Genomic DNA, 57,671 nt, shown 5'->3' with positions numbered 1-57,671 from the left:
GCGAGGGGTTCGGCCACGGGCAGTCGGCGTCGCCCCAGTACTTGTCATAGGCGCTTTCGCCGCGGCCGAAGTCGGGGTCCTCGCCCGTGACCGCGAATTCGTTGAAGCGGGCCACGGTGGCTTCCAGGTTCTCTGCAGGAACGTTGATCTTCGCGGCGAGTTCAGCCAGTGTGGGCGCCTCGATCAGGTAGTCCGGCGTCGGCTGGCCTGCGCGGTGGGCCAGGATGCCGTAGCGCTGCAGGTAGCCGCGGTCCACGATCACGTGCGCCGGGGTGTTCAGCGTGCGGTTGGCGGCGGAGTCCCAGGACTGCAGGCTGCGGGCGAGGTCGTTGTAGTTCTGGGACTCGTTGGCGAAGCGGCGGCCGTGGCGGTTCACCATAATGGATCCCGGGCCCTGCCGTTCGAACCGGAGCAGGGTACCCACCGGCTGGCCGTCGCGGGTGTCGCCGGTGACGGACATCGGCGCCCACCAGGCCTCGCGCGTGCCGCGGGTCTGGCCGCCGATGCGCTGTGACATCCGCAGCCCGTCGCCGGTGTTCGAGGGCGGCGAACACATCGTGTACAGCCGGGAAGCGAGCATCGAGTCGGCCAGTGCCTTGTCCCATTCGAAGCCGCCGGTCGCCAGCACCACGCCGTCGCGGGCATGGAATGTCTCGCCGGTTTCGAGTTCGACGCCGGTCACCCGGCCGGCGTCGGTGAGCAGGCGGTGCCCGCGTGCTCCGGTGACGAGCGCCGCCCCGTCGCGGACCACGCTGGCGAGCAGCATGGAGACGAGGGCCTGGCCCTTGGCCACCAGGCCTGCGTCCTGGCGGCGGGCAAGGTCCTCCCAGGGGAACTTGGTGAAGGCACCCCACTCCTCGTATTCCTGCATGGTGAAGGGCGCGCGGCCGTCGCTGCGCACGTGCTCCCGGAGGCCGCCCAGGGCCTCGACGCTGTTGAACAGCTCTGGCTCCACCGTGCGGCCGCCTGTCACGGCGCCGGGCAGGTCCTGCCGGTAGTCGGGGAAGTTGTCCAGGAAGATGAAGCGCACGCCGCACTCCGCCTCGACGAAGCGGAGCATCTGGTCGCCGTAGTTCAGGGCAGCATCCAGCAGTTCCTCCCGGCCCCTGCCGCGGGCGACGGCCCGGACATACTCCGCGGCCGCTGCCTTGGAATCGGTGATCCCGGCCTTCCGTGCGTGGTGGTTGTCCGCCACCCACAGCATGCCACCGGACACGGCCGACGTGCCGCCCAGGAGGTCACTCTTTTCGAGGACGACGACGGACTTGCCGGCGCGGGCGGCGGTGGCCGCCGCGGTGAGCGCTCCCGCACCGGAGCCGACGACGACGACGTCGTAGCTGTCCGCGAAGGTGCCGTTGACAAATTTCATGTGGTGTTGCCTTTCAAAAGGAAGATGATGGGTGCTGCTGCTGTTGGCGGCTGCGTCAGGGGGGCGCGGCGTCAGACAGCCGTGTAGCCGCCGTCGATGACCAGCTCGGAACCCGTGGTGAAGCGCGACTCGTCCGAGGCCAGGTAGAGCACGCCGTAGGCGATCTCGTCCGGTTCGCCCTGGCGCGGCAGCGGGTTGGAGCCCACGAGCTGCTTGTAGTAGGCCTCGGGGCCGATGTCCGACTGCTCGGCTGAGCGGCGGCTCATCCTGGTGTTCATCGATCCGGGGTGGATGGAGTTGACGCGGATGCCGTAGCCGCCGTACGCCGCGGCGTCCGACTTGCTCAGGAGCCGCACGGCGCCCTTGGTTGCGTGGTAGAGCGGAACGTTCCGGCCGCCGGTGAGGCCGTGGATGGAGGAAAAGTTGACGATGCTGCCGGTGCCCTTCTCGATCATGCCGGGGACCACGTGCTTGGTCATCAGCCATACGCCCTTGACGTTGACGTTGAAGATCGTGTCGAAGTCGGCAGTCGAGGCGGTATGGGACGCTCCTGCCGGGCCGATGATGCCGGCGGCGTTGACGAGAATATCGGGCGTGCCCAGTTCGTCGCGGACCCGGCGGATGGCGTCGGCGACGCTGGCCTCACTGGTGACGTCGACGTCGTACTCATTGATGTTTTGGTGGGCGGTGGCGGCGGGGATGCCGGCGACGTCCAGGCTGGCGACCTTTGCGCCGTGTGCGGCAAGGAGGGCGGCGGTGGCGCTGCCCAGGTCTCCGCGGCCTCCGGTGACAATGGCGGTCTTTCCGGCCACTCGTTTCTGGATGGGATTCATGTGGTGCTCCTCGTGATCCTGCAGCCTCGTCGCTGCTTCCCAGTCAGCGTTGCAGGGGACCTGCGAGCGGAACCACACGATTACCGATGAACGGCAAAAGCTGCTTTCAGTGGCTTTGGTCAGTGACTCTGGCGAAGAGTGCCCTTCAGCTCGCCCCGCCAGCCCAGGGCGCGGGAGATCCCGCGCGCCGCGGCCATCAGGACCGGCACCCGGGCAGGTGCGTTCTCCTCGTTGCGCGGCACCACCACGCTGAGCGCGGCCCGGACGGTGTTGTCGGCGCCGAACACCGGCACGGCGATGCCGCTGGACTCCGGCACGATCACCCCGGGCATGGCAGCGAAGCCGCGCTGCCGGATCTCGGCCAGGTGGCGCCGGAGCGCAGCCGGCTCGGTCAGCGTGGTCTCGGTGAACTTCGTGAGCGGCCGCGCCAGGAAAGCGTCCTGGTACGCGGCGGGGGAGTGTGCCAGCAACACCAGGCCCGAGGACGTGGCATGGACCGGCAGCCTGCCGGCGATCTTGGTGATGTCCACGATGGTCCTGTCCGAGCCGAGCCGCTCGATGTACAGGACCTCGTCCGAATCGAGGATGCCCAGCGTGGTGGAGTGCTGCACCACCGCCTGGACGTCCTCCATGAACGGCAGGGCCGCTTCCCGCAGGCCCAGCATCTTGGAGCCGCGGGAAGCCAGTTCCCACAGGCGCGTGCCGATATGGATGTCCCCGCCGGGCTCGCGTTCCAGCAGCCGTTCGAGCAGCAGGTCGTTGACCAGCCGGTACGTGGTGGTCACCGGCAGGCCGGTGCGCCGCCCCAGCTCGGCGACGCTCATGGCGGCGTGCCGGTCATCGAAGGCGCTGACGATCCTCACGAAACGGCCGATGATCGACTCGCCGGATGCGGAGTTGGCCACTGTTCCTCCTGTCGATTCCCGCTCAATGGTAATCCTCCTCCCGCCCGGCCGTGCTCCCGGCTCTACTGGGGGTTTGTCAGTCAACGCCCCCCGCCGCAACGTCAGTGGCAGGCGGGCAGAACGGAGCAGGAACCATGACAGAAACCGCTAAGACGGCGGTCTGTGACGTCCTCGTCATCGGATCGGGCGTGGCCGGGATGGCCTCAGCATTGAAGGCCGCTGCGCAGGGATTGAGCGTGATCGTGGCGGAAAAGGAACAGTACTTCGGTGGAACCACGGCTATTTCCGCGGGCTGGGCCTGGGTCCCCGGCAACAAGCACGGCGTGGCACAGGGCGACACCCGCGAGGACGCCGAGACCTACCTGAAGAACCTGGCCCCTGAAACGTTCAACGAGGCAGGAGTCAGGCACTTCCTGGACACTGTGCCCGAGGCCATCTCCTTCTTCGAAAACGAAACGGACGTGAAGTTCACCTACCCGGAGAAGGCCCCGGACTACCAGATGGACCTGCCCGGGGCGAGGCTGTCCGGGCGGGCGATCCTGCCGCGGGACGTGGACGCACGCGTGCTCGGCGACAAGCGGCTCCTGATGCAGCCGTACATGAGCTCCTACACAGTCTTCGGCTACATGCCGCAGGTGGGGCCGGACATCAACGAGTTCTTCCACGTGAACCAGTCGGTCAGGTCCTTCGTCTATGTCGCGAAGAAACTGCTGCGCACGTGGACCGATGCCGCCCGCTACAAACGTCCGGTCCTGCGCTCCAACGGCAACGCCCTGATGACCCGCATGGTCAAGAGTGCCGACGGCCTGGGTGTCCGGCTGTGGAAGTCCTCACCGGCGCTGGCCCTCACCAGGGACGACGACGGTACCGTCACCGGTGCGGTCATCGGCGGAGAGCACGCGGTGACCGTCACGGCGCGAGCCGGTGTCATCCTCGCCGCCGGCGGATTCTCCGGCAACAAAGAACTGCGGCAGCAATACTTCCCGCACGACGCCGACGGAGACGACCACTTCACGCCCACCGTGGGCCACGGGGGAGACGGCGCAACGCTGGCCATGGGCGCCGGCGGATACATCGACGATTCCGTGTTCAGCGTCGGCTCCTGGGCTCCGGTGACGGTGTTCAGGTACCTCAACGGCGAACAGCGGCTGTTTCCGCACCTGCGGGCGATCGGCCTGCCCGGGCTGATCGCTATCGACCGCCACGGAAACCGCTTCGGCAACGAGGCCCTGAGCTACCACGACTTCGGCGGCGCCATGATCGAGCACAACAAGGACGAGGGCAGGACCTTCGGCTACGTAATCGGTGACGCCAAGACGATGCACAAATACGGCATCGGCTACGCCAAGCCCTGGCCGATGCCCCGCGGGTACTTTTACCGGACCGGGTATCTGGTCAGAGGGAACACCCTTGCTGAGCTGGCCGGGAAGCTCGGCGTCGATGCAGCGGGCCTGGAAGCCACCGTCGCCGAATTCAACCCGGCTGCCGAGCGCGGCGAGGACCCGGCGTTCGGCCGCGGCTCAACCCTCTACAACAACTTCCGCGGCGACATGGACCACAAGCCGAACCCCAACCTCGCGCCGGTGGGCAAGGGCCCCTACTACGCGGCGAAGATCCAGATGGGCGACCTGGGCACCTTCGCCGGCGTCAGGGTCAACGAACACTCCGAGGTGGTCACGGCGCAGGGCTCGGCGGTCCCCGGGCTGCTTGCCGTTGGCGCCGCGGCCGTGAGCGTGTTCGGCGGCGGCTACCCGGGCTACGGGTCCCACATCGGGCCCGCTTTGGTGTTCGGCTACCGGGCCGGACGGGACATCGCGAGGCTCGCCGCGGAGCGGAACGCGGCGCGGATCGGGACACAGACCGCGGCGCGCCCGGCCAGCGCAGCGGCCCGCTAGGCGCCGGGCCGGAGACCGCCGTGGCCAACTCTTCCTCAGGGGAATCCGTCATCAGCCGCGTGGTGCGGCTCATGAGTGCCTTCGACCGGAACCTGCCGGCCATGACTCTCTCCGGCCTTGCCCGCCGCGCCGGCCTCCCGCTGACCACGGCACACCGGCTCGTCGATGACCTGGTCCTCCACGGCCTGATTGAGCGGCTGCCGGACGGGAACCTGTGCTCCGGGATGCGGATGTGGGAACTCGCTGCCCGGGGTTCGCGTGCCCTGAACCTTCGCGAGCTGGCGCTGCCGTTCATGGAGGACGTCCAGGCTGCCGTCCACCAGCACACCACCCTGGCCGTGCTGGACCACGGGACCGTGCTGTACGTGGAACGGCTCTCGTCGCCGCATTCCAGCCTGGACGCGGCCCACATTGCCCAGCGGATGCCGATCCACGCGGCGTCGTCCGGCCTGGTGCTGCTGGCCTTCTCCCCGCCGGCGCTCCAGGCCGGGGTACTCTCGAAGCCGTTAGCGCCCGTGACCTCCGAGACCATCACCGACCCTGCCCTCATCCGGAGGCACCTGGCGGATATCAGGCAGCGCGGCCACGTGGCTCTGCCCGGCATTGGTGTCACGGAATGGACGGGCATCGCCGTGCCCGTCTTCGGGCCGGGCAACACGGTCGCTGCGGCGCTCAACGCCATCGTGCCGCGGCAGGACGCGGCGGTTCCGGTGATCGTCCCCGCCCTGCTGACCGCTGCGCACGGGATCTCCCGCGCGCTGAAATCCGCCGCTCCAGAAGACGCGGCAGACTTTCGCAACCGATGAACGGAAGACCCGTGGGGGCGGGTGCGGCGGATCCCGCACTGTGGAGTGAGAGGCGGATCACATCGGAATGCGCCGAAGCCAACCCGAAAGAAGGACGATGATGTCTTGCCCACTGACAGAAACTCTTCCCCCGTATTCGCACGAACTTGACTGGCCCACGGGCATGGCGCCCTTCAAGGTGGTCGACGACGGGACCCAGGGTGATCCCTACCGCCACTACCAGTGGATGCGGGAAAACGCTCCGGTGCTCCGTGCCCATTCACCCGTGTCCGATGTCTGGTTCATCTCCCGGTACGACGACGTCCGCCGGGCCATGCGGGCACCGAAAGTCTTCTCCTCGCAGGTTGTGGACCCGGTCCCGCTGACGTTCCTGACGCTGTTCGACGCCCCCAACCACACAAGGCTCCGCCAAGTGGTGGCGCAGGCCTTCACCCCCAAGGCCATCGCGCGCTTTGAGGACCGGGTGCGGGAGAACGCGGAAAAGTACCTGGCGCCCATGCTCGCCGCTGGCGGCGGGGACGCCGTGGATGACTACGCCATCCCGCTGAGCATGTCCACCATCAGCGCCCTGCTGGACGTTCCTGCCGAGGACTTCGAGAAGATGAAGTTTTGGTCCGATGAGACCTTCAGCTACTTCGGCCGGCTGGCCCGCAACGCCCAGGGCACGGGCACCGACGAGCAGAGCACCTTCGAGTTCTTCGCCTACCTCAAAGCCACCATGGAGCGCCTGTACCGCGAGGAGAGCGACTCCGTTGGGGGGCACATCGCCCGGATGTGGAAGGCAGGCCAGCTCAGCGAGAAGGAAGCCAAGGAGCTCTGCGCTTTCGTCTTCGTCGCCGGCCATGACACCACCACCATCCTGCTGGCCAACGCGTTCCGGGTCTTCAGCGAGCAGCCGGAGCTGCTGGAGAGGATCCGCCGGAACCCGGACGACGCGAACCTCTTCGTCGAGGAACTGGCCCGCTACCGCGGCACCGTCCAGCGGGCCAGTCGGATCACCACGGCGGAGGTGGAGGTTGCCGGCGTGACGATTCCTGCCGGCGCCATTGTCCGACTGCTCCCCGCCGCAGCGAACCGGGACAGCAGCAAGTACCCCGACGGCGAGCGCTTCGACATCGACCGCAACACCGACGGCCACCTGGGCTTCGGGCACGGGGTCCACAGCTGCCTCGGTGCGCCCCTTGCGAGGCTAGAGGTCCTGGTGACAGTGAGGCTCCTCGCGGAAAAGCTGGGGTCGCTCACGCTGGATCCGGCCAAACCCATCGAGTACGTGCGCGGCAACAACCTGACCAACTCGGGCCCGGAGCGCCTCCACGTGAGGCTGGAGCAGGCCGATGCATAACGATGAATGGAGCACCGAGACCACAGACCCGGTGGTCATCGTCGGCTCGGGTCACTCCGGCGTCGCTGTCGCCGCCGGGCTCCGTACCCGCGGCTGGGAAGGCGGCATTCTGCTCATCGAGGGGGAGAGCGGACTGCCCTACGAACGGCCGCCGCTTTCCAAGGAACTCCTGAAGGACGGCGCCCCCAACGAGTCATCCGTGCTCCGCAAGGACAAGTTCTATGCGGACAAGGGCATCGTCAGGCTCGCCGGCGTCTCTGCGGAGTCCATCGACAGGGGCGCCCGGACAGTGCTGCTTTCCGACGGGACGCGGCAGGCCTACCACCGGCTTGTCATCGCCACGGGTTCACGGGCGCGGCCCCTCACGGTGCCGGGTGCCGGTCTTCCCGGCGTCAGATCCCTGCGGACCCGGGATGACGCGCTCGAACTCAAGCGGCTGCTGGTCCCGGGAGCCCGGGTGGCCATCATCGGCGCCGGATACATCGGACTGGAAGTGGCCGCAGCCGCGGCCGCGACGGGCTGTGAGGTGACAGTGCTCGAATTCCAGGACCGCGTGATGAGCCGGGTAACCTCAGCCCACGTATCGCACCACTTCGAACAGCTCCACGGGCGGCACGGGGTCCGGTTCGTCTTCGGCGCCGCGGTCACGTCGATCGACGGCGGACAACGGGCCGAACGCGTGACCGTCGCCGACGGCACCGTCTTTCCTGCCGACGTCGTCCTCGCCGGCATCGGCGTCCTGCCCAACCAGGAGCTGGCTGCGGACGCCGGCCTCGACTGCCGGGACGGCATCCTCGTGGACGGCGACGGCCGGACCTCCGATCCTGCGATCTACGCCAGCGGCGACGTCACACGGTTCACCAGTCCCATCGACGGCGCCAGCCAGCGGCTCGAGTGCATCCAGAACGCACTGGCACAGGCAGACCGGGTGGCGGCGCACGTCACCGGCCAGGCGGCCGCTGAACCGGAAATTCCCTGGTTCTGGACCGTCCAGCACGGTGTCAGGCTGCAGACCGCAGGCGTCCGTCATCCCGCGGATCAGGTGATCGTCCGCGGCGAACCCTCCATCGGAAAATTCTCGGTGGTCTACCTCCGCGACGGCCGGCTGGCCGCCGTCGACACCATCGCCAACCTGGCCGATTTCCGCACGGCCAAACGGCTGATCGCCGAAGGGGCCCGGATCGACCCGCGACTGGCCGCTGACTCCGACATCCCTCTCGCCGAAGCCGTTTCCGGCACCCCCAAGCACTCCGACGCTGACCTCGCAGCAGCCCGATCCTAAGGAACCTGACATGACCAACACCAGCATGACCAGCAACACACTGACCGTCGTCGACCGCGAAGGCGCCACCCATGACCTTGAATGGGAGCCGGACCAGAGCATGATGGAGGCCCTGCGGGACAACGACCTGCCCGTGCTGGCATCGTGCGGCGGCACCGCCTCCTGTGCCACCTGCCATGTGTTCCTGGCGCAGGAGGTCTTCGACACCCTGGCGGAACGCAGCGAGGACGAACTCGAGCTGCTCGCGGAGGCCGAGGGCTACCGGGAATGCGGCTCGCGGCTCTCCTGCCAGGTGGGATTCAGCCGGGACCTCAACGGGGTCACGGTGACGCTGGCACCCGAGGAGTAGGCCGCGCCGCTCCGTTTCGACGGTTCCGTGCCCACTCGACGTTCCGCAACGTCTTGTGGGCAGGGAACCATCGAATCGGCGGCCGGCAGCTGCACTAAGTGGGCGGGTCCGTCACCGTCACCCGTACCGCGCAGGCGTCCGCCGCGGCCTTCTTCAGGACAGCCGCCCGCGGATCGGGAACATCGAGGTAGGCCAGGCGCGGCAGCCCTGCCCAGGGCTTCAGGGCGGGCAGTGCCAGGACTTCGTCGGCCAGGGCGCGGTCGCCGCCCGGGAGGATGTACTCGAAGGCCTGGCCGGCAAACACGAGCCGCGCCTGCTCCGCCACCGCCTCCACCATCGCGTCTGCCTGGTTGGCGCGGCGGCGGGCGAACCGCTGCTGCGACTGGCCGCCGGCGGCGGTGCGGGACTGCACGTATTTGGAACCCGTCTTGGCGGCGAGGACGATCCCCTCGCTAACGACGGCCACACCGTATCCTCCTCGGCGGATCAGGAGCAGGCCCACCCTGCGCGGCTGGGACGCCAGCGAAGCCAGCCGTTCCACGAGGCCGCCTCCCCGCCCGGGCCGGCCGTCGTCGGGCCACGGCGCCACCAGCAGGGCGGTGGCGCCGTCCGCGGCGGCCAGCCGCACGCCGTCGTCGTGATCCTCGTATTCAAGGTCACCGTGGCCGGCAGCGAACCGTTCAGCCCAGCCGGCCAGCCGCTGGCCGGGAACGAACGCCGTCCTGGTGGACGCCGCACGTCCCTGCGTCGGACCGCTGCCTGGCATTGCGTCCTTCCCTGCTTTCGTGGCCGGATTTTTCGTCTTGAATCTAGAAGTAGCCTATCTATGTGGATGATCTCTTTGGTTCGGCGGCACAGGACAGCGACGACGGGAACGACGGCGACGCCTCTGATTCCGGGCAGTCGCGGTCAGCGCAGGCCCGTTCTACGCAGCCGCGCAGCCCGCTGGCCGTCCGGATGCGTCCCCGCACGCTGGACGAGGTGGTGGGGCAGCAGCACCTGCTGGGCCAGGGATCCCCGCTGCGGCAGCTGGCGGCAGGTGCCGACGCCGCCGGTCCGGCCGGCCCCAGCTCACTGATCCTCTGGGGGCCGCCGGGCACCGGGAAAACCACCCTGGCCCACGTCATCGCACGCGGGCCGGGGCGCAAGTTCGTGGAGCTCTCCGCCATCACCTCCGGGGTCAAGGACGTCCGCCGCGTCATGGACGACGCCCTGACCGCGCGTGACCTGTACAAGACCACCACCGTCCTCTTCCTCGACGAGATCCACCGCTTCAACAAGGCACAGCAGGACGCCCTGCTGCCCGGCGTCGAAAAGGGCTGGGTGGTTCTGGTGGCGGCAACCACGGAAAATCCGTCGTTTTCGGTGGTCTCGCCGCTGCTGTCCCGCTCCCTGCTCCTGACGCTCAAGCCGCTCACCGACGCGGACGTCGAGGGCCTGCTGGTGCGGGCCGTCAAGGATCCCCGCGGGCTCAACGGCAACGTCCGGCTCAGCGACGAGGCCCTGGAACACCTCGTGCGGCTGTCCGGCGGCGACGCCCGCCGTGCGCTGACGGCGCTGGAAGCCGCCGCCGGCGTCGCGTTCGGTGACGCGGACGACGTCGAAAGTTCCGGTGCGCCGCAGGGTGACACTGAGGCGGAGGGTGACACTGACGCGGAGGGTGACACTGACGCGGACGGCACAGTTGATAAGGGCGCAGGCCAGACCGTCACCACTGACCCGGTCACCGTAGGGCTGCGGCACACCGAGCGTGCCCTGGACGCCGCAGCCGTCCGCTACGACCGCGCCGGCGACCAGCACTACGACGTGGCCAGCGCGTTCATCAAGTCCATCCGGGGGTCCGACGTGGACGCGGCACTGCACTACCTCGCACGGATGCTGGAGGCGGGGGAGGACCCGCGCTTCGTGGCCCGGCGCATCGTGATTTCGGCCGCGGAGGACGTGGGCATGGCGGATCCGACGGCGCTGCAGACCGCGGTGGCCGCGGCGCAGGCCGTGCAGCTCATCGGAATGCCGGAGGGCCGCATCGTGCTCGCCGAAGCCGTGGTCCACCTGGCCACGGCGCCCAAGTCGAATGCGGCGTACATGGGCATCAACAAGGCCGTCGCGGATGTGCGGGCGGGGCTGGGCAACGGGATCCCCGCGCACCTGCGCGACTCGCACTATCCCGGGTCCAAGCAGCTGGGCCACGGAGTGGGCTACAAGTACGCCCACGATGCCCCGCACTCGGTGGCCGCCCAGCAGTATCCGCCGGACGACCTCGTGGGCCGTGACTACTACGAGCCCACCGCCAACGGCGCGGAGCGGGACATTGCCGTCCGGCTCGAACGGCTGCGGAAGATCGTCCGGGGGAAGTGACCGCCGTGGTAGGATGGATGTTTGTCTGGCAAGGCACGGACGCACAATCCACCGAATTCTAGTTCGACGGAGCTGTGCCCTGTGCCCAGTAGCAAAAGGCAGCGGTTGGCCGATGCTCTCCATGATGGAGGCCAGTAACACTGACACGCCGCAGATATTGGAAGGACACAAGTGGCTAACAACACTCGTGCTCGCCGTCAGGCCCGCCTCTCGCGGTCCCTCGGCATCGCTCTGACTCCCAAGGCCGCCAAGTACATGGAGCGCCGCCCGTACGGCCCCGGTGAGCATGGCCGCGCCCGCAAGAAGCAGGACTCCGACTACGCCGTACGTCTGCGCGAAAAGCAGCGTCTGCGCGCCCAGTACGGCATCCGCGAAGCCCAGATGACCCGTGCCTTCGAAGAAGCACGCCGCACCAAGGGCCTGACCGGTGAAAACCTCATCGAACTGCTCGAAATGCGCCTCGACGCCCTCGTGCTGCGTGCCGGCTTCGCCCGCACCATCGCACAGGCCCGCCAGCTGGTTGTGCACCGCCACATCCTGGTTGACGGCATCCGCGTTGACCGCCCGTCCTTCCGCGTCGGCGAGGGCCAGCTGGTCCACGTTCACAGCCGCAGCGAAACCATGCCTCCGTTCCAGGTTGCAGCAGCCGGCGCGCACCGCGACGTCCTGCCCCAGGTTCCGGCCTACCTGGACGTCAAGCTGGACGCCCTGCAGGCCCGCCTGGTTCGCCGCCCGAAGCGCTCCGAGGTCCCCGTGACCTGCGAAGAGCAGCTCGTCGTCGAATTCTACGCACGCTAAATTCCGGCAGCGTATCCAAAGAAGCCCGTGGCAAGCGCCGCGGGCTTCTTTGTATGTAAGGTACTGAGCTTTAGGTAAGGTACTGGGCTTTGTATGTAAGGTACTGGGGGGACATTTGCGGCTGCAGCACGTCGGCCGCCGCACGCCCGGTACAGTTCCACGGAGTTTCAAGGAGATGAACGTCTATGTCTGGTGGCGATATTGCCGGCCTGATCGCGGCCGGGGTATTTGCGCTCCTGGTCCTGTTGCTGGCTGTGCCCATTCTCAAGCTGGGGCGGGTGTTCGACGAAGTGCGGACATCCATCCGCTCCATCAGTGACGGCGCCACCCCGCTCATGGACGAGGTCACCGCAACGGTCTCCACCACCAACCAGCAGCTCAAGAAAGTGGACGGCATCGCCTCCAACGTTTCGGATGCCTCGGCCAACATCTCGGCGCTGTCCTCCCTCGTGGCCGCCACTGTAGGTTCGCCCCTGATTAAGGTGGCCGCGTTCAGCTACGGCGTCCGTTCCGCGTTCGCCACCCGCAAGAAGCCCGCCACCGGCCGCCGCAGCCGCTAAGCCCACCCGGAGAACTGATATGAAACGACTTGTCTGGATGGGAATCGGCGTGGCCATTGGGGTCATCGCCTTCCGCAAGGTCACCGAGGCGCGGTCAGCGCTGGGACCCGAAGGCCTGAACCGGGCCGTGGGCCGGCTCGCCGACGGCGTGTACGACTTCGCCGACGCCGTCCGCGCCGGCATGCGTGAACGGGAAACGGACCTGCGCAGCGCGCTGGGTGTCGAATCCCAGGACGTCGTCCGCCGCTAAACGCGCGAGAATTAAAACCTGCAGTGCCCACAAACGCCGGGACTGCCTCTGAATCAAACCGTCACGCGCCAGCATGCGTGAACCAAGAAGGGTAAGTAATCAGCTCATGAAGTCGCAGGAGATCACAAAGCGCTGGGTGGATTTTTTCGTCAGCAAAGGCCACACGGCGGTTCCCTCCGCATCGCTGGTCTCAAGCGACCCCTCCCTGCTGTTCACGGTTGCCGGCATGGTTCCGTTCATCCCGTACCTGACCGCGCGCGAGGAACCGCCCTACACCCGGGCCACCAGCGTCCAGAAGTGCATCCGCACCGGTGATATCGAGGAAGTGGGCAAGACCGCCCGGCACGGCACCTTCTTCCAGATGTGCGGCAACTTCTCCTTCGGGGACTACTTCAAGGAAGACGCCATCAAGTTCGCGTGGGAGCTGCTCACCACGGGCGTTGACGACGGCGGGTACGGACTTCCGCCGGAGCTGCTGTGGGTGACGGTCTACGAAGAGGACGACGAAGCCGAGGAACTCTGGCTCAAGAACACCGGAGTGCCCGCTGAACGCATCCAGCGCATGGGCAAGTCGGACAACTACTGGTCCACCGGCCAGCCCGGCCCGGCCGGCCCCTGCTCGGAGATCTACTACGACCGCGGCCCCGCCTATGGCGCCGAGGGCGGGCCCATCGCCGACGAGAACCGCTACGTGGAGATCTGGAACCTCGTGTTCATGCAGTACCAGATCGACAACGTCCGCTCGAAGGTCGAGTTCGACATTATGGGCGAACTGCCCAAGAAGAACATCGACACCGGCCTGGGCATGGAACGCCTTGCCATGATCCTGCAGGGTGTCGAGAACATGTACGAGACCGACCAGGTCCGCCCTGTGATCGACATGGCGTCCAAGCTGTCCGGCAAGGAATACACCTCCGCCGAGACCGAGGACGATCCGCACCACACCGATGACGTCCGCATGCGCGTGGTCGGTGACCACATCCGCTCGGCCCTGATGCTCATCGCCGACGGCGTCACGCCCTCCAACGAAGGCCGCGGCTACGTGCTGCGCCGCCTCATCCGCCGTGCAGTCCGCTCCATGCGCCTGCTCGGCGTGGAACAGGCCTGCCTGCCGGACCTGCTGCCCGCCTCGCGCGACGCCATGAAGGGCGTGTACCCCATCGTGGACACGGACTTCGACCGCATCAGCCGGATCGCCTACGCCGAAGAAAAGGCGTTCCTGCGCACCATCGCCTCCGGCACGGCCCGCCTCGAGGACGCCGTCAACGAATCCAAGGCCGCCGGCCGTCCCCTCTCGGGCGCCGACGCGTTCACCCTGCACGACACCTACGGCTTCCCGATCGACCTGACGCTCGAAATGGCCGAGGAAGCCGGGCTGAAGGTGGACGAGCCCGAGTTCCGCAAGCTCATGCTCGAACAGCGGCAGCGCGCCCAGGCGGACGCCAAGGGCAAGAAGGGCGGGCACGCCGACCTCTCCGCCTTCCAGGAACTGCTGGCAGAAGGCGAAACCATCTTCACCGGCTACACCGACCTCGAGGGCGAGTCCCGTGTCCGCGGCATCCTCAGCGGCGGCAGCAAGGTGTCCCAGGCAGCCACCGGCGACGAGATCGAACTGGTCCTCTCCGAGACCCCGTTCTACGCCGAGGCCGGCGGCCAGGCAGCCGACACCGGCCTGATCACCGGCGACGGCTTCGTCGTCGAGGTCCTGGACGTCCAGCGTCCGATCAAGGGCTTGAGCGTGCACAAGGCCATCGTCCGCGAAGGCGAGATCGCTTCCGACGCGCTGGTCCGCGCTGCGGTGGACCGCGAACGGCGCCACGCTGCCGAGCAGGCGCACACCGGAACGCACATCGTGCACGCCGCGCTGCACCAGATCCTCGGCCCGCAGGCCACCCAGCGCGGTTCGTTCAACAAGGCCGGCTACCTGCGCTTCGACTTCGCCTGGGGTGAAGGACTGAGCGCCGCCACGAAGTCCGAGATCGAGGAAGTCTCCAACCTCGCCATCCGGAACAACTTCCACGTGGACACCAAGGTCATGGGCCTCGCCGAGGCCAAGGCCCTCGGCGCCATGGCGCTGTTCGGCGAAAACTACGGCAGCGAAGTCCGGGTTGTGGAGATCGACGGCGCGTGGTCCCGCGAGCTGTGCGGCGGCACTCACGTGTCCAACACCTCCCTCATTGGCAGCCTGTCCCTGCTCGGCGAGCAGTCCGTCGGGTCGGGAAACCGCCGCGTCGAGGCGTTCGTCGGCATGGATGCCTTCCGGCACCTGGCCGCCGAACGGGCCCTGGTGACCGAACTCACCGAAATGCTCAAGGTGCCTTCGGGGCAGCTGGCTGACCGCATCTCCGCGACCCTCACCAAGCTGAAGGCCACCGAAAAGGAACTCGACCGGCTCCGCAAGGAACAGCTCGCCGCTGCCGCCGCCCAGCTCGCCGGAACCGCCGTGGACGCCGCCGGCGTCCGGGTCATCGCGCACGACGCCGGCCAGGTCAGCGGCGCCGACGACATCCGCGGTCTCGCCCTGGACCTCCGCAACCGGCTGGGATCCGAAGCCTCCACGGTTGCCGTGGCCGGCGTCAGCAATGACCGCCCGGTCATCCTGGTGGCCACCAACGAAGCCGCCCGTGAAGCCGGCGTGAAGGCCGGTGCCCTGGTCCGGCTCGCCGCCGGAATCCTCGGCGGCGGCGGTGGCGGCAAGGATGACGTGGCCCAGGGCGGCGGGACCGACGCCGCCAAGGTCGGCGCCGCGCTGACCGCCGTCGTCGATGCTGTCACCAGGCGCTAACCAGCCGTGACTTCTTCCGCTGAGCCGCACATCCACCCCCGGGGCATCAAACTGGGGGTGGACGTGGGGACTGTCCGCGTCGGCGTCGCCATTTGTGACCGGGACGAGATCCTCGCCACACCGCTGAAGACGCTGGACCGTAATGCCAAGAAGAATTCGGACGTCAGGGTCATTGCCGCCCTGGCGGCAGACCGGGGGGCCGTGCAGATTTTCGTGGGCCTGCCACGGACCATGAAGGGCGAGGAACACGCCTCAGCCCGCATGGCCACAGAGTACGCCCAGCTGCTCGCTGACGAACTGGACCGCACAGGTTCGGACGTCCCGGTGCACCTCGTTGACGAACGGCTCAGCACCGTCACGGCCCACCGCAACCTTCACGAAGCTGGCATGAGCAGCAAAAATCACCGTAAAGTGGTGGATCAGGTTGCGGCTGCAGGAATATTGCAGCACGCCATCGATATGCAAAAAGCCAGGGGAACGGATGTGGGGAGCCGTGTGCGCGCGCTTCCCCGTACGGGGCTGCCCGGACACGCCACCGCAGATACTGCTGAACGGCCTGACCCGGAAAAGGAAACACGATCTTCAGAGGATGGACAGCTACAGTGAGCCCGGTCAACAGTGACGACTCCTCCGGCGACGCCTTCGCGGACGCCGGACGGCCCCTGACACGCAAGGAGATCCGCGCCCGCGAGAAGGCCATCACCGCCGAGTCCGGCGATGCCGTGCCCGAGCAGGCCTACGAGTCCGGTGAGGAGATGCACGCTGGCGTCGGCGCCGCACAGCGGACCGGGTCATCGGCTGCGGCTTCCGGTCCTGACAGCCCCCGGACGGCGGCAACAGCCACACCTCCGGCCGACGTTCCGGCGGCCCAGCCGCTTCCGGCCGACGAGGTTCCCGACGCTCCGCCGGTTCCGCCAACCATCCACGACCCCGCCGAACACGCCGACGCAGCGGTGAACGAGCACGCTGTGCACGGAGACCCTGTGCATGGGGACCCTGCAGATATGGATACGGCGCCCGAGGTTCACGGCGCCCAGCCAGAGGACGCGCCGCACTTTGCGGAATTTGCGAACGGCCACCCGGAGGACATCCATCACGACGATGTCCACCCGGACATCCACCAGGATGGCCACCACTATGACGTGCACCATGGCGCAGTAAGTCACGAGACCTACGAGGACCATGAGCACTACGAGCAGCAGGCCGTGGGGCACCAGCTCCTGGCCGGCGCCGAAACGGCAGCCACGGTGGCACGGCCCTCCAAGAAGGTCCGGCGCCGGCGCCGCCTCGTGGCGCTCCTGCTGACCCTTGCGCTCTTCGTCACCGCAACCGTCGTCGGCGCCCAGTTCCTGAAGCCGCTGCTGGGGAACGACAAGCCGGCCGACTATCCCGGCCCCGGTACCGGCCAGGTCAAGGTATCGGTTGTTCCGGGTGAAGGTCCGGTGTCCGTCGCGGCCAAGCTCGAGGACGCGAAGGTCGTGGCCAACTCCGAAACCTTCATGGCAGCCCTGACCGCGTCCGGCGGCACCCTCAACCCGGGGGAGTACGAGTTCAAGCAGGAAATGAAGAACTCCGACGCCGTCTCCGTGCTCCTCAACGAGGGCCAGGCGAAGGTCATGTACTTCGCCCTCAGCGCGGGCCTGCGGATCGATGAATCGCTGCAGGCGATCTCGGAGGGCTCCGGGCTGTCGCTGGCCCAGCTGAAGGCACTCAGTGATTCGCCCCAGCAGTTCGGGCTTACGTCCAAGGCGAAGAACCTGGAAGGGTTCCTGTCCCCGGGTGAGTACCGCTTCCCGCTGGGATCCACCGCCAAGGAGATCCTCACCAAACTGGTCAAAGCCACCCAGGACGAACTGAAGGCACAGGGCGTCACGGATGCCGCCAAGCAGTACGACGTCGTGACCGTCGCCAGCATCGTGCAGGCAGAGGGCGGCCAGGCCGAGTACAAGGACGTGGCAGGCGCCATCTACAACCGCCTGAAACCCACCAACACGGAGACCAACGGCCTGATCCAGTCCGACGCCACCGTCACCTACGGCCTGGGCAAGAAGACCTTCCACATCGACGAGGCCGAAAAGGCCGACAAGTCCAACCCGTACAACACCTATGCCATCCAGGGGCTGCCCGCCGGGCCCATCGGTTCGCCCGGCAAGACCGCCATCGATGCCGCGGCGAAGCCCAACAAGAACGACTACCTGTACTGGGTGACCATCAACCTCGACACCAAGGAGACGAAGTTCTCCAAGACGCTGGCCGAGCACAACGGCTACGTCGAGCAGTACAACGCCTGGTGTGAGGCCAACCCGGGCCGTTGCGTATGAGCCTGCGGGCGGCCGTCCTGGGGCACCCCATCGGCCATTCGAAGTCACCGGCGCTGCACCTTGCCGCTTATGCGCGGCTCGGAGCGGACATTGGCTACACCGCCATCGACGTGACCGAGGAGTCACTTCCGGCGTTCATGGACTCGGTCCGTGCCGAGCCCGGCTGGCGGGGACTGTCCGTCACCATGCCGCTGAAGAAGGCCATGGTCAGCGAGGTGGACGAGGTCCGTGGCGTGGCCCGGGTCCTGGGCGTCATCAACACCGTGGTGTTCGAAGGCGCAGGGGAAGCCGCCCGGCGCGTCGGCTACAACACCGACGTTGCGGGGATCGTTAACGCCCTCCGCAACGCCGGCGCGGCCGACGGCTCCTCGGGCGTCATTCTCGGCGGCGGCGGAACCGCCGCCGCGGCAGTGGCAGCCCTGCAGGAGCTTGGTGCGATGTCCGTGGACCTGTACGTCCGGAACACTGCCCGGGCTGAAGAAGCCAGGGCCGCAGCCGGCGGACTCGGCATGGACATCACCGTCAATTCCCTCGATGGTGCGGTCGAAGCGATGGCCGGTGCCGGCGTCGTAATCTCCACACTGCCGCCCCGGGCGGCCGACGGAATGGCCGCAGAGCTGGCGGCCCTGGGACGGCGCACTGACGGCGTCCTGCTGGACGTTGCCTACGACCCCTGGCCCAGCAAAATCGCCGCCGCCTGGCACGCCGGCGGCGGAACAGTGGTCCCCGGCCTTGAAATGCTGCTCTACCAGGCGGTGGAGCAGGTCCGCCATTTCACCGGCCTGGCAGAGGCCGCAAGTGCCGAAGTCATAGATGTGATGTGCGACGCAGTCGGGGCACCCCGGCGGGTGTCCTGACCGCCAGACATGGCAGGATGGTTTTTATGTTGCGTTGGTTGACCGCCGGTGAATCCCATGGCCCGGCACTGGTCGGAATTATTGAAGGCGTCCCCGCAGGTGTTGAACTCACCAGCGGGCAGATCGCCGATGCCCTTGCCCGCCGCCGGCTCGGCTACGGCCGCGGGGCACGGATGAAGTTTGAGCAGGACGTCGTCACGATCCTCGGCGGTGTCCGCCACGGCATCACCCAGGGCGGGCCCGTCGCCATCCAGGTGGGCAACACCGAATGGCCCAAGTGGGAACAGATCATGTCGGCCGATCCGGTGGCCCCCGAGGAACTCGAAGGTCAGGCCCGCAACGCCCCGCTGACCCGGCCGCGCCCCGGACACGCCGACTTCACCGGCATGCAGAAGTACGGCTTCGACGAGGCCCGTCCCGTGCTGGAACGCGCCAGCGCCCGCGAAACCGCCACGCGTGTTGCCATGGGCACCGTTGCCGCCCAGTTCCTGAAGCACCTGGGGATTGAGCTGGTCAGCCACACCGTGTCCATCGCCAGCGTGACCGTTCCCGAGGGCCGTCCGCTGCCGCTGCCGGACAACGTGATCGCGCTCGACGCCGACCCGCTGCGCTGCTTCGACCGCGAAACGTCCGACGCCATGGTTGCCGAGGTGGACGCCGCCCACAAGGAAGGCGAAACCCTCGGCGGCGTGGTGGAGGTGCTCGCCTACGGCCTGCCCCCGGGACTCGGCAGCTACGTCCACTGGGACCGCCGCCTGGACTCCCGCCTGGCCGCCGCCCTCATGGGCATCCAGGCCATCAAGGGCGTTGAGGTGGGCGACGGTTTCCTCACCGCCGCACGCCGCGGGTCAGCCGCCCACGACGAGATCGTCAAGGACGCTGACGGCAGGATCATCCGCACCAGCAACCGCGCCGGCGGCATCGAAGGCGGCATGAGCATCGGCGACGTCCTGCGTGTCCGGGCCGCCATGAAGCCCATCGCCACCGTGCCGCGCGCCCTGAAGACCATCGACATCAGCACCGGTGAAGCGGCCAAGGCCCACCACCAGCGCTCGGACGTCTGTGCGGTGCCGGCTGCCGGCGTGGTGGCCGAGGCCATGGTTGCGCTGGTCCTGGCCGAGGCCGTGACCGAAAAGTTCGGCGGCGACTCCGTGGCCGAGACTGCCCGCAACATCAAGGGCTACCTCGAGAGCATTCCGGCGTCGCTGGATACGATCGGACTCTAGTGCCCCGGAGCAATACACCCTGCGCCGCAGGGGACCGGCCCATTGTGCTCATTGGGCCCATGGCGGTCGGCAAGTCGGCGATCGGGCAGCAGCTTGCGCAACAGCTGGACGCCCCGTTCGTGGACACCGACGCGGTCATCGTGGAGGGCCACGGGTCCATTGCGGATATCTTCGCCGGCCGCGGTGAGCGTGCTTTCCGGGAGATCGAAGCCAGGACAGTTGCGCGCATCATCGAGGCCGCGGCCGGCACCGCCACCGTCGTTTCCCTGGGCGGCGGCTCGGTCCTGGACTCCGGCACGCAGCAGCTGCTCGAGCGGTGCACGGTGGTCTACCTGGAGTGCGACGCCGATACCGTCGCCGCCCGGATTGCCAAGAACTCCGGCCGGCCGCTGCTGGCCGGGGACGGCATCCGGCGCTGGGAGGCGCTGTTTGCCACCCGTAAGCCGGTCTATGAACGCCTCGCGGACATCGTGCTGGATGTCCGGCAGGGAACCGTGCCGCAGCTGGGCCTGAAGCTGGAGGCGGCACTGTGCGATTTCGCCGCCGGCGGGCCGCACGAAACCAATACCCGCGAGATCAACAAAACCGCGACGACGGCAGCCAACGGAAGTGCTGCCGCGAAACAGGAAGTTGAAAAGTGAGCGAATCAACCGTCATCAAGGTCACCGGCCAGTCGGCCGGGGACAACTACGACGTCGTAGTTGGCCGCGGCCTGCTCGGCACCCTGCCGGGACTGCTGGGGGAGCGCGTCCGCCGCGTCCTCGTCATCCATCCACGGGCCCTCCGGCTCACCGGCGACACCGTCCGGGATGAACTGGCCGCCGCCGGTTTCACCGCCGTCACCGCGGAAATCCCCGACGCCGAGGAAGGCAAGCACATCCAGGTTGCCGCGTTCTGCTGGCAGGTCCTGGGTCAGAACGATTTCACCCGCTCCGATGCCGTGGTGTCCGTCGGCGGTGGCGCTGTCACCGACCTCGCGGGCTTCGTGGCCGCCACCTGGCTGCGCGGCGTCAAGGTCATCCACATGCCCACCAGCCTCCTCGGCATGGTGGACGCCGCCGTGGGCGGAAAGACCGGGATCAACACGGCCGAGGGCAAGAACCTGGTTGGTTCCTTCCACCCGCCCGCGGCCGTCCTCACGGACCTGGACACGCTGAAGACCCTGCCCCGGAACGAGATCATCTCCGGCATGGCCGAGGTCATCAAGTGCGGCTTCATCGCCGATCCCGCCATCCTGGACCTCGTGGAGAAGGATCCGGACGCCGTCACGGATCCGGGCTCCGACGTGCTGCGCGAGCTGATCGAGCGCGCCATCGCCGTCAAGGCCCGCGTCGTTTCGGAGGACCTCAAGGAATCCGGACTCCGGGAAATCCTGAACTACGGCCACACCCTGGGTCATGCCATCGAACTCGTGGAACGCTACTCCTGGCGGCACGGCGCTGCCGTCTCGGTGGGCATGATGTTCGCGGCCGAACTGGCCCGCAGCGTGGGCCGGCTCAGCGACGCCGACGCCGACCGGCACCGCAGCATCCTCGAATCCCTCGGGCTGCCCGTGACCTACCGGCGCGACCGCTGGCAGGGCCTCCTGGACGGCATGCGCCGCGACAAGAAGTCCCGCGGCGACCTGCTCCGCTTCGTGGTCCTCGACGGAATCGCCAAGCCGGGGATCCTGGACGTGCCCGATACCTCCCTGCTCTTCGCCGCCTACCAGGAGATTGCTTCCTGATGCGCGACGACCAGAGCGGAACGACCGAATGGCCCGACGGCGGATTCCCGGGGATCCGGGTCAACCCGGAATCGCTGCTTCCTGAAATCACCAGCGAAGAGACGTGCGCCGCCGCGCTCCAGGCATCCACCGATCCCGCCGAGCGGGTCCTCGTGCTGCTCGTCGAGGGACGCGCCGCCGACGCGGCCGAACTGCTGGCAGAGGCCCGGTACAAGGACCCCGAATCGTTCCGGCTGCGCGCCTACGAAGCGGATGTCCTGCGCGTCTCCCACCGCTACGACCGTGCCGTCGAGCTCTTCCGGCAGCTCCTCACCGAAGCGCACGGCACGGCAAATGAGGCCCTCGCCCACCAGTACCTTGGCCGGGCGTACTTTGCGGCGGGCAACGTCGGCGCCGCAGTGGAATCCTTCACCCGGGCGCTGGATCTCCGGGTGGCGCAGTCCGCCGACGCCGCGCTCATCTACTCCTCAACGGTCGCGCTGCAGCGGGCGAGAAACGTCTTCGAACTGGCCTCCTGACCGGTTTTCCGACCGCTTCTGGCCGGCCTTCATACCGCGCCGCCAGGGGGCCCGAAAAGTGTGGCCGCCTTTTCCGCTAGAATAGTTTCTGGATTTTTGATAAACACACGCTGGCGCGCCGTTCGGCAGCCCGCTTGGCATAACAGCTGGCAGCAAGAACCAGTCAGACACAACCAGAGGAAACCAGTGGCAACCACAAACGACATCAAGAACGGGACCGTCCTGAAGCTCGAGGGCCAGCTCTGGAACGTCATCGAGTTCCAGCACGTCAAGCCGGGCAAGGGCGGCGCTTTCGTGCGCACCAAGATGCGCAACGTCATGTCCGGCAAGGTAGTGGACAAGACCTTCAACGCCGGCCTCAAGATCGAGACCGCCACCGTGGACCGCCGCGACTACCAGTACCTGTACCAGGACGGCGCCGACTTCGTCTTCATGGACACCTCGGACTTCGACCAGATCACCGTCTCTGGCGCCACTGTGGGCGATGCCACCAATTTCATGCTGGAAAACCAGATGGTCAACATCGCCATCCACGAGGGCAACCCGCTGTACATCGAGCTGCCGCCGAGCGTTGTCCTCGAAATCACCTACACCGAACCGGGCCTGCAGGGCGACCGCTCGTCCGCCGGCACCAAGCCCGCCACCCTCGAAACCGGCTACGAGATCCAGGTGCCCCTGTTCGTCGAGAACAACACCAAGGTCAAGGTCGACACCCGCGACGGCAGCTACCTGGGCCGGGTCAACGACTAGTGAGCGCCCGCGGTAAAGCCCGCAACAGGGCTCTTGAAGTCCTCTTCGAAGCCGAGCAGCGCTCGGTCTCGGCCTTCGACGTGCTGCGTGCGCGCCGCGAGAGGACCGACCAGATCGTCAATCCGTACACCCTCGAGATCGTCGAAGGCGTGGTGTCGATGCAGGCCACTATCGACGAGTTCCTGGAAACCTACTCGCAGGGCTGGACCCTGGAGCGCATGCCGTCCGTTGACCGCATCATCCTGCGGATCGGCACCTGGGAACTGCTGTACAACGACGACGTTCCCGACGGTGTAGCCGTCAGCGAGGCCGTGGCATTGGCCAAGACGCTCTCCACCGACGAGTCGCCGTCGTTCATCAACGGCCTCCTGGGGCGCCTTCAGCAACTGAAGCCGTCCCTGCTCGCCTGAGCTGGGTCATCCCAAGCACAACAAAGCCCCTGCCGGTTCAAACCCGGCAGGGGCTTTGTGTTTGCTGCCTCACTGCTGAACGGCGGCCCGCAGCGCTGTCAGGTGGCGCAGCTGCTGCACCTCGTCCTGCTGGTGCAACGGCACATCCCTACCACTGAGGATCCGCTGCCGTGTGAAGGCCAGCCGCGTCGCCGCCTTGACGAATTGCTTCATCTCCTCGCCCCTGTTGTAGGACCCTGCCCACCGCACAGCCTGCCGGCGGCCTCCGGGACTCGAAAGCAGATCCACCTCGGCTGGAGCGAACCACCCCGCAGCGGCGTACTCCTGGAGCCGCTGCCGGGTGAGGCGCGTTTCCGCGACCCGCAGCATCACGATGCATGCCACGGCGAGCAGGAAGATCGGGATCTGCACGAGGACGTACTGGGCCAGGAAGTCCTGGCCCATGCTGTTCCATCTGTTGTGCAGGATCATGGCCGGAACCAGGCCCACGACGAAGGCAAGAACCGAGATGCCTGAGTGCCAGCGCCGCGCTGCCAGGCCCATGACCAGGCCGGTGGTCCCGGTGAAAATGGCATGCGCGAACGGCGACATCACCCCTCGCAGGAAGAAGATCTCGACAAGGTCGCTGCCGGGTGTGCCGGACTCGGCGATCGCCCGGCCGAAGTACAGGATGTTCTCCGTGAACGCGAAGCCGCCGGCAATGGTGAAGGCAAACACCACGCCGTCGACGGGGCCGTCAAAGTTGCGGCGGGCGAACAGGAGGAGCAACAGCAGGCCCAGGGACTTCGCGAACTCCTCCACCACCGGCGCCTGCACGGTGGTCATGAAGTCGCGGAAAGACGCCTCATCGGTGGCCGGGGCGGCGAGGGCGAAGACCGGCTGGATGAGCAGCGTCACGGCGATGGACACGGCCGCGCCCCAGGTGAAGGCAAACAGCAGCAGGCGTTTGGGCTCGGGTTCCCACCGGTCAATGACGGCGACGGCGAACAGCACCGCCGCCAGCGGGATCAGGGACGCAACAAAACCGATGACAAAGCCGGTGACGCCGGTGCTGGCCAGGAGGAAGGGCACCACAAGGAACAGGCTGACAAAGGCGAGTATCCCGCCGCCCACAACCAGTCCCAGGGTCCCGGCCCCCGGACGGGCGGCCACAGTGGACGCGGCCTCCGGGATCACCTGGTCCACGGCGCCGCCGCCGTGCCCGGGCGCCGGCCGGTAGTTCTGCGGCTGGACGTGCCCCATCCAGCTGGGATTCGCGGGCTGTCCGTGGGACTCAGGCCCGGGGAAGTGCCGCTGCTGCGGGTTCATCGACATAGACACGAGCCTATGTGCCCGGCGGTGGGCATCAAAGCACAAAGCACAGCGGTTGGCGGGAAACCCCGGCCCCGCACGGTGTGACGGACGACGCCCTCTGCCGGGGCGGCGGCCGGACGCCCGTGTGGTAATTTTGGAAGGCAAATGTTCCTTTTTTAATTCCGTCCCGTGAGGCGGGGAAAGGGGAGACGAGCGATGACTTCTGTCACGCAGGCACCGGTTCCGGCCAGGGTTGTACTCAACCAGGCGGACATTGACCGTGCCCTCACTCGTATCGCCCATGAAATCCTCGAGGCCAACAAGGGCTCCCAGGATCTGGTGCTGCTCGGCATTCCCCGCCGCGGCTACCCGCTGGCGGTCCGGCTCGCCCAGAAAATCGCCGCCGCCGATCCCGCCGTGGACGCCGCCGCGATCGTTGGCCAGTTGGACGTCACCATGTTCCGGGACGATCTTTCCCACCAGCCCACCCGGCCGCCGCACCGCACCCAGCTGCCGCTGACGGGCATCGACAACAAGGTCGTCGTGCTGATCGACGACGTCCTGTACTCCGGCCGGACCATCCGCGCCGCCCTGGACGCGCTCGTGGACCTCGGCCGGCCGCGCATCGTGCGCCTGGCTGTCCTGATTGACCGGGGCCATCGCGAACTTCCCATCCGCGCCGACCACGTGGGCAAGAACCTGCCCACGTCCTCCGCCGAAAAGGTCCGGGTCCGGCTCGAGGAGACCGACGCCGTCGACGGCCGGGCAGTCAACGAAGTGGTTATCGAGGGCGGCGCATGAAGCACCTGCTCTCTACCGAAGACCTCAGCCTGGCCAACGCCGTCCGCATCCTCGACACCGCCGAAGAGATGTCGACCGTGGGGGAGCGCGAGGTCAAGAAGCTTCCCGCCCTCCGCGGACGGACCGTGGTGAACCTCTTCTTCGAGGATTCCACCAGGACCCGCATTTCCTTCGAGGCCGCAGCCAAGCGGCTCTCCGCGGACGTCATCAACTTCGCCGCCAAGGGATCGTCGGTTTCCAAGGGCGAGTCACTTAAGGACACCGCCCAGACGCTGTCCGCCATGGGTGCTGACGCCGTCGTAATCCGCCACTGGGCCTCCGGTGCACCGCACCGTCTGGCGGCTACCGACTGGATTGACGCGGCAGTCATCAACGCCGGTGACGGCACCCACGAACACCCCACCCAGGCACTGCTGGACGCGTTCACCATGCGCCGGCACTGGACCAAGCTCTCCGGCCTGCCGTCCACGGGGGCGGACCTGCGCGGCATGCGCGTCGCCATTGCCGGCGACGTCCTGCACTCCCGTGTGGCCCGGTCCAACGTCTGGCTCCTGCGCACGCTCGGCGCCGATGTCACCCTGGTGGCGCCGCCCACCCTGCTGCCCATCGGCGTCGAACGCTGGCCCTGCAGCATCAGCTACGACATGGACGAGACCCTGGAAAAGGGTGTCGATGCGGTGATGATGCTCCGGGTCCAGGGCGAGCGGATGAATGCCTCGTTCTTCCCGTCGACCCGGGAGTATTCCCGGCGCTGGGGTTTCGACGACAACAGGCTCCGCGCCCTGGACCGCCTGGGCCTGAAGGACACCATCATCATGCACCCCGGTCCGATGAACCGGGGCCTGGAAATTTCTGCGGCCGCCGCCGATTCGCCCCGTTCCACCGTGCTCGCACAGGTGAAGAACGGCGTCTCGATCCGCATGGCCGCCCTGTACCTGCTGCTCTCCGGGGACACCCGTGAACCAGCCGCCACCCTGAAGGAGAGCAACTGATGGCTGAAGAAACCACCTACCTTATCCGGGGCGCCGCGATCCTTGGCGGCGACGCCGTGGACCTGCTCATCCGCGACGGCGTGATCACGGCCCGGGGCACCGGCCTCGCCGCGGACGGTGCCACGGTGATCGACGCCGGCGGTCTCGTCGCACTGCCGGGCATGGTCGACGTCCACACGCACCTCCGCGAACCGGGCCGCGAGGACGCCGAAACGGTGGAAACCGGCACCCGCGCCGCAGCCCTCGGCGGTTTCACCGCCGTGCACGCCATGGCCAACAGCACCCCGGTGGCGGACACCGCCGGCGTCGTGGAGCAGGTCCACAGTCTGGGCCGGGCCGCCGGCTGGGTGGACGTCCGCCCGGTGGGCGCCGTCACCGTGGGGCTCGCCGGCGAGCAGCTCGCCGAGCTCGGCGCCATGGCCGATTCCCGCGCCCAGGTCCGCATGTTCTCCGACGACGGCATCTGCGTCCACGATCCCGTCCTGATGCGCCGCGCCCTCGAGTACGTCAAGGCGTTCGACGGCGTCGTGGCCCAGCACGCGCAGGAACCGCGCCTCACCGCCGGCGCCCAGATGAACGAAGGTGAAGTGTCCGCCGTCCTCGGCCTGACCGGCTGGCCGGCAGTGGCCGAGGAAAGCATCATCGCCCGCGACGTCCTGCTGGCCCAGCACGTGGGCTCGCGGCTCCACGTCTGCCACGTGTCCACGGCGGGCTCCGTTGAGATCATCCGCTGGGCCAAGAGCCGCGGCATCAACGTCACCGCCGAAGTGACCCCGCACCACCTCCTGCTCACCGATGACCTGGTCCGGAGCTACGATCCCGTCTACAAGGTGAACCCGCCGCTGCGCACCAACGACGACGTCCAGGCACTGCGCGCCGCCCTCGCCGACGGCACCATCGACGTCGTCGGCACCGACCACGCTCCGCACCCGAGCGAGCACAAGGAGTGCGAGTGGGCGCAGGCGGCCATGGGCATGACCGGCCTGGAAACCGCCCTGTCCGTGGTCCAGCACGCCATGATCGAGACGGGCCTGATGACCTGGGCCGACTTCGCCCGGGTCACCTCCACCGCGCCGGCCGGCATCGGACGGCTCACGGACCAGGGCCGGCCGCTCGAGAAGGGCGAGCCCGCCAACATCGTCCTCGTGGACCCGGCCGCGCGCTGGACCGTGGATCCCTCCGCGATGGCAACGATGGGACGCAACTCGCCGTTCCGCGGCATGGAACTCCCCGGCAAGGTGGTAGCCACGTTCTTCAAGGGCCACCCCACGGTCCTGGACGGCAAGCTCAACACGCCGTACCGCTACCCGTCGGAAGCACCGGTTGCCGGCGCAGCAGGTGCCAACTGATGGAAAAAGTCCTTCCCGGACTTGCGATGCTGGCGGTCGTCGCCGTCGTTTTTGTCCTGATCTGGATCGGCTGGCGCAGCCGGCTGCGGCGGCAGTCCGACATCGAACAGCTGCCGGCTGTTCCTGCCGGCCTGGGCGAGCCGTTGCTCTCGGCGGACGGGCAGTACGTGGCCTCCACCACCGCGGGGGACTGGCTGGACAGGATCGCCGTGCACGGCCTCGGCATCCGCACCAACGCCGAGCTCTCCATCCATCCGGAGGGCGTGCTCCTGGACCGCTCCGGCGCGCGGCCGCTGTTCATCCCGGCGGCCTCGCTGGCCGGCATCCGGCAGGACAGCGGCATGGCCGGTAAATTTGTGGAAAAGGACGGGCTGCTGATCGTCAGCTGGATGCTCGGAACCCACGCCCTGGACACCGGCTTCCGCACCCGCAGCGCCGCGGACAAGCCGGCCATCCTCAAACAACTTCAGGAAATGATCTACCCAGGCCCCGAGGCGGGTGCCCAATAGTGGAAAGTAATAAAGTGACGGAAACCGAAGTGACAGTAAACGCAGGAACTGCGCCGCAGGCCGCAGCATCCGCCCCCGCCGTCCTGGTGCTCGAGGACGGCCGCATCTTCCGCGGCCGCAGCTACGGCGCACAGGGCACCGCCCTGGGGGAAGCGGTCTTCGCCACCGGCATGACCGGCTACCAGGAGACCATTACGGACCCGTCCTACGCACGCCAGCTGGTGGTGCAGACGGCCCCGCACATCGGCAACACCGGTGTGAACAGCGAGGACGCCGAATCCCGCCGCATCTGGGTTGCAGGCTACATCGTCCGCGACGCCGCCCGCCGCCCGTCCAACTGGCGCTCCGAGCGATCTCTGGACTCCGAGCTCGTCGAGCAGGGCATCGTCGGCATCCAGGGCGTGGACACCCGTGCCATCACCCGCCACCTGCGCGAGCACAAGACCATGCGCGCCGGCATCTTCTCCGGCGAGGCAGCCAAGGCCACGGACAAGGAACTCGTCGACGCCGTACTCGCCAGTGAGCCGATGGAAGGCGCCCGGCTTGCCGAGGAAGTCAGCATCGACGAAGCCTACGTGGTGGAGCCCAAGGACCACGGCTGGGACGGCGATGCGCGCTTCAGCATCGCGGCGATCGACCTCGGCATCAAAGCCATGACGCCGGTCCGCTTCGCCGAGCGCGGCGTCCGCGTGCACGTGCTGCCCGCCACGGCCACCATCGACGACGTCAAGGCCGTCAGCCCCGACGGTTTCTTCATGTCCAACGGCCCCGGCGACCCCGCCACCGCCGACAACCAGGTCAAACTGCTCCGCACCGTCCTGGACGAGAAGCTGCCCTACTTCGGTATCTGCTTCGGCAACCAGATCCTGGGCCGCGCGCTCGGCTTCGGCACCTACAAGCTGCGCTACGGCCACCGCGGCATCAACCAGCCGGTCATGGACCGCCGCACGGGCAAGGTGGAGATCACCTCGCAGAACCACGGCTTCGCCGTCGACGCCCCGCTGGACGGCCCCACCAACGCCCCGGAAGAGCGGTACGGACGGGTCGAGGTCAGCCACGTCAGCCTGAACGATGACGTCGTTGAGGGCCTGGCCTGCCTGGACATCCCGGCCTTCTCCGTCCAGTACCACCCGGAAGCCGCCGCCGGCCCGCACGACGCCGCGTACCTGTTTGACCGCTTCATCGAGCTGATGGAAGGTAGCCGGGACGGCCGCACCGCCAACCTTTCCAAGGAACCCGTGGACGCCCAGCACCCCGCAGAGGCCCAGCAGAACGGCGCCCAGCCGAGCACGACTGACAACAAGACTGAGGACAAGAAGTAATGCCCAAGAGAACTGACCTTAAGAGCGTCCTGGTCATCGGTTCCGGCCCGATCGTCATCGGCCAGGCCGCTGAATTCGATTACTCCGGCACGCAGGCCCTTCGCGTCCTCAAGGAGGAGGGCCTGCGCGTCATCCTCGTCAACTCCAACCCGGCCACCATCATGACCGACCCGGAGTTCGCTGACGCCACCTACATCGAGCCCATCACCCCCGAAGTGGTGGAGAAGATCATCGCCAAGGAGCGCCCGGACGCGGTGCTGCCCACCCTGGGCGGCCAGACGGCGCTCAACACGGCCATCGCGCTGGACAAGAACGGTGTGCTGGAGAAGTACAACGTGGAACTGATCGGTGCGAACATCGCTGCGATCGAGCTCGGCGAGGACCGCGAAAAGTTCAAGGGCGTCGTGGAGCGCTGCGGCGCCGAATCCGCCCGCAGCCACATCATCCACACCATGGACGAGGCTCTGACGGCAGCCGAGGACCTCGGCTACCCCATGGTGGTCCGCCCGTCCTTCACCATGGGCGGCCTCGGTTCCGGCCTGGCATACAACGAAGAGGACCTGCGCCGGATCGTCGGCCAGGGCCTGCAGTACAGCCCCACCAGCGAGGTGCTGCTCGAAGAGAGCATCCTCGGCTGGAAGGAATACGAGCTCGAGATGATGCGGGACAAGAACGACAACGTGGTTGTCGTCTGCTCCATCGAGAACTTCGATCCCGTGGGCGTGCACACCGGCGACTCCATCACCGTGGCCCCGGCACTGACCCTCACCGACCGCGAGTACCAGCGGCTCCGCGACATCTCCATCGCGGTCATCCGTGAGGTGGGCGTGGACACCGGCGGCTGCAACATCCAGTTCGCCATCGAACCGGACACCGGACGCGTCGTCGTCATCGAAATGAACCCGCGCGTGTCCCGCTCCTCGGCGCTGGCATCGAAGGCCACCGGCTTCGCCATCGCCAAGATCGCCACCAAGCTCTCGCTCGGCTACACCCTGGACGAGATCCCCAACGACATCACGCAGAAGACCCCCGCCTCCTTCGAGCCCACGCTCGACTACGTGGTGGTCAAGGTCCCGCGGTTCGCGTTCGAGAAGTTCCCCGCCGCCGACAACACCCTCACCACCACCATGAAGTCCGTGGGCGAGGCCATGGCCATGGGCCGCAACTTCACCGAAGCCCTGCAGAAGGCGCTGCGCTCCCTCGAACAGAAGGGCTCGCAGCTGGACTTCACTTCGGTTCCGGAGTGGGAAGTGCCGGAGCTGATCGAGAAGGCCAAGCGCCCGACGACCGAACGCCTGCACCAGGTGCAGCGGGCCCTGCTCGGCGGCGCCAGCGTGGAGGAACTTTACGAGGCCACCAAGATCGACCCCTGGTTCCTGGACCAGCTCCAGCTGCTCAACGAGATCTCCCAGGAGATCCGCCGGTCCGGTGCCCTGACGCAGGACATGCTCCGCAACGCCAAGCGGCACGGCTTCTCCGACGAACAGATCGGCGCGCTGACCCACAACTCCGAGGCCGTCGTCCGCGGCGTCCGGCAGGCACTGGGCATCCGCCCGGTCTACAAGACCGTGGACACCTGCGCCGCCGAGTTCGCCGCCTACACGCCGTACCACTACTCGGCCTACGACGAGGAGGACGAGGTTGCGCTGCACTCCAAGCCGTCCATCCTCATCCTCGGCTCCGGGCCCAACCGCATCGGCCAGGGGATCGAGTTCGACTACTCCTGCGTCCACGCCTCGATGGCGCTGCGCAAGGCCGGCTACGAGACCGTCATGGTCAACTGCAACCCGGAAACCGTCTCCACCGACTACGACATCTCCACCCGGCTGTACTTCGAGCCGCTGACCCTTGAGGACGTCCTCGAAGTCATCGCGGCCGAGGAGCGCACCGGCGGCGTGATGGGCGTCTTCGTCCAGCTCGGCGGCCAGACCCCGCTGAAGCTGGCCCAGCAACTGGCCGACGCCGGCGTGCCCATCCTGGGCACCTCGCCCGAGGCGATCGACCTCGCCGAGCACCGCGGCGCCTTCGCCCGCGTGCTGGACGAAGCCGGGCTGGTCTCACCGAAGAACGGCACCGCCGTCTCCTTCGAGGACGCCAAGAAGATCGCCGACGAGATCGGCTACCCCGTCCTGGTCCGCCCGTCCTACGTGCTCGGCGGCCGCGGCATGGAGATCGTCTACGACGAGCCGAACCTGTCCCGCTACATCGCCAACGCCACCGAAATCACCGCCGAGCACCCGGTGCTGATCGACCGGTTCCTCGAGGACGCGGTCGAGATCGACGTCGACGCCCTCTTCGACGGCACGGACATGTACCTGGGCGGCATCATGGAGCACATCGAGGAGGCCGGCGTCCACTCCGGCGACTCCGCCTGTGTCCTGCCGCCCATCACGCTGGGCAACAACGTGCTGGAACGCGTCCGCACCGCCACCCGGGCCATCGCCGAGGGCGTGGGCGTCCGCGGCCTGATTAACATCCAGTTCGCCCTGGCCTCCGACGTCCTCTACGTCCTGGAAGCCAACCCCCGCGCGTCCCGGACCGTGCCCTTCGTGTCCAAGGCCACCGGCGTGCAGATGGCCAAAGCCGCCGCACTGATCGGCACGGGCGTGACCATCGGCCAGCTCCGCAGCGCCTACAAGATGCTGCCGGAAACCGGCGACGGTTCCACCCTGCCCCTGGACGCACCCGTCTCCGTCAAGGAAGCGGTCCTGCCGTTCAGCCGCTTCCGCACCCCGGAAGGCAAGGTCGTGGACTCGCTGCTCGGGCCGGAAATGCGCTCCACCGGCGAGGTCATGGGCATCGACAAGCACTTCGACACCGCCTTCGCCAAGAGCCAGGCGGGCGCCAACAACGCCCTGCCCACCGAAGGCAAGGTCTTCGTGTCCGTCGCCAACCGCGACAAGCGTTCGGTGATCATGGGCGTCAAGCGCCTCTCCGACCTCGGCTTCGAGATCGTCTCCACCGGCGGCACCGCCGACGTCCTGCGCCGCAACGGCATCCAGGCCACCCCGGTGCGCAAGGTCGCCGAAGGCAGCAGCGCCGAAGGTGAAGGCACCATCGCCGACCTCGTCGTCGCCGGCGAAATCGACATGGTGTTCAACACCCCGTCCGGCGGCGAGGCCCGCAGCGACGGATACGAACTCCGTGCCGCCGCCACGTCCATCGGCATCCCCTGCATCACCACCGTGGCCGAGTTCAACGCCGCCGTCCAGGCCATCGAGGCCCTGCGCACCTACGCCTGGTCCGTGACCAGCCTGCAGGAACACGCCGCAGCGCTCCTTGCGTCGCAAGAGGCGGCCCTGCAGAAGGCAGCCGCGAAGAGCCCGGCAGAGCAGAATGCCTGAGGCAACTGCAGGCGCCGGCCGGGAGTCGTTCGGCTCCCGGCTGGGCCGGGCCATGGCGGACCGCGGTCCGCTGTGCGTCGGGATTGATCCCCACCCCGCGCTGCTGGGCAGCTGGGGACTGAACGACGACGCCGCCGGCCTGAGGCGCTTTTCACTCACCGCCCTGGAGGCCGTGTCTTCGCTCGCTGCCGCGGTCAAGCCGCAGGTGGCGCTGTACGAACGGCACGGTTCGGCCGGCATGGCAGTCCTCGAAGAGGTTCTCGCTACTGCCCGGGATGAGGGCGTACTGACCATCGCCGACGCCAAGCGCGGCGACATCGGGTCCACCATGGCCGCGTATGCCGACGCCTGGCTCAGTGATGGATCTCCCCTCGCCGCGGATTCGGTGACCCTGAGCCCCTACCTGGGGTTCGAGTCCCTGCGGCCGGCCCTGGATCTCGCCGCCGGGCAGGGCCGGGGCGTGTTTGTCCTGGCGCTGACCTCCAACCCGGAGGGCGCCTCGGTGCAGCACGTGGGCGGAAGCGATTCCGTGGCACGCCGGATTGTCCAGGCCGCCGCGGGGGAGAACGAACGGTACTCCGGGCCCCTCGGCTCGGTGGGCCTCGTGGTGGGAGCCACGGTGGGCACGGCACTGGCGGACCTGCAGCTTGACCTCGGGGCCGTCCGGGGGCCGATCCTCGCGCCCGGCCTGGGCGCACAGGGGGCCACACCGGCGGACCTGCGGAAGACCTTCGGTGCCGCCTACCCCCAGGTTCTGGGAACCTCCAGCCGGGACATCCTCAAGGCCGGCCCCGGCGTCCGGGAGCTGAGGGAGGCGGCGGAGCGCACCCTCGCGGGGCTCCGCTCCGAATAGTCCATTGATTTCTCCGGCCGGCAGGGAGTAGGTTCAGGACAAATCCGTGGCTGCTCCAACGCCGCCGGCCGCGGATCCGTTGGCTGACCCCAGGGGAATGACCGTGAGCTTGCGACCCTTGTCACCGCAGGAACGTTCCGACGCACTCAGGAAGGCCGCGGCGGCAAGGGCTGCCAGGGCCTCGGCCAAGGAACGGCTCAAAACCGGGGAGCTGACCGTGGCCCAGATCCTGGACTCCGGCGGCACCGAGGAGGCCATAGCGCGCATGCGCGTTTCGGAACTCCTCGAGGCCCTGCCGGGGATCGGGAAGGTCCGGGCCGCGGCCATCATGGACAGCCTCGGCATCGCCGCGTCCCGCAGGGTCCGTGGCCTGGGCATCCACCAGCGCCGGGCGCTGGTAGATTTTATGAACGAGAAATAGCTTAATCCGAACAGAGTCATCTGTAGACCGTCCAAAGGAATACGTGAGCAACAAACCCGGACTGACAGTCCTCGCTGGTCCTACGGCTGTTGGCAAAGGCACCGTGTCCACCTATATCCGCGACACCTACCCCGAGGTCTGGCTGTCCGTTTCGGCCACCACCCGGGCCCCGCGGCCCGGCGAGGTCGACGGTGTGCATTACTACTTCAAGTCCCAGGAAGAGTTCGAGTCCCTGGTGGCCGCCGGCGAATTCCTGGAGTGGGCCGTGGTGCACGGGCAGAACACCTACGGAACCCTGAAGAGCACCGTCAACCAGGCCATCGCCGAAGGCCGCTCCGTGCTGCTGGAGATCGATCTGCAGGGGGCCCGCCAGGTGAAGCAGGCCGTTCCGGACGCCCAGTTCGTGTTTCTGGCACCGCCCAGCTGGGAAGAACTGGTGCGCCGGCTGGTGGGCCGGGGCACGGAATCGGCGGAGGAACAGCAGCGCCGGCTGGAAACCGGTAAAGTAGAGCTTGCTGCTGAACCGGAGTTCGACCACACCGTCATCAATGACGACGTCCGCCGGGCAGCGGACGAGCTTGTTTCACTCATGGGGCTCACGCCGCATCCGCGCCAGTCGCAGACGCCGTCAGCCCGCTAGAAATTTTGGAGAATTCGTGTCCACGAACCTTGAAGGCATCATCAACCCGCCGATCGATTCGCTGCTCGAGGCAGCCGATTCCAAGTACGGCCTGGTGATCTTCGGTGCCAAGCGTGCACGCCAGATCAACGCCTACTACGCACAGCTGCACGAGGGCCTGTTCGAGTACGTCGGCCCGCTGGTTGACACCAAGCTGAACGAGAAGTCGCTGTCCATCGCCCTGCGGGAGATCAACGAGGGCAAGCTGGTTTCCACACCGATCGAAGCTGCAGAGTAACCTCCGCAGAGTAAACAGACTGCCTGCTGACGGAGTTCACGTGCGCATAGTACTCGGAGTCGGGGGAGGGATCGCCGCCTACAAGGTGGCATCGCTCCTCCGGCTTTTTACTGAAGCCGGCCATGACGTCACCGTCATCCCCACGGAAGCAGCCACCCGCTTTGTCGGCGTCGCCACCTGGGAGGCCCTGTCCGGGAACCCGGTGACCAACAGCGTGTTCGACGACGTCGACCAGGTGAAGCACGTCCGGCTGGGCCACGAGGCAGACCTGATCGTGGTGGCCCCCGCGACGGCCGATCTCCTGGCCCGTGCCGCCACCGGCCAGGCCAATGACCTGCTCACCAACACGCTCCTCATGGCGAGCGGCCCGGTCCTGTTCGCCCCGGCCATGCACACGGAAATGTGGCAGCATGCGGCCACCCAGGCCAACGTCGAAACTCTGCGCAGCCGCGGCGTAACCGTCCTCGAACCCGCCAGCGGGCGGCTGACCGGCAGCGACTCCGGCCCCGGCCGGCTGCCCGAGCCCGAGGCCATCTTTGACGCCGCCATGGCACTTGCCCACGGCCTCCAGTCCGACGCCGGGCGGCTCCTTCCGCTGGCTGGCCGCACCGTTACCATCAGCGCCGGCGGCACCCGGGAGCCCCTGGACCCCGTCCGGTTCCTGGGCAACCGCTCCTCGGGCAAGCAGGGTGTGGCGCTGGCCGCCGCTGCCCGCGATGCCGGAGCCACCGTCCGGCTCGTGGCCGCCCACATGGAGGTGCCCGCCCCTGCGGGCGTCGAACTCACCGCCGTCGAAACGGCCCTGCAGCTCCGCGAAGTCATGCTGGCAGCGGCAGCCGGGTCCGACGTCGTGATTATGGCGGCGGCAGTGGCCGACTTCCGGCCGGCGGAGGTGTCCGGCAGCAAGATCAAGAAGCGGGATGACACCGCGGACCCGGTGATCACGCTCGTCCGCAACCCCGATATCCTGCAGGAGCTTGTCGCGGTGCGCGACGCCGCCGGCGGCAGCCAGCTCGTGGTGGGCTTTGCCGCCGAAACCGGTGATGAACAGGGCGATGTGCTCTCCTACGCCGAGGCAAAGCTCAGGCGCAAGGGCTGCGACCTGCTGGTGGTGAACCACGTGGGCGCCGACAAGGTCTTCGGCCAGGACCACAACTCCGTGGTCATTCTCTCGCGGGCCGGCTCCGAGCCCCAGTCGGCCTCGGGCTCCAAGCAGGACGTCGCCGCCATTGTCATTGACCGCATCGGCTCGGAACTGAGCCGGGTCTTTCCGCGAACCTGAGGGCGTAAGCAACGTCTCCTTAGCATGGGGACACACGCTGCCGCCCCTCCGTTTGCCAACCAGTAAGGTAGTTGAGTGACTTTACCGCTGCACATTCCAGAATCCCACGGGTCCGCACCCGCCGCTCTTCGGCTCTTCACCTCGGAGTCGGTAACTGAAGGGCACCCGGACAAGATCTGTGACCAGATCAGTGATGCGATCCTGGACGCCCTGCTGGCCAAGGACCCCGAGTCCCGCGTCGCCGTCGAGACCATGGCCACCACCGGCCTGGTCCACGTGGCCGGCGAAGTGACCACCGACGCGTATGTCGAAATCCCGCAGATCGTCCGCGAGACGATCCTGGGCATCGGCTACGACTCCTCCGCCAACGGCTTCGACGGCGCACGGTGTGGGGTTTCCGTGTCCATCGGACAGCAGTCCAACGACATTGCCGGCGGCGTCTTCAATTCCCTGGAAGCCCGCGAAGGCCGCCAGGAGGACGACTACGACCTTCAGGGCGCCGGCGACCAGGGCCTCATGTTCGGTTATGCCAGCGACGAGACCCCGTCCTACATGCCCGTGCCGATCTGGATCGCGCACCGCCTGTCGGAGCGGCTCACCGAGGTCCGCAAGAGCGGCCAGCTGTCCTACCTCCGCCCGGACGGCAAGACCCAGGCCACCATCGGGTACGACGGCGACCGGCCGGTTTCCGTGGAAACCATCGTGATCTCCAGCCAGCACGCCGACGGCTTCAGCCTCGACCAGCTGCGCGCCGACCTCGCGACGCACGTCATCGACCCCGTCCTCGCCCTCGCCGACCTGGACATTTCGCGCACCACCAACATCCTGAACCCTGCAGGTGCGTTCGTGATCGGCGGCCCGGTGGGCGACGCCGGGCTCACCGGCCGCAAGATCATCGTGGACACCTACGGCGGCATGGCCCGCCACGGCGGCGGCGCCTTCTCCGGCAAGGACCCGTCCAAGGTGGACCGCTCCGCGGCATACGCCATGCGCTGGGTTGCCAAAAACGTGGTTGCCGCGGGACTCGCCAAGCGCGCCGAGATCCAGATCGCTTACGCAATCGGCCAGGCGCGCCCCGTGGGAACCTACGTCGAGACGTTCGGCACCGAGACGGTGGACCCGGCAAAGATCAGCGCCGCGATTGCTGAGATCTTCGATCTGCGCCCCCGCGCCATCATCGACGCCCTGGACCTCAAGCGCCCCATCTATGCCAAGACGGCCGCCCACGGCCACTTCGGCCGCGACGATCCGGACTTCACCTGGGAGCGCCTGGACCGCGTGGACGACCTGAAGGCGTACTTCAACGCCTGAGCCGTCCCGTCCGCGGCCGTCAGCAGCCGGGAATGTCAGACCCGTGTGATTGGCTGATGGGTAACCCAGGACGGAGGTAAGGCGCATGGCTCCAAACGGCGTGTCTTCGCAGCCAACGCCAGAACCCCTGCAGCTCTCACTGCTGCAGGGGTTCCCTGCCACGGCCAGGCCTGCAGGCGGTCCGGCGCTGGCCGCCGTCCGCCCGGTGGCGCGCGTGCTCATCGAGTCCCCGCTGCCGCACCTGGACCGGCCGTTCGACTACAGTGTGCCCGCCGAACTGGATGACGACGCCCAGCCGGGCGTGCGGGTCCGGGTGAAGTTCAGCGGCCAGGAACTCGGCGGCTACATCCTGGACCGCGTTGCGGAGTCCGACGCCGGCCAGCCCCTCGTCCCGCTGCATAAGGTCGTCTCGCCGGTCGCCGTCCTGACCAAGGACCTGCAGGAGCTCGCCGGGCGCGTGGCCGCACGCTATGCAGGAACCGTCAGCGATGTGCTCCGCGTGGCCATCCCGCCGCGGGTGGTCAAGGTGGAGAAGGAGCTCGCCGGTGCCGAGCCGGCCGGGCCTCCCGCGGCCCCCCACGACCTGTCCGGCTCCGGCTGGACCGCATCCTCCGGCTGGAACAGGTACCGGAACGGCGCCGCCTTCCTCCGCCATCTTGCGTCCGGAGGTTCGCCCCGTGCCGCCCTCAGCGCCCTGCAGGGATTCGGGCCGGACGGCTGGCCGCGGCTTATCGCGGAGGCCGTGGCGGCGGTCCGGCAGTCCGGACGCGGCGCGGTCGTCGTCGTTCCCGACTACCGCGACCTGGACCGCGTCCAGGCTGCGCTCGAGGACATCCTGCCCGCCGAAGACGTCGCGCGGCTGACGGCCGACGACGGCCAGACGCCCAGGTTCCGCAGCTACCTCCGTGTCCTCAAGGGCTCCGCGGGCGTCGCCGTGGGCACCCGCTCGGCTGCCTATGCGCCGGTACACAATCTGGGACTCGTTGTTTGCTGGGACGACGGCGACGACCTCCATGTCGAACAGCGTTCCCCTTATGCCCACACCCGCGAGGTATTGCTGCTCCGTGCCGGGCAGGAGGGCGCGGCCTGCCTGCTGGCAGGGCACGCACGCAGCACGGAGGTGCAAAGGCTGGTGGATGCCGGCTGGGCAATGCCCGTGGAAGCCGAACGCACGGTGCTCCGCCGCACGGTTGCCCGGGTCGTCAACACCGCCGACAGCTTTGAGCAGGAGCGCGACCCGCTCGCCCGGCTGGCAAGGCTGCCGGGTGCCGCGTGGCGAACGGCCAAGGAAGCACTGGAACGCGGCCCGGTCCTGGTGCAGGTTGCCCGGGCCGGGTACGCGCCGTCGCTGGCGTGCGAAACCTGCCGGGAACCCGCGCGCTGCCCGTCGTGCCAGGGGCCTCTCGCCATGGCCGGCAGCGCTGCCGTTCCCCAGTGCCGCTGGTGTTCGACGCCGGCACCGGCCTGGCGCTGCGGGCACTGCCAGGGCACCCGGCTGCGCCGCGGCGCAGCCGGCGTACTTCGCACAGCCGAGGAACTGGGCCGGGCGTTTCCCGGCAAAGCCGTGGTCACCTCCTCCGGCCAGAACGTCAAGGCCACGGTGCCGGATGCCTGTGCGCTGGTGGTGGCCACGGTGGGTGCCGAGCCTGTTGCTGCGGGCGGGTACGCGGCGGCGCTGCTGCTCGACGGCGATTCGCTGCTGCGCCGGGAGAACCTGCGCGCGGGTGAGGACGCCGTGCGCCGCTGGTTCAACGCCGCCGCCCTCGTCCGGCCTGCCACCGACGGCGGGATCGTCGTCATCACCGCCGACGACACCGCCGCCGTCGGCGCGCTGCTGCGGTGGGATCCGGCGGGCTATGCCCAGCGGGAACTGGGGCTGCGCGCGGAGCTGCAGCTGCCCCCGGCGGTGAGGGTGGCCGCCGTCACCGGCGGCAGCACCGCCGTCGGCCATTTCACGGCCTCAGCCACGAAGCTTCTTGCCGCCGAGGGAGTGGAACTGCGCGTCGCGGGACCGGCGCCGCTGCTGCAGACGGCAGGCACCCCGGCAGCCGGCAGCCAGCCAGCGGGCACGGAAGGTGTGGACGTGCGCACGCTGCTGTTCATCCCGTACGCGCAGGCCGCCACCGTGACCAGGGTTCTTCGGGCTACGAAGGCAGCAGGCGCGGCGAAACGCACCGAAGACCCGGTGCAGTTGCGGCTGGACGGCGTTGACGTGCTCTGACTGCCTGCAGTTGGCCGGCTACCGCCGGCGCAGTGCCATGACTTCTGCCGCTACGTCCACCAGCTGGCGGGCGGATTCGTCCCAGCTGAACTGCTCTGCGCGTGCCACGGAGCGCCGGGAGACATCCTGCCAGTGCTGCCCGTCCCCGAGGCTGCGGACGGCGGCAGTGAACTCCGGCGCTGACTCGGCAGCAACGTAGGTGGCGGCGTCCGCCCCCACCTCGCGGAAGATCGGGATGTCGCTGGCGATCACCGGTGTGCCCAGCGCCATGGCCTCCACCAGGGGCAGGCCATAGCCCTCGGCCTTGGACAGCGTGACCAGTGCGGTGGTGCGGTTCAGCAGTGCCGTGTATTCGTCGTCGGTCACGCCGTTATGGAAAACAACGTTTGCGCCGGACGGGATCTGCGCCTCAAGCTCGGCGCGGCGGTGCGGCGTGATCCGGCTGAGCAGATGCAGCGTGTAGTCAGGCAGGCCGGCCATCCCGGCGAGCAAGGTTTCGACGTTCTTGTAGGGCATGAACGATCCCATGTAGAGCAGTGTTTTCTCCGGGGCCGCTGCAGGGTCGCGGGGCTGCTGGGCCGGCTGTGGCGCGTTGCTGACGATGCGGACCGGACGGCTGGTCAGGCGGTACTTGGCCATCAGGGCCTCCGTGGTCCTGCTGATGGTGGCGACGACGTCGGCACGGTTGAGCAGGAGCCTCTGGGGCCAGAACGCCTTGTGGTACAGGCGCCACAGGATCCGGACCGGGGCCGGCAGGAAGCCCGGCGGTGCCGGGTGTTCGTAGTAGATGAGGTCGTGCAGGGTGAGCACCAGTCCGTACTTGCGTCCCCACGTGCCCATGGTCTGCATGGGGCACACCACCACGTCCGCCCCAAGCTGATTGACCTTCCTGGCCACGAAGAGCTCGGCAGGGGAGAGCGGGCTGCCGATGAGCGTGTAGGGGACGTCGGGGAGCAGGGCCAGTTGCCGGAAATCGCTGATGAGCATGGACACATCGGCGATCTTGGAGACGGCCGCAATGAGGCTGGAGCCGTAGCGGCTGATGCCGTCGTGGTGGTCCGTCCGGGTGAAACGGGCATCGATCACTATCTTCACGCGGGGTGGTCCTTAAGGAAGCGGCGGATGAATCCTGCGGCCGGCCCGGGCGTTTCGTAGTGGATCAGGTGGCCGACGCCCGGGATGACATCGAGCGTCGCGTCGGGCAGCAGCGCCGCAAGCCGGTGCTGGTCACGCAGTAAGGCGATTTCGTCCTTTTCGCCGGCGATCAGCAGCACGGGCAGGGTGAGCCCGGGCGCGACTTCGGCCACGTTGCTGCTGACGGAGGCGGTGAAGGATTCCAGCAGGCTCTCGCGGTTGGCGAACGCACTGAAGTATGCGTGGTGCTGCCCGTGGATGAAGCGCAGCAGGTCCTTGTCCTTCGTCTTCGCCATGGCGATGCTCATCACCCGCACGATGAGCGGGCTGCGGAGCAGGGCCAGGCCAAGTGGACGGGGGAGCCGTGCGGAAAGGCGGTAGTACAGCACGGCCAGCCGGGTCATGACGCCCTTGGGGCCCTCCAGGGCGGGCGCGGCGATGGGGTTGACCAGGATCAGCGGGCGGACCGCGTCCGGCCGGGCAGCGACGAAATGGGCGGCCAGGATGGAACCGAACGAATGCCCCAGCAGCACGGTGTCCGGTCCGAGTCCCAGGGCAGTCATGAAATCGCTGATGAACCGGCCGTAACGTTCCACGCTGTGTGCGCCGTCAGTGAACGCCGCGGAGCTGCCAAAGCCGGGAAGGTCCGGCATGATCAGGCGCATCTCGGGGAGCTGGTCGGCCACCCGGAGCAGGCCGTGGTGGTCGCCGCGGAAACCGTGGATGACCAGGATGGTGCGCGTTTCAGGCGTGGTCCTTGCAGGTTCGTAGACCCAGTAGGCAACGTTGCTGCCCGTCACCCGCACGGTGGCTGCACGGGTGCGGGCGGCGAGTCCGCTGCTGACGAAGGACGGTGTTGTGGCGGGCTCGGAGTCGGCTGTTCTCATCTGCTGGGGGAGTCCTAGTTGACGTTGTCGGGGTGGGAGCCGGTGCGGTGCCCGCGTTCCAGGGCTTCGATGTCCGCCATGTCCAGGGTTGAGAGCTCGAAGCCGAAGACGTCGAGGTTCTCCCGGATCCGGGCGGCGGAGCTAGCCTTGGGGATGGTGACATTGCCCAGCTGGATCTGCCAGCGGAGGACAATCTGGGCGGGGCTCACCTTGTGCTCGGCCGCAAGCGCGCCGATGACGGGATCCTCCAGCACCCGTCCGCGGCCCAGGGGGCTCCACGCCTCGGTGAGGATTCCCAGACCACGGTGCTTCTCCCGCAGCTCGGCCTGCTGCAGCCACGGATGCAGCTCGATCTGGTTGACGGCCGGCACCACCTCGGCTGTTTCCAGCAGCTGGTCCAAGTGCTGAGGCTGGAAATTGGACACGCCGATGGCCCGCACCTTGCCCTCGCGGTAGAGCGTCTCCAGGGCGCGGTAGGTCTCCTGGAACAGGTCCCGCTTCGCGCACGGCCAGTGGATCAGGTACATGTCCACGTATTCCAGGCCGAGGTTGACCATGGACGTGTCGAAGGCGCGCAGTGTCGCGTCATAGCCGTGGTCGTCATTCCACACCTTGGTGGTGATGAACAGGTCTTGCCGCGAGGTGCCGGGGGCGGCCTCACCCGAACCGCCAGCGGCGGTTTCCGTGGCGAACACCTCGACCAGGCCGCGTGCCACCCCGGATTCGTTCCCGTACATGGCAGCCGTGTCGAAATGGCGGTACCCGGCTTCCAGCGCGGTCGCCACCAGGTTGGCGGTGTCTTTCGGCGGAACCTTGTAAAGCCCGAAGCCCAACTGGTCGATCAGCACGCCGTTGTTCAGGCTGAGCCGGGGTGAGGTAGTCATGGATACGACTCTACCGATACCGCGCCGCGCCGCGTGTGACCGGCAGGTTCAGTTTCAGGCCAGGCCGCGGGTTCAGCCCCAGCAGAGGCAGAAGGGGTGGCCGGCAGGGTCCGCGTAAACCTGGAAGCCCTCGGTGGAGGTGATGTCCTCGGCCGGCTTCAGCAGGCGTGCACCGAGGGAGATCGCCTCATCGTGGGCGGATGCGACGTCCTCGACGTAGAGGTCAAGGTGGATCTGCTGCGGGTTGCCGTCAGGCCATTCCGGCGGCACGTGGTTCGGCGCGAGCTGAAAGCCCAGACGCGGGTTCCCGTCGACGCTGACGGTGTGCCAGTCATCCTCGGCGTCCACGGTGCCGCCCAGCAGGCCCGCCCAGAAGGCACTCTCGGCAGGAAGGTCGGCGGCGTCGAACACAACGATCTGTCGGGTAATTTTCATGCGGTCATCCTTGCACGCCCACGGTGATTTTCCGAGAGCGTTGCACCGGTTTTCGGTTGTTCGGACGGTGACAGGCTTCTGGGCAGGGCGGCAACTCCGCGCAAAAGCCTGCGGAGCCAACACGGCGCAGAGGGTGCGAAATAGCGTGATCCGGGCTCGCACCGGCATAGTTAAGCCCTTGGGCTTGCGCGTGTGGGTACAGTCACCGCATGAACGCAGGACGGAAACGAACAGGGGCTTGACTTGGCAGGGAATGCAACCTTCCGGCACAGCAACACCGCGCTGCTGTCGGTGAGCAGTGTCGAAGCTCCGAGGATCGTGAGTTCCACGGATTTCGATCGCAGGTTGGCTTCGACGCTGCAGCGGCTGAAGTTTCCGCCGCGGCTGCTGGAGCGCGTTTCCGGCATCACGCACCGCCGCTGGTGGGCCGCCGGGACATCGTTCGATGACGCCGCGGTCGAAGCCGGCGCGAAGGCCCTGGCCGAGGCTGGCGTCGAAGCGTCCGAAATCGGCCTGCTGATCAACACGTCGGTCACGCGGCGCAACCTGGAGCCGTCCGTCGCGGTGAAGATCCACCACGGACTCGGCCTGCCGTCGTCGGCCATGAACTTCGACCTGGCCAACGCCTGCCTCGGATTCGTCAACGGCCTGACCCTGGCGGCCAACATGATCGACTCCGGCCAGATCAAGTACGCCATGATCGTCAACGGCGAGGACGCCGAGGCAACGCAGGAGGCCACCCTGGCCCGGCTGCAGCGGCCCGAGACCACGCGCGAAGACTTCAGCCGGGAGTTCGCCACGCTCACTCTTGGATCCGGGGCTGCCGCAGCCGTCCTGGGCCCGGCGGACCAGCACCCCGGCGCGCACCGGATCGTCGGCGGCGTGATGCGGGCCGGCACCGAGCACCATGAACTGTGCGTGGGCGGCATCGACGGCATGGCAACGGACACGAGGGGCCTGCTCGACGGCGGCCTGCGGCTTGTGGTCGACGCCTGGCACGAGGCACAGCCGGAATGGAACTGGGGCTCGATGGACCGGTACGTCACGCACCAGGTGAGCAATGCCTACACGAAGGCCATCATTGACGCGATCGACCTGGACCCGGATAAGGTTCCCATCACGTTCCCGCACTGGGGCAACGTGGGCCCGGCCTCCCTCCCCATGACCCTGGCCGCAGAGGCACAAACCCTCGAAACCGGGCACCGCGTGCTGTGCATGGGCGTCGGTTCCGGCCTGAACACCGCCATGATGGAAATCGTTTGGTAGCCGCCGACTGGCCCGGCGTCGACGCCGCATGGTCACGCGAAATCGATGTGGCCTCAACCTCCGCTGCCGATGTGCCCGGAACCGTCCGCCGCTGGCACCTGCTGGACAACGCTGCGCAGCTCTCCCGCCGCGGCCTGACTCCCGCCGGCACCCTGCTGTGCGTCCACGGGAACCCGACGTGGTCCTACCTGTGGCGGAGCCTGCTGGCCGCCGGATCCGACCCCGCGCATCCCTGGCGGGTGGTGGCGGTGGACCAGCTGGATATGGGGTTCAGCGAGCGCACCGGCGCCTTCCGGCGCCTTGCGGACCGGATCAACGACCTGGGTGACCTTACCGACGCGCTGGGCCTGGCCGGGCCGGTCGTTACGGTGGGCCACGACTGGGGCGGGGTGATCAGCCTGGGCTGGGCCCTGGCGCACCCGCAGCTGCTCGCCGGGGTGGTGCTGACCAACACCGCCGTCCACCAGCCCTCCGATTCGGGGATCCCGCCGGCCCTGCGGCTGGCCTTGCACCCCGCCGTGCACGGGTGGGGGACCACGACGTCGGACGCCTTTCTCCGGGTGACGCATTCCCTCGCCCACCCGCCGCTGCCCGCCGCCTTCCGGAAGGCCTACATGGCCCCGTACCGCGGCGCCCGGCGCCGGGCGGGGGTGGGGAACTTTGTTGCGGATATTCCTGTGGATGCCTCCCACCCCAGCTTCCCTGCGCTTAGCGGCGTCGCCGAAGGGCTGCGCGGGCTGAAGGTTCCGGCCCTGATGCTCTGGGGACCGAGGGACCCGATCTTTTCCGACCGGTACCTCAAGGACCTCATCACTCGGCTGCCGCACGCGACAGTGCACCGCTTCGAGGGGGCCGGCCACCTGGTCGCGGAAGACCGGGACATCGCCACTCCCGTTTTCGAATGGCTCGCCGGGCCCGGCCGGGACAGTGGACCTGCCGTGCAGGAGATACAAGCCGAGGCCGACGGCGTCCCGCCCCTTTGGGGGCCTCTCACCGAACTGGCGGCAGGAACCGCCGGCGGGGACACCGCCGTCGCGGAAATGGCCGCGGATGGCAGCGTCGCCCGCTGGCTCAGCTGGCAGGAGCTGGAAGGGAACGTCACCGCCGTCGCGGCGGGCCTGAGCGAGGCCGGCGTACGGCGCGGCAGCCGGGTGAGCCTGATGGTTCCGCCGGGCGTAGACCTGACTGTCGTCCTCTACGCCTGCCTGCGGCTCGGCGCGGTGGTGGTCGTGGCAGATGCCGGTCTGGGCACCCGCGGCCTGAGCCGCGCTGTGAAGGGCGCCACCCCGGATTTCCTCATCGGGATCGACAAGGCGCTGGCAGCTGCCTCAGTCCTCGGCTGGTCGGGACGGCGCATCAGCGTGCAGGACCTGTCCGCCGCCCGCCGCCGCCTCCTCGGCGTCGAAACCTCCCTCGTCGCGCTCGCCCGGCGCGGAGCCGGACTCAGCCCCGAACCGCCGTCGGCGGGGCCGGACCCGGACGCCGACGCCGCCGTGCTCTTCACCTCCGGTTCCACCGGTCCGGCCAAGGGCGTGCTCTACACGCACCGGCAGCTGGCTGCGATGCGGGACACGGTGGCGGAAACGTTCGGGATCCGTTCCGGTGCCCGGCTGGTGGCGGCCTTCGCGCCGTTCGCCCTGCTGGGACCGGCGCTCGGGGCCGTCTCGGTGACGCCCGCCATGGACGTCACGCTGCCCCGAACCCTCACCGCCCACGCGCTGGCGGACGCCGCAGCGGCCATCAACGCCACAGTCGTCTTCGCCTCGCCGGCGGCGTTGCGCAACGTCATTGCCACCCGGGATGGCATGAGTGAGGACCGGCATCAAGCCTTGGGACGCGTGGAGCTGCTTCTCTCCGCCGGGGCGCCCGTCCCCGAAGCCCTCCTCACCCGGGTGCAGCGGCTGCTGCCCCGGGCTTCGCTGCACACGCCGTACGGGATGACCGAGGCACTGCCCGTTACCGACATCAGCCTCGAACAGATCCGGACGGCGGAGGCTGACGCCGCCGCCGGTACAGTGCCGGGGGCCGGCAACGGCGTTTGCGTGGGCCGGCCGGTACACGGCGCCCGCGCGGCCGTCATCCCGCTTGCCGCAGACGGCACCGCACCCGGGAACGAGCCGGTCACGGAACCGGGAGTGACCGGCGAGATCCTCGTCAGCGCCCCGCATGTGAAGGAAGCCTACGACAGGCTCTGGCTGACCCAGCGCGAGAGCGTCCGAACGGCCGGGTGGCACCGCACCGGCGACGTGGGGCACTTCGACGCCGCCGGCCGGCTCTGGGTGGAGGGACGTCTCGCCCACATCGTGACGGCGCCCGGCGCCGTCGTGACGCCCGTGGGCACCGAACAGGCCATCGAACGCCTGGACAGCGTTGGCCAGGCCGCCGTCGTCGGCGTCGGTCCGCCGGGGACGCAGGCTGTGGTCGCCGTCGTCGAGACCGTGCCGCCCGCCCGCAAAGCCGGCCCGGCTGCGCCGCAGTTGGCCGGGCGCGTCCGCGGGGCGGCCCTCGAGGCGGGCGTCAACATCTCCGCCGTGCTTGCAGTCCCCGCACAGCCCACCGACATCCGGCACAACGCCAAGATCGACAGGACCCGCCTGGCCCGCTGGGCTTCACGCGTGCTGGCCGGCGGCCGTCCGGGAAAGCCATGAGGGTCCTCGTCACCGGCGCAAGCGGGCTGCTCGGACGGGAAGTGGCCCGGCTGCTGGTCCGCCAGGGCCATGCCGTGGCGACCCTCCAGCGCCGTCCTTCAGGAGTCGACGGCGCTGCGGACTTCTGCGGGTCCGTCACGGACGACGACGCCGTTCGCCGCGCCGTCGCCGGCGCCGAGGGCGTCATCCACCTGGCCGCGAAGGTTTCCTTTACTGGCCGCGCCGTGGAGTTCAACGAGGTGAACGTCGAAGGGACCCGCCAGCTGCTCCGCGCGGCCCGCGACGCCGGCGTACGGGACGTGGTGTTTGTCTCTTCCCCGTCCGTTGCCAACTCCGGTGCCGCCATCGCCGGGCTGGGTGCGGAGCCGGCTGACCCGGCGCACGCGCACAGCGACTACTCCCGCACCAAGGCCGAGGCGGAGCTGCTGGCGCTGGCCGCGGACGCTCCCGACTTCCGGGTCGCGGCGGTGCGCCCGCACGTCGTCTGGGGCCCCGGCGACACCCAGCTGGTGGAACGGGTCCTCGCACGGGCAGGCCGCAGCCGCCTGCCGCTCCTCGACGCCGGTGCTGCCCTGATCGACACCACCTACGTGGACAACGCCGCCTCGGCCATCGTCGCGGCGCTGCACCGCATGGAACACATCCACGGCAGGGCCCTGGTTGTCAGCAACGGCGAACCCCGCCCGGTCGGCGAGCTGCTGGCGGGCATATGTGCTGCCGGCGGCGTCCCTGTGCCGTCGTGGAGTGTGCCGGGCGGGGCGGCACGGGCGGTTGGAACGGTGGTGGAAATGGTGTGGACCTGGGCCGGGCGGAAAGAGGAGCCGCCGATGACCAGGTTCCTTGCGGAGCAGCTCTCCACTGCCCACTGGTTCGATCAGCGCGAGACCCGTGAGCTCCTCGACTGGACGCCCGCTGTCTCGCTTGATGACGGTCTGGCGAGACTGGCCCAGCACTATGGTTCCCTCAGAAGCTGACTGCCGCTTAAGTCCCGCCCTCGAAGCTGACCAGACGCCGGGCCGAGGCCTCATCGAGGATCAGGTCAGTGGCCAGCCCTGCCACCAGCGCCCCGCGCAGGCCGTTGATCTTGGACGCGCCGGATACCACGCAGATCCGCCGGCGCACCTGCCGGAGCTGGTCGAGCGAAGGTCCCGTGGAGCGTTCGTTCAGGGTGATGCCGTCGGAGGAGCCGTCGCCGCGGAAGAAGACAGTGGCCACGTCCCCGACGACGTCGGACTTTGCCAGGGTGACCAGGTCGTCCTCGTCGAGGTAGCCGCCGGCGTACACGTGGCTGGGGTAATCGGCGTCCACCGAGCCCACGCCAAAGATCGCGATGCTCATGCGGGACTGCAGGTCCAGGATGCGCTGCACGCTCCGCTCATTCCACATCGCGGTCTTCGTTGCCGCGTGGTCGAAGAAGGCCGGCACGGGAAACTGTTCAACCCGCGCCCCGTAGGCGCTGCCGAAGCGCCGCATGATGTCGCTCGCGTAGGTGATGCCGGTGGTCTGCATATTGCCCGCACCGTTCAGCTGCACCACCACGCTGTCGTGGGTGATCTTGCGCGTCAGGTGCCGGCTCACCGCGCTGAGAGTAGAGCCCCAGGCCACGCCGATGATGGCGTTGGAGTCCACCAGCGGGCCGATGGTGCGCGCTGCCTGCATGGCCACGCGGTCCAGCGTCTCGGCCTCATTCAGGGTGTCCAGGACGGGCACCACGTGCACATCCACCTTGTACTGCGCCCGGATCAGCCGCTCCAATTCAGGTCCCGTGTCGAGCGGACTCCGGATCTGGATCTGCACCAGGCCCGTTTCGCGGGCCGTTGAAAGCAGCCGGGAAACCGTGGAACGGGAGGTCCGCAATTCCCGGGCGATGGCGTCCATGGTGAGGTCCTGCATGTAGTACAGCTGGGCGGCGCGGAGCGCGTCGGAGTGCCGGGGACGGGGCATGCAGCATTCCCTTCTGCACGTTTGTGCATAGTGCTTGACGTTATTTTCCAATAGTTCAAACAATAGTGGTGAACGGTCCCGCACCAATCGGTGCGCCGCCTGCAACAAGCCTTTCCGAACCAAACCCAAAGGAGCAGATTTGGGACTCAAGGATTCATCCGGCCATACCACCAGCGCCACCGTCCCCGGTGCGGAGCGCGCGTCCGTCTCCGGGCTGCGCCAGCGGCCCAACGCCCGGGTCCTGATCATCGGTGGCGGCATCAACGGCGTCGGAACATTCCGTGACCTCGCGCTGCAGGGCGTCGATGTGGCGCTGGTGGAACGCGGCGACTACTGCCAGGGCGCCAGCGGCGCCTCGTCGCACATGATCCACGGTGGCATCCGCTACCTGGAAAACGGCGAATTCCGGCTGGTCCGGGAATCTGTCGTTGAGCGCAACAGGCTCCTGCGGATCGCGCCCCATTACGTGAAGCCGCTGCAGACCACCATTCCGATCTTCAGCACATTCTCCGGCGTTCTGGCCGCACCCCTCCGGTTCCTGACGCACAAGCAGCAGGGCAGGCCCAAGGAGCGCGGCGCGTTCCTGATCAAGCTGGGACTCAGCCTCTATGACTCCTTCTCCCGCGACGGCGGCAGCGTCCCGCGCCACCAGTTCCGCTCACGGCACAAGGCGCTGGCCGAGCTCCCGATGCTGCACCCCGGCGTCAAATACACCGCGACGTACTTCGACGCGTCCGTGCACAATCCGGAGCGCCTCACTCTTGACGTCCTGCAGGACGGTGAGAAGGCGGGCGGACGGGCCAGCAACTACCTGTCCCTGATGTCCGTCAGGTCCAACGCGGACGGTTCCAGCACCGCGGTTCTCCGTGACCAACTCACTGGCGGGGAGTTCGGCTTCACCGCGGACGTCATCGTCAACACCACCGGCGCGTGGGTGGACCTCACCAACCAGGCCATGGGTACCCCCACCACCTTCATGGGCGGGACCAAGGGCTCACACATCGTCCTTGACAACCCTGGCCTGCTCGCTGCCTGCGACGGACGCGAGATCTTCTTCGAACACACCGACGGCCGGATCGTGCTGATCTATCCCATGGGTGACCGCGTGCTGGTAGGAACCACCGACGTCGACGCCGACATGTCGGAGGACGCCGTCTGCACGGACGAGGAAATCGACTACTTCTTCAACCTCATTGGCCACGTGTTCCCGGACATCGCCGTGAACCGCGGCCAGATCGTCTATACGTTCTCGGGCGTGCGTCCGCTCCCGCGGCACGACGCCACTCAGCCGGGGTTCGTTTCGCGGGACTACCGCATCGAGCGCCGCGCTGCCGAACCCGAGGCCCCGGAGGGCGGCGGCGCCGTCGTGCTCAGCCTGGTGGGCGGAAAATGGACCACGTTCCGTGCCCTCGCCGAACACCTGGCCGACGACGTCCTCGCTGAACTGGGAACGCAACGGAAAATTTCGACGGCGAAGCTCGCCATCGGCGGCGGCTCCGGGTACCCGGAGGGCGAAGCCGGGATCCAGAAGTGGATCAAGGCGCACATGACAGCCACCCGCGACGCCGACCGGACGGCCGGCCTCCTCACCAGGTATGGCACCCGCGCCGAGGCCGTCATCAGCTATCTCGACGCCGGCCCCGACAGCCTGCTGCGCTCCACCCGTGAACTGAGCGTCAGGGAACTGCACTTCATGGCGTCCCACGAACAGATCGGCCACCTCGTGGACGTCCTGATCCGGCGCACATCGCTCGCCTTCCGCGGCCTGGTCACCGGGGAACTGCTGAACGAGGTTGCCGAGGCCTTGGCCGGCCCGCTCGGCTGGGATGCGGCAGGGGTTGCCGCCGAGATCAACCACGCGCAGGATGTGCTCAAGCGGTACCACGGCGTCGAAGTCCACAGCCTCGTCGCCTAGCGGGAAACCGTCCTTCAAACAAGCGAAGGACTGACAACAGAAAATAGAGGAGTCAAAGATGTCTCTTGGATTGGTTTTTCTTTCCGAAGTGTTCGGGACCGCGATGCTGACCCTGCTGGGTTGTGGCGTGGTGGCCAACGTTGCGCTCAAAGGCACGAAGGGCAACAACGGAGGATTCCTGATGGTCACCTGGGGATGGGGCATCGCCGTCTTCGCCGGTGTCTACGTCGCTGCCAGGTCCGGCTCGCACCTGAATCCGGCCGTCACGCTGGGGCTCCTGGTCAACGGCAAGGCCGAATACGCCCCCGGGGTTCCGGTGGACTTTGCCTCCACGCTGACATACTTCGGCGGCGAGCTCACCGGCGCATTCCTGGGCGCCGTGGTCACCTGGCTGGCGCACAAGCAGCACTTCGACGCCGAACCCGAGCCCGCGAACAAACTCGGCGTTTTCTCCACCGGCCCGGCGATCCGCTCCACGCCCTGGAACCTGATCACGGAGATCATCGGCACGTTTGTGCTGGTCTTCGTCATCCTCACCTTCGGCGGAACGCCGTCGGGGCTCGGCCCGCTGGCAGTGGCGCTCCTCGTCGTCGGCATCGGTGTCTCGCTGGGCGGACCCACCGGGTACGCCATCAACCCCGCGCGTGACCTCGGGCCGCGCATCGCCCACGCGGTCCTGCCCATCAAGGGCAAGGGATCCAGCGACTGGAGCTACTCCTGGATCCCGGTGGTCGGCCCGCTTGTCGGCGGTACCCTGGCCGGCCTCGTGGGGCTGCTGCCCATCGTTTTCACTGCCGCCACCTGAGCCGCGGCACCCATTTTCGAAACCACATCCATAACCACATCTGTTCAAACGCAAGCACAACGACAAGGACGTCATCATGAGCCAATACGTAATCGCCGTCGACCAGGGCACCACCAGCACCCGCGCCATCGTCTTTGACCAGAGCGGCAGCATCGTCTCCTCAGGCCAGATGGAACACGAGCAGATTTTCCCGCAGGCCGGCTGGGTGGAGCACAATCCCACGGAGATCTGGGACAACACCCGCGAAGTCATCGGCTCCGCCCTGTCCAAGGCGAACCTGACCCGGCACGACATCGCCGCCGTCGGAATCACCAACCAGCGCGAGACGGCCGTGGTCTGGGACAAGACCACCGGCAAGCCGATCTACAACGCGATCGTGTGGCAGGACACCCGGACCCAGCCCATCGTCGACGAACTGGCGAAGGACGGGGGAGCGGACCGGTTCAAACAGAAGGTGGGGCTGCCGCTGGCCACGTACTTCTCCGGAACCAAAATCAAGTGGATCCTGGACAACGTCGACGGCGCGCGGGAAAAGGCCGAGGCCGGGGACCTGGTCTTCGGCAACACCGACTGCTGGGTGCTGTGGAACCTCACCGGCGGCGTGGACGGCGGCGTCCACGTCACCGACGTCACCAACGCCTCGAGGACCATGTTCATGGACCTCGACACGCTGCAGTGGGACGAGGAGATCCTGGGGATCTTTGGTGTTCCGGCGTCCATGATGCCCGCCATCAAGTCCTCCTCCGAGGTCTACGGCACGGTCCACACCTCGCAGCTGCTGCGGGAGGTTCCGGTGGCCGGCATCCTCGGCGACCAGCAGGCAGCCACCTTCGGCCAGGCGGCGTTCGAGACCGGTGAGGCGAAGAACACCTACGGCACCGGGTGCTTCCTCATCTTCAACACGGGCGAGGAGATCGTGCACTCCAAGAACGGCCTGCTGACCACCGTCGGCTACAAGCTGGGTGACGCGGCACCGCACTACGCGCTCGAAGGGTCGATCGCCGTCACCGGGTCGCTCATCCAGTGGCTGCGCGACAACCTGAACATGATCAGCAGCGCCCCCGAGGTGGAGTCGCTCGCCGCATCGGTCGACGACAACGGCGGCGTGTACATCGTGCCGGCGTTTTCCGGGCTCTTCGCGCCATACTGGCGCTCGGACGCGCGCGGCGCCATCGTGGGCCTGACCAGGTTCGTCAACAAGAGCCACATCGCCAGGGCCGCGCTCGAGGCCACCGCCTTCCAGACCCGCGAGGTGCTGGATGCCGTCAACGCCGACTCCGGCGTTCCGCTCACGGAACTGAAGGTCGACGGCGGCATGGTCGCCAACGATGCCCTCATGCAGTTCCAGGCGGACATCCTCGGCGTTCCGGTCATCCGTCCGAAGGTGGTGGAAACCACGGCGCTGGGCGCCGCGTACGCGGCCGGCCTCGCCGTCGGCTTCTGGAAGGACCTCGGCGAGCTGTCCGCCAACTGGTCCGAGGACAAGCGCTGGGAGCCGAACCTGGATTCGGGGGAGCGGGAACGGCAGCTGCGGCTCTGGAAGAAGGCCGTCACCAAGTCCATGGACTGGGTCGACGAGGACGTGAGGTAGCCAGCCCGCTTCAGAGAGGAGGCCGCACCCGCCCGCCCGTCCCTGGCCGCTCCCTGACAGTCGCAAGCTCGTGTCGGGGCCCTCGCGGCCAGGGGCCCCCGCGAGCTGCCCACCACACCCTGGCGGGGTGCGCCCTCCTCTCTTCCGCTGCGTCTGCTACTCAGCCGCTCCTGGCGACTGGGCTGGGAGTGCCGGGAGGGGGATGCCGGTGCGCTAAAGTAGGTGTATGCGTGCGATCCTTCTGCTTAGCTAGCCGCTTGGTATCCCGAACAAATACGGATAATCGAGCGGCCGCCCCTCTATGTCGAGGGGCTTTTGTGTGTCCGGGGAGACCTTCCCGGCGGGCGGCGGGGATCAGACCGGTGTGACAGGACCGAGGTCATGACAGAACAGAAGAGGGCAGCAGTGAGCGTTCAGCCGGAGACCGAAACCGAAACCGGAACAGCAGCAGGTGGTGCGGAGGCGCCCGAAGAGGGCGCGTACAGCTTCGCGGCGATGGAGGCCCGGTGGCCGCAGGTGTGGGAAGACCTGAAGGTCTTCACCCCCGCCGACGACGGATCCCGGGAGCGCCGTTACGTCCTGGACATGTTCCCCTACCCGTCCGGCGACCTCCACATGGGCCACGCTGAGGCGTTTGCCATGGGCGACGTGGTGGCGCGCTACCTGCGCCAGCAGGGCTACGACGTGCTGCACCCGATCGGCTGGGACTCGTTCGGCCTCCCGGCGGAAAACGCGGCAATCAAGCGCAACGCCCACCCGAGCGAGTGGACCTACGCCAACATCGACACGCAGGCCGCGTCCTTCAAGCGTTACGCCATCTCCGCTGACTGGTCCCGCCGGCTGCACACGTCCGATCCGGAGTACTACCGCTGGACGCAGTGGCTGTTCAAGCGCTTCTATGAGCGCGGCCTCGCTTACCGCAAGGACTCGCCGGTCAACTGGTGTCCCAAGGACCTGACCGTGCTCGCCAACGAGCAGGTAGTCAACGGCGCCTGCGAACGCTGCGGCACGGCTGTGACCAAAAAGTCGCTGAACCAGTGGTACTTCAAGATCACCGACTACGCAGACCGGCTGCTGGACGACATGTCCGAGCTGCAGGGACACTGGCCCGAGCGGGTACTGGCCATGCAGCGGAACTGGATCGGCCGCTCGGAAGGCGCGCATGTCCGCTTCGTGATCGAGGCGTCTGACGGACGTGCCGAGCGCGAGGTCACCGTCTTCACCACCCGTCCGGACACCCTGTACGGCGCCACCTTCTTTGTGGTTGCCGCGGACGCTCACCTGGCCCTCGACCTGGTCACCCCTGAACACCACGACTCCCTCATGGCCTACCGTGAAAAGGTCAAAGCCCTGTCGGACATCGAACGCCAGTCCACCGAACGCGAAAAGACCGGCGTGTTCACCGGCCGCTACGCCATCAATCCGCTGAACGGTGAAAAGCTGCCTGTCTGGGCGGCGGACTACGTCCTGGCCGATTACGGCACCGGCGCCATCATGGCCGTCCCGGCCCATGACCAGCGCGACCTCGACTTCGCCAAGGAGTTCGGCCTGCCGGTGCGCGCGGTGCTGGACACCGGCGAGGAGGATCCGGCCGTCTCGGGCAAGGCAACGTCGGGGGAGGGCACGCTGATCAACTCCGGCTCGCTGGACGGGCTGCCCAAGGGCGATGCCATTCCCGAAGCCATCAGGATCATCGAGCAGCAGGGCACCGGAGAGAAGTTCGTGAACTTCCGCCTGCGCGACTGGCTCCTGAGCCGCCAGCGCTTCTGGGGCACCCCGATCCCCATCATCCACTGCGCCGAGTGCGGCGAAGTGCCTGTACCCGATGAGCAGCTGCCGGTGACGCTCCCCGAGGACCTGCGCGGCGAGGCGCTGTCACCGAGGGGCACCTCGCCCCTGGCCGCGGCCGCCGAATGGGTCAATGTCGAGTGCCCGAACTGCGGACGTGCAGCGCAGCGGGACACCGACACCATGGACACCTTCGTGGACTCGTCCTGGTACTTCCTCCGCTTCGTCTCGCCCCACTACACCGACGGTCCGTTCGACCCCGCAAAGATCAACGACTGGATGCCGGTGGGGCAGTACGTCGGCGGCGTCGAGCACGCCATCCTGCACCTGCTCTACGCCCGCTTCTTCACCAAAGTCATTCACGACATGGGCCTGCTGGCCGCGGACGAGCCCTTCAGTGCACTGCTGAACCAGGGCCAGGTGCTCAACGGCGGCAAGGCCATGAGCAAGTCGCTGGGCAACGGTGTTGACCTGGGCGAGCAGCTGGACAAGTTCGGCGTCGACGCCGTCCGGCTCACCATGATCTTCGCCTCCCCGCCCGAGGACGACGTCGACTGGGCGGACGTTTCGCCGTCGGGCTCCGCGAAGTTCCTGGCCCGCGCCTGGCGGCTCGGCCAGGACGTGTCCAGCGCCCCCGGTGTTGACTTCAGCACCGGTGACCGCACGCTGCGCTCGGTCACGCACCGGACCATCGCGGACGCCGTGGAGCTGCTGGACAACAACAAGTTCAACGTCGTGGTGGCCAAGCTGATGGAGCTGGTCAACGCCACCCGGAAGACTATCGATTCCGGTGCCGGCGGCGCCGATCCGGCCGTCCGTGAAGCCACCGAAGCGGTGGCCGTCATCCTGAGCCTCTTTGCGCCCTACACGGCGGAAGACCTGTGGAACGTCCTGGGGCACCCGGCGTCGGTGGCCAACGCCGGCTGGCCTTCGCATGACGAGGCCCTGCTGGTGCGGGAGACCATCACGGCGGTGGTCCAAGTCCAGGGCAAGGTCAGGGACCGGCTCGAGGTCTCGCCGGCCATCTCCGAGGACGAGCTGCGCGAGCTTGCGATGGCCTCTGAGAACGTTCAGCGTGCCCTCGATGGCCGGGGCATCCGCACCGTCATTGTGCGGGCACCTAAACTGGTGAACATCGTCCCGGCCTAGCAGGGCGACTGGATAGCAGGACTGACTGATTGGCCGCGTCCGGCCGCCGGCACGGCCGGCGGCCGGACACAACCGCAGGGGGTGCGCCGTGATTGACCGAGAGCCGGCAGCCTGGCTGTGGTTAAAGGAGCACCTGGTCCGTCTCCGCCAGGCCACCAGGCCTGGCCAGGTCCCGCCTACGGGTGAGCCCGCCGTCGTCGTGCGCACCGCCGTGGTGACCGACTCCGCCGCCGCCCTGCCCGCCGACTGGGTCCGGGCCTTCTCCATCAACGGCCGGCTGGCCGTCATCCCCATGCCAGTCATGGTGGGCGAGGAGATCTACGGCGAAGGCGAGGACGACATCGCCGGGACCATCGCCGTGGCCCTGGCCGCCGCGACGCCGGTCAAGACGTCCCGGCCGTCACCGGGCCAGTTTGAGCAGGCCTACCTTGCCGCCGAACGGCAGGGCTTTGAGTCCGTCGTATCCATCCATATTTCCGGTGGCCTATCCGGCACCGCCGATGCCGCACGCCTCGCTGCCGGCCGGGTGAAAATACCCGTGGAGGTGCTGGACACCCGCACCGTGGGAATGGCGCAGGGGCTGGCCGTCCAGAGTGCAGTGGTGGCAGCGGCGGACGGCCGCGGTGCCGGCGAAGTGCGCCGGCTCGCCGAGGAACGCGCGGCAAGGTCCAAGGTGTATTTCTACGTGCCCAGCCTGGAGCAGCTGCGGCGCGGCGGACGTATCGGCGCCGCGGCCTCGCTCGTCGGGGCCATGCTGGCCATCAAGCCGATTCTCGCGGTCGACGACGGCAAGATCGTTCCGCTGGAGAAGGTCCGGTCTGCGGCGAAAGCCATCGCCCGGCTTGAAGAGATCGTGGTGGCGGAGGCCGCGGGCCGGCCACGGGGGGAGGCCCGGCTGGCCATCCACCACTTCGGCAACCGGCCCGAAGCCGAGATGCTCGCGGCCCGGCTGGCGGCGAAGCTCCCGGCTCTTCCACCGGCACAGATCAGCTCGCTGCCTGCCGTCTTGGCAGCCCACGCCGGGCTTGGCGTTCTCGCCGTGATCGTTGGGGAGAGCAGCTCGTCCGTGGCCGGTAGCCTCGCCGCCCCCTCGAAGGCAGCCGGCGCCAGTGGTACTGAGGCCTCCACCTAACCTGCCCTTTCCGATGTGCTGTCTGGGCGCCAAACGGGATCCAGCGCCATGCAGCGCGTGGTGCATCCGGGCCGCTTCTGTGGAGCGGCGTTTTTGTCATAGCCCCCTGTCATGCTGTGGGTATGGATAACGGCTCGG

The 57,671-nt window shown here is 67.9% G+C and carries 51 protein-coding genes (2 of these 51 running past the window's edge); 41 read left to right on the top strand and 10 right to left on the bottom strand.

The window, feature by feature from the left end:
• The 3 genes from ACFQ50_RS04450 to ACFQ50_RS04440 form a co-directional block, all read right to left on the bottom strand.
• Positions 1 to 1,369, bottom strand: the 5' portion of a protein-coding gene (locus ACFQ50_RS04450) for an FAD-dependent oxidoreductase (RefSeq protein ID WP_377994303.1). It extends 323 nt beyond the left edge of the window; only the first 1,369 of its 1,692 coding nucleotides appear in the window; its start codon is at positions 1,367 to 1,369; the stop codon falls past the left edge of the window.
• A 71-nt stretch (positions 1,370 to 1,440) separates the two neighbouring features.
• A complete protein-coding gene (locus ACFQ50_RS04445; protein WP_377994302.1) occupies positions 1,441 to 2,202 on the bottom strand; it encodes an SDR family NAD(P)-dependent oxidoreductase in 762 nt (253 codons plus the stop codon).
• A 119-nt stretch (positions 2,203 to 2,321) separates the two neighbouring features.
• Complete coding sequence (locus tag ACFQ50_RS04440; protein WP_377994301.1) at positions 2,322 to 3,107, bottom strand: IclR family transcriptional regulator; 786 nt, start codon at positions 3,105 to 3,107, stop codon at positions 2,322 to 2,324.
• Between the two features lie 134 nt (positions 3,108 to 3,241).
• Between ACFQ50_RS04440 and ACFQ50_RS04435 the strand changes: the two genes are divergently transcribed.
• The 5 genes from ACFQ50_RS04435 to ACFQ50_RS04415 all read left to right on the top strand — a co-directional run bounded on the left by ACFQ50_RS04435 (position 3,242) and on the right by ACFQ50_RS04415 (position 8,781).
• Positions 3,242 to 5,002, top strand: coding sequence for an FAD-dependent oxidoreductase (locus ACFQ50_RS04435; RefSeq protein WP_377994300.1), 1,761 nt, complete (start codon positions 3,242 to 3,244; stop codon positions 5,000 to 5,002).
• A 20-nt stretch (positions 5,003 to 5,022) separates the two neighbouring features.
• Positions 5,023 to 5,808: an IclR family transcriptional regulator gene (locus ACFQ50_RS04430; RefSeq protein WP_377994299.1), complete on the top strand. Its 786-nt coding sequence runs from the start codon at positions 5,023 to 5,025 to the stop codon at positions 5,806 to 5,808.
• Between the two features lie 100 nt (positions 5,809 to 5,908).
• A complete protein-coding gene (locus ACFQ50_RS04425) occupies positions 5,909 to 7,150 on the top strand; it encodes a cytochrome P450 (RefSeq protein ID WP_377994298.1) in 1,242 nt (413 codons plus the stop codon).
• Positions 7,143 to 8,432 (top strand): NAD(P)/FAD-dependent oxidoreductase, encoded by a 1,290-nt coding sequence (locus ACFQ50_RS04420; RefSeq protein WP_377994297.1) that lies wholly within the window; start codon positions 7,143 to 7,145, stop codon positions 8,430 to 8,432. The genes ACFQ50_RS04425 and ACFQ50_RS04420 overlap by 8 nt, the downstream gene beginning before the upstream one ends.
• Positions 8,433 to 8,442: 10 nt before the next feature.
• Positions 8,443 to 8,781 carry a 2Fe-2S iron-sulfur cluster-binding protein gene (locus ACFQ50_RS04415; RefSeq protein ID WP_377994296.1) on the top strand — a complete coding sequence of 113 codons (339 nt, stop codon included), beginning with the start codon at positions 8,443 to 8,445 and terminating at the stop codon, positions 8,779 to 8,781.
• Positions 8,782 to 8,875: 94 nt separating this feature from the next.
• On the opposite strand, the gene ACFQ50_RS04410 is transcribed toward ACFQ50_RS04415, so the two are convergent.
• The gene (locus ACFQ50_RS04410) at positions 8,876 to 9,547 is read right to left on the bottom strand and encodes an acVLRF1 family peptidyl-tRNA hydrolase (protein WP_377994295.1); all 672 of its coding nucleotides are present in this window, start codon (positions 9,545 to 9,547) and stop codon (positions 8,876 to 8,878) included.
• A 62-nt stretch (positions 9,548 to 9,609) separates the two neighbouring features.
• Between ACFQ50_RS04410 and ACFQ50_RS04405 the strand changes: the two genes are divergently transcribed.
• The 14 genes from ACFQ50_RS04405 (at position 9,610) to nusB (ending at position 23,340) form a co-directional block, all read left to right on the top strand.
• Positions 9,610 to 11,139: a replication-associated recombination protein A gene (locus ACFQ50_RS04405; protein ID WP_377994294.1), complete on the top strand. Its 1,530-nt coding sequence runs from the start codon at positions 9,610 to 9,612 to the stop codon at positions 11,137 to 11,139.
• A gap of 171 nt (positions 11,140 to 11,310) precedes the next feature.
• Complete coding sequence (rpsD, locus tag ACFQ50_RS04400) at positions 11,311 to 11,937, top strand: 30S ribosomal protein S4 (RefSeq protein WP_215049997.1); 627 nt, start codon at positions 11,311 to 11,313, stop codon at positions 11,935 to 11,937.
• A gap of 185 nt (positions 11,938 to 12,122) precedes the next feature.
• A complete protein-coding gene (locus ACFQ50_RS04395; protein ID WP_003800727.1) occupies positions 12,123 to 12,497 on the top strand; it encodes a DUF948 domain-containing protein in 375 nt (124 codons plus the stop codon).
• A 19-nt stretch (positions 12,498 to 12,516) separates the two neighbouring features.
• Positions 12,517 to 12,747 carry a DUF6167 family protein gene (locus ACFQ50_RS04390; protein ID WP_377994293.1) on the top strand — a complete coding sequence of 77 codons (231 nt, stop codon included), beginning with the start codon at positions 12,517 to 12,519 and terminating at the stop codon, positions 12,745 to 12,747.
• A 106-nt stretch (positions 12,748 to 12,853) separates the two neighbouring features.
• Positions 12,854 to 15,532, top strand: coding sequence for an alanine--tRNA ligase (gene alaS, locus ACFQ50_RS04385; protein WP_377994292.1), 2,679 nt, complete (start codon positions 12,854 to 12,856; stop codon positions 15,530 to 15,532).
• A gap of 6 nt (positions 15,533 to 15,538) precedes the next feature.
• The gene (ruvX, locus tag ACFQ50_RS04380; RefSeq protein ID WP_377994291.1) at positions 15,539 to 16,138 is read left to right on the top strand and encodes a Holliday junction resolvase RuvX; all 600 of its coding nucleotides are present in this window, start codon (positions 15,539 to 15,541) and stop codon (positions 16,136 to 16,138) included.
• On the top strand, positions 16,135 to 17,853 hold the full coding sequence (gene mltG / locus ACFQ50_RS04375; protein WP_377994290.1) for an endolytic transglycosylase MltG: 1,719 nt from the start codon (positions 16,135 to 16,137) through the stop codon (positions 17,851 to 17,853). The genes ruvX and mltG overlap by 4 nt, the downstream gene beginning before the upstream one ends.
• Positions 17,850 to 18,710, top strand: coding sequence for a shikimate dehydrogenase (locus tag ACFQ50_RS04370; protein WP_377994289.1), 861 nt, complete (start codon positions 17,850 to 17,852; stop codon positions 18,708 to 18,710). The genes mltG and ACFQ50_RS04370 overlap by 4 nt, the downstream gene beginning before the upstream one ends.
• Before the next feature lie 26 nt (positions 18,711 to 18,736).
• Entirely contained in the window at positions 18,737 to 19,936 is a 1,200-nt protein-coding gene (aroC, locus tag ACFQ50_RS04365) for a chorismate synthase (protein ID WP_377994288.1), read from the top strand.
• Entirely contained in the window at positions 19,936 to 20,577 is a 642-nt protein-coding gene (locus tag ACFQ50_RS04360) for a shikimate kinase (protein WP_377994287.1), read from the top strand. Before aroC ends, ACFQ50_RS04360 begins: the two co-directional genes overlap by 1 nt.
• A complete protein-coding gene (aroB, locus tag ACFQ50_RS04355) occupies positions 20,574 to 21,662 on the top strand; it encodes a 3-dehydroquinate synthase (protein WP_377994286.1) in 1,089 nt (362 codons plus the stop codon). The genes ACFQ50_RS04360 and aroB overlap by 4 nt, the downstream gene beginning before the upstream one ends.
• The gene (locus ACFQ50_RS04350; protein WP_377994285.1) at positions 21,662 to 22,180 is read left to right on the top strand and encodes a tetratricopeptide repeat protein; all 519 of its coding nucleotides are present in this window, start codon (positions 21,662 to 21,664) and stop codon (positions 22,178 to 22,180) included. The genes aroB and ACFQ50_RS04350 overlap by 1 nt, the downstream gene beginning before the upstream one ends.
• Before the next feature lie 186 nt (positions 22,181 to 22,366).
• A complete protein-coding gene (gene efp, locus ACFQ50_RS04345; RefSeq protein ID WP_377994284.1) occupies positions 22,367 to 22,930 on the top strand; it encodes an elongation factor P in 564 nt (187 codons plus the stop codon).
• Positions 22,930 to 23,340, top strand: coding sequence for a transcription antitermination factor NusB (nusB, locus tag ACFQ50_RS04340; protein WP_003800750.1), 411 nt, complete (start codon positions 22,930 to 22,932; stop codon positions 23,338 to 23,340). Before efp ends, nusB begins: the two co-directional genes overlap by 1 nt.
• Positions 23,341 to 23,409: 69 nt before the next feature.
• On the opposite strand, the gene ACFQ50_RS04335 is transcribed toward nusB, so the two are convergent.
• Positions 23,410 to 24,654, bottom strand: a complete 1,245-nt coding sequence (locus tag ACFQ50_RS04335) for a PrsW family intramembrane metalloprotease (RefSeq protein WP_377994283.1) — start codon at positions 24,652 to 24,654, stop codon at positions 23,410 to 23,412.
• A 195-nt stretch (positions 24,655 to 24,849) separates the two neighbouring features.
• Here ACFQ50_RS04335 and pyrR point away from each other — a divergent pair, with 195 nt between their 5' ends.
• The 13 genes from pyrR to ACFQ50_RS04270 all read left to right on the top strand — a co-directional run bounded on the left by pyrR (position 24,850) and on the right by ACFQ50_RS04270 (position 39,955).
• Positions 24,850 to 25,434 (top strand): bifunctional pyr operon transcriptional regulator/uracil phosphoribosyltransferase PyrR, encoded by a 585-nt coding sequence (gene pyrR, locus ACFQ50_RS04330; RefSeq protein ID WP_377994282.1) that lies wholly within the window; start codon positions 24,850 to 24,852, stop codon positions 25,432 to 25,434.
• The gene (locus tag ACFQ50_RS04325) at positions 25,431 to 26,426 is read left to right on the top strand and encodes an aspartate carbamoyltransferase catalytic subunit (RefSeq protein WP_377994281.1); all 996 of its coding nucleotides are present in this window, start codon (positions 25,431 to 25,433) and stop codon (positions 26,424 to 26,426) included. Before pyrR ends, ACFQ50_RS04325 begins: the two co-directional genes overlap by 4 nt.
• Entirely contained in the window at positions 26,426 to 27,775 is a 1,350-nt protein-coding gene (locus ACFQ50_RS04320) for a dihydroorotase (RefSeq protein ID WP_377994280.1), read from the top strand. Before ACFQ50_RS04325 ends, ACFQ50_RS04320 begins: the two co-directional genes overlap by 1 nt.
• A complete protein-coding gene (locus tag ACFQ50_RS04315) occupies positions 27,775 to 28,284 on the top strand; it encodes a hypothetical protein (protein ID WP_377994279.1) in 510 nt (169 codons plus the stop codon). Before ACFQ50_RS04320 ends, ACFQ50_RS04315 begins: the two co-directional genes overlap by 1 nt.
• A 14-nt stretch (positions 28,285 to 28,298) precedes the next feature.
• Complete coding sequence (gene carA / locus ACFQ50_RS04310) at positions 28,299 to 29,606, top strand: glutamine-hydrolyzing carbamoyl-phosphate synthase small subunit (protein WP_377994278.1); 1,308 nt, start codon at positions 28,299 to 28,301, stop codon at positions 29,604 to 29,606.
• On the top strand, positions 29,606 to 32,950 hold the full coding sequence (gene carB / locus ACFQ50_RS04305) for a carbamoyl-phosphate synthase large subunit (protein ID WP_377994277.1): 3,345 nt from the start codon (positions 29,606 to 29,608) through the stop codon (positions 32,948 to 32,950). The genes carA and carB overlap by 1 nt, the downstream gene beginning before the upstream one ends.
• Positions 32,943 to 33,803 carry an orotidine-5'-phosphate decarboxylase gene (pyrF, locus tag ACFQ50_RS04300; protein WP_377994276.1) on the top strand — a complete coding sequence of 287 codons (861 nt, stop codon included), beginning with the start codon at positions 32,943 to 32,945 and terminating at the stop codon, positions 33,801 to 33,803. Before carB ends, pyrF begins: the two co-directional genes overlap by 8 nt.
• A gap of 97 nt (positions 33,804 to 33,900) precedes the next feature.
• Positions 33,901 to 34,224, top strand: coding sequence for an integration host factor, actinobacterial type (gene mihF, locus ACFQ50_RS04295; RefSeq protein WP_377994325.1), 324 nt, complete (start codon positions 33,901 to 33,903; stop codon positions 34,222 to 34,224).
• 43 nt (positions 34,225 to 34,267) lie between these two features.
• Positions 34,268 to 34,864: a guanylate kinase gene (gmk, locus tag ACFQ50_RS04290; RefSeq protein ID WP_377994275.1), complete on the top strand. Its 597-nt coding sequence runs from the start codon at positions 34,268 to 34,270 to the stop codon at positions 34,862 to 34,864.
• A 16-nt stretch (positions 34,865 to 34,880) separates the two neighbouring features.
• Complete coding sequence (gene rpoZ / locus ACFQ50_RS04285) at positions 34,881 to 35,141, top strand: DNA-directed RNA polymerase subunit omega (protein WP_003800778.1); 261 nt, start codon at positions 34,881 to 34,883, stop codon at positions 35,139 to 35,141.
• 40 nt (positions 35,142 to 35,181) lie between these two features.
• On the top strand, positions 35,182 to 36,423 hold the full coding sequence (coaBC, locus tag ACFQ50_RS04280) for a bifunctional phosphopantothenoylcysteine decarboxylase/phosphopantothenate--cysteine ligase CoaBC (protein ID WP_377994274.1): 1,242 nt from the start codon (positions 35,182 to 35,184) through the stop codon (positions 36,421 to 36,423).
• 75 nt (positions 36,424 to 36,498) lie between these two features.
• Entirely contained in the window at positions 36,499 to 37,734 is a 1,236-nt protein-coding gene (gene metK, locus ACFQ50_RS04275) for a methionine adenosyltransferase (protein WP_377994273.1), read from the top strand.
• A gap of 85 nt (positions 37,735 to 37,819) precedes the next feature.
• The gene (locus ACFQ50_RS04270) at positions 37,820 to 39,955 is read left to right on the top strand and encodes a primosomal protein N' (protein ID WP_377994272.1); all 2,136 of its coding nucleotides are present in this window, start codon (positions 37,820 to 37,822) and stop codon (positions 39,953 to 39,955) included.
• Between the two features lie 18 nt (positions 39,956 to 39,973).
• Here ACFQ50_RS04270 and ACFQ50_RS04265 read toward each other — a convergent pair whose 3' ends face one another.
• From ACFQ50_RS04265 to ACFQ50_RS04250, 4 genes are all read right to left on the bottom strand, one after another.
• Positions 39,974 to 41,050 (bottom strand): glycosyltransferase family 4 protein, encoded by a 1,077-nt coding sequence (locus ACFQ50_RS04265; RefSeq protein WP_377994271.1) that lies wholly within the window; start codon positions 41,048 to 41,050, stop codon positions 39,974 to 39,976.
• Entirely contained in the window at positions 41,047 to 41,976 is a 930-nt protein-coding gene (locus ACFQ50_RS04260) for an alpha/beta fold hydrolase (RefSeq protein WP_377994270.1), read from the bottom strand. The genes ACFQ50_RS04265 and ACFQ50_RS04260 overlap by 4 nt, the downstream gene beginning before the upstream one ends.
• Positions 41,977 to 41,990: 14 nt before the next feature.
• Positions 41,991 to 42,860 carry an aldo/keto reductase gene (locus tag ACFQ50_RS04255; RefSeq protein WP_377994269.1) on the bottom strand — a complete coding sequence of 290 codons (870 nt, stop codon included), beginning with the start codon at positions 42,858 to 42,860 and terminating at the stop codon, positions 41,991 to 41,993.
• Positions 42,861 to 42,932: 72 nt separating this feature from the next.
• Complete coding sequence (locus ACFQ50_RS04250; RefSeq protein ID WP_377994268.1) at positions 42,933 to 43,295, bottom strand: VOC family protein; 363 nt, start codon at positions 43,293 to 43,295, stop codon at positions 42,933 to 42,935.
• Positions 43,296 to 43,538: 243 nt separating this feature from the next.
• Between ACFQ50_RS04250 and ACFQ50_RS04245 the strand changes: the two genes are divergently transcribed.
• Genes ACFQ50_RS04245 through ACFQ50_RS04235 form a run of 3 tightly spaced genes read left to right on the top strand, consistent with a single transcriptional unit; the run spans position 43,539 to position 48,183 of the window.
• The gene (locus ACFQ50_RS04245; RefSeq protein WP_377994267.1) at positions 43,539 to 44,561 is read left to right on the top strand and encodes a 3-oxoacyl-ACP synthase III; all 1,023 of its coding nucleotides are present in this window, start codon (positions 43,539 to 43,541) and stop codon (positions 44,559 to 44,561) included.
• Complete coding sequence (locus ACFQ50_RS04240) at positions 44,555 to 47,209, top strand: alpha/beta fold hydrolase (RefSeq protein ID WP_377994266.1); 2,655 nt, start codon at positions 44,555 to 44,557, stop codon at positions 47,207 to 47,209. The genes ACFQ50_RS04245 and ACFQ50_RS04240 overlap by 7 nt, the downstream gene beginning before the upstream one ends.
• Complete coding sequence (locus ACFQ50_RS04235) at positions 47,206 to 48,183, top strand: NAD-dependent epimerase/dehydratase family protein (RefSeq protein WP_377994265.1); 978 nt, start codon at positions 47,206 to 47,208, stop codon at positions 48,181 to 48,183. The genes ACFQ50_RS04240 and ACFQ50_RS04235 overlap by 4 nt, the downstream gene beginning before the upstream one ends.
• A gap of 7 nt (positions 48,184 to 48,190) precedes the next feature.
• On the opposite strand, the gene ACFQ50_RS04230 is transcribed toward ACFQ50_RS04235, so the two are convergent.
• On the bottom strand, positions 48,191 to 49,153 hold the full coding sequence (locus tag ACFQ50_RS04230) for a sugar-binding transcriptional regulator (protein WP_377994264.1): 963 nt from the start codon (positions 49,151 to 49,153) through the stop codon (positions 48,191 to 48,193).
• 139 nt (positions 49,154 to 49,292) lie between these two features.
• Between ACFQ50_RS04230 and ACFQ50_RS04225 the strand changes: the two genes are divergently transcribed.
• The 6 genes from ACFQ50_RS04225 to ACFQ50_RS04200 all read left to right on the top strand — a co-directional run.
• Positions 49,293 to 51,068 (top strand): glycerol-3-phosphate dehydrogenase/oxidase, encoded by a 1,776-nt coding sequence (locus ACFQ50_RS04225; protein ID WP_377994263.1) that lies wholly within the window; start codon positions 49,293 to 49,295, stop codon positions 51,066 to 51,068.
• Between the two features lie 58 nt (positions 51,069 to 51,126).
• Positions 51,127 to 51,873, top strand: coding sequence for an MIP/aquaporin family protein (locus tag ACFQ50_RS04220; protein WP_377994262.1), 747 nt, complete (start codon positions 51,127 to 51,129; stop codon positions 51,871 to 51,873).
• A 76-nt stretch (positions 51,874 to 51,949) separates the two neighbouring features.
• Entirely contained in the window at positions 51,950 to 53,464 is a 1,515-nt protein-coding gene (gene glpK / locus ACFQ50_RS04215; protein WP_377994261.1) for a glycerol kinase GlpK, read from the top strand.
• A 405-nt stretch (positions 53,465 to 53,869) separates the two neighbouring features.
• Entirely contained in the window at positions 53,870 to 56,401 is a 2,532-nt protein-coding gene (gene leuS / locus ACFQ50_RS04210) for a leucine--tRNA ligase (RefSeq protein ID WP_377994324.1), read from the top strand.
• Between the two features lie 88 nt (positions 56,402 to 56,489).
• Entirely contained in the window at positions 56,490 to 57,533 is a 1,044-nt protein-coding gene (locus ACFQ50_RS04205; protein WP_377994260.1) for a DegV family protein, read from the top strand.
• A gap of 122 nt (positions 57,534 to 57,655) precedes the next feature.
• On the top strand, positions 57,656 to 57,671 hold the start of the coding sequence (locus ACFQ50_RS04200; protein WP_377994259.1) for a DUF222 domain-containing protein. The gene runs 1,661 nt beyond the window's last position; only the first 16 of its 1,677 coding nucleotides appear in the window; its start codon is at positions 57,656 to 57,658; its stop codon lies beyond the right edge, outside the window.

The sequence above is a fragment of the Arthrobacter sp. NPDC056493 genome, from assembly GCF_042795115.1.
GTDB lineage: Bacteria > Actinomycetota > Actinomycetes > Actinomycetales > Micrococcaceae > Arthrobacter.
The sequence above is the reverse complement of the archived record's forward strand: the minus strand, read 5'-3'. Positions and strand labels throughout refer to the sequence as shown.

Coding starts and splice junctions, on each gene's coding strand:
- ACFQ50_RS04445 (WP_377994302.1), bottom strand. CDS start 2,202: ATGAATCCCATCCAGAAACGAGTGGCCGGAAAGACCGCCATTGTCACC.
- ACFQ50_RS04435 (WP_377994300.1), top strand. CDS start 3,242: ATGACAGAAACCGCTAAGACGGCGGTCTGTGACGTCCTCGTCATCGGA.
- ACFQ50_RS04425 (WP_377994298.1), top strand. CDS start 5,909: ATGTCTTGCCCACTGACAGAAACTCTTCCCCCGTATTCGCACGAACTT.
- ACFQ50_RS04420 (WP_377994297.1), top strand. CDS start 7,143: ATGCATAACGATGAATGGAGCACCGAGACCACAGACCCGGTGGTCATC.
- ACFQ50_RS04415 (WP_377994296.1), top strand. CDS start 8,443: ATGACCAACACCAGCATGACCAGCAACACACTGACCGTCGTCGACCGC.
- ACFQ50_RS04410 (WP_377994295.1), bottom strand. CDS start 9,547: ATGCCAGGCAGCGGTCCGACGCAGGGACGTGCGGCGTCCACCAGGACG.
- ACFQ50_RS04395 (WP_003800727.1), top strand. CDS start 12,123: ATGTCTGGTGGCGATATTGCCGGCCTGATCGCGGCCGGGGTATTTGCG.
- ACFQ50_RS04390 (WP_377994293.1), top strand. CDS start 12,517: ATGAAACGACTTGTCTGGATGGGAATCGGCGTGGCCATTGGGGTCATC.
- alaS (WP_377994292.1), top strand. CDS start 12,854: ATGAAGTCGCAGGAGATCACAAAGCGCTGGGTGGATTTTTTCGTCAGC.
- ACFQ50_RS04370 (WP_377994289.1), top strand. CDS start 17,850: ATGAGCCTGCGGGCGGCCGTCCTGGGGCACCCCATCGGCCATTCGAAG.
- aroC (WP_377994288.1), top strand. CDS start 18,737: ATGTTGCGTTGGTTGACCGCCGGTGAATCCCATGGCCCGGCACTGGTC.
- ACFQ50_RS04350 (WP_377994285.1), top strand. CDS start 21,662: ATGCGCGACGACCAGAGCGGAACGACCGAATGGCCCGACGGCGGATTC.
- ACFQ50_RS04335 (WP_377994283.1), bottom strand. CDS start 24,654: ATGTCGATGAACCCGCAGCAGCGGCACTTCCCCGGGCCTGAGTCCCAC.
- pyrR (WP_377994282.1), top strand. CDS start 24,850: ATGACTTCTGTCACGCAGGCACCGGTTCCGGCCAGGGTTGTACTCAAC.
- ACFQ50_RS04325 (WP_377994281.1), top strand. CDS start 25,431: ATGAAGCACCTGCTCTCTACCGAAGACCTCAGCCTGGCCAACGCCGTC.
- ACFQ50_RS04320 (WP_377994280.1), top strand. CDS start 26,426: ATGGCTGAAGAAACCACCTACCTTATCCGGGGCGCCGCGATCCTTGGC.
- ACFQ50_RS04315 (WP_377994279.1), top strand. CDS start 27,775: ATGGAAAAAGTCCTTCCCGGACTTGCGATGCTGGCGGTCGTCGCCGTC.
- carB (WP_377994277.1), top strand. CDS start 29,606: ATGCCCAAGAGAACTGACCTTAAGAGCGTCCTGGTCATCGGTTCCGGC.
- pyrF (WP_377994276.1), top strand. CDS start 32,943: ATGCCTGAGGCAACTGCAGGCGCCGGCCGGGAGTCGTTCGGCTCCCGG.
- mihF (WP_377994325.1), top strand. CDS start 33,901: ATGACCGTGAGCTTGCGACCCTTGTCACCGCAGGAACGTTCCGACGCA.
- ACFQ50_RS04270 (WP_377994272.1), top strand. CDS start 37,820: ATGGCTCCAAACGGCGTGTCTTCGCAGCCAACGCCAGAACCCCTGCAG.
- ACFQ50_RS04260 (WP_377994270.1), bottom strand. CDS start 41,976: ATGAGAACAGCCGACTCCGAGCCCGCCACAACACCGTCCTTCGTCAGC.
- ACFQ50_RS04255 (WP_377994269.1), bottom strand. CDS start 42,860: ATGACTACCTCACCCCGGCTCAGCCTGAACAACGGCGTGCTGATCGAC.
- ACFQ50_RS04250 (WP_377994268.1), bottom strand. CDS start 43,295: ATGAAAATTACCCGACAGATCGTTGTGTTCGACGCCGCCGACCTTCCT.
- ACFQ50_RS04235 (WP_377994265.1), top strand. CDS start 47,206: ATGAGGGTCCTCGTCACCGGCGCAAGCGGGCTGCTCGGACGGGAAGTG.
- ACFQ50_RS04230 (WP_377994264.1), bottom strand. CDS start 49,153: ATGCCCCGTCCCCGGCACTCCGACGCGCTCCGCGCCGCCCAGCTGTAC.
- ACFQ50_RS04220 (WP_377994262.1), top strand. CDS start 51,127: ATGTCTCTTGGATTGGTTTTTCTTTCCGAAGTGTTCGGGACCGCGATG.
- glpK (WP_377994261.1), top strand. CDS start 51,950: ATGAGCCAATACGTAATCGCCGTCGACCAGGGCACCACCAGCACCCGC.